The following is a 57,671-nucleotide window of genomic DNA, read 5'->3' on the forward strand; positions in this document are numbered from 1 at the left end:
GCGGATATTGGCAAGCCCTATCCCCCCTTCTGCCGCCTTTTCTTTCTGTTCCGCCGGTTTGGAGTTGAGGCAGATAAAGATGAGCGCAGCTTCCTCCACCTTGAAATAAAGATGCACATAAGACAGCTTCTCATTATCGTTATTATGTTTCACGGCATTCTCTACAAAAGGGATGAACAACAAAGGAGGAACGGTTATATCCGCAATCTTTCCTTCCGTCGAGATGATAAAATCGAAATTATCACGCCGTATCTTTTCTAGATTGAGATAGTCGTTCAGGAAATGGATGTCGTCTGCCAGGAATACCTTCTCTGAAGTGCTGTCCTTTAACTGGTACTTTAGCAGATCTTTCAGCTTGGAGAGGACATGCACTGCTTCCACCGGATTTTCCCGGATCAGGACATTCGCATTATTCAGCATATTGAACAGGAAATGCGGATTGATCTGATTCTTTAACTGTTCCAGTTCCGACTGCATCGTCGCATTCTTCAGTTCGTCGATCCGCTGCCCGTATTTCACGTAATCCTGGAAGACGATCACAGCCGAAGCACCGGCAATGATCAGGCACAATTGAATAATGGACGAGATGAAAAAGAAAGCGGCTAACCAAAATTGGAACAACTCATATTCTTCCTCAATCGCTTCTTTCCGCAATATATAAGAGAACAAAAGTGCCAAAAGAATCACCAACACAACAGAAATCACATAAGTTCCAACCTTATTTTTCAGCAATAAACGGGGTGTGAGGACAAATACGCTCAAATAGATCGGGACGAGCAACAAAGCACTCTGAATGACATTGCTTACCAGGAAGCGGCTGTCTTCTATTACATCGACATAAAAATTTACAGACAGAATGATTACGCTCAGAACGAACAGCAGGATATGCCGGCAAATCCTGTAACGAGGATCGACCAGCAAGCGTAACAGAAAACCGGATGTATTTTTCATAGCTTTATATACAAATTCGTTCTACAAATAGCTCCCTCATCCACCGTATCCAGCGTATAGGATTCTTTAAACAACAAGCTCAAGCGATGCCTTATATCTTCCAGCTCCCGACCGTTTTCCGGATCTTTATCCGTTATTCCCGGAGCAAAACAGATACAGGAAAAGAATAGCTCCTTTTCCCCGGCACGGAAAGTGAAATGAATATCCATCGGTGAACTTACCGACGGCAACAGTTTCACATAATAGATAGCAAACGGGATAAATAGCAAAGGCGGCACCAGTTTACGACTAAGTTTCCCCTCCTTCGTCACTGTAAAGTTCAAGCCCGTGTAACGAACCTTCGCCAGATCAAGAAAGTTTTCGATAAATGAAATTTCAGAGATAAGCAGTACCTTCTCCCGCTTTCCGTCATACAGCTGATAACGAAGTAGCTTACTCAATTTCATCAATATCATAGAAGCCTGCCCAGGGTCATTGGGTGTTTGTTCCCCAGCTTCGTCAAGCATATTGAAAAGGAACTCCGGATTTATCTGATCCTTCAAAGATTCCAGCTCCGTTTTCAGGCTCTCTTTCTCCAGTTCGTTCTTCCGCTTGCTGAACTGCATCCAACGGCGCAACAGAATCGTAATGGACGTCCCGGCAATCAGAAGTGCATACAGGAAGAAGTTTCCTGCTATTTCCATCGCCGGTATCCGGTCTTTATAGAAATAAGAATAATGTGTCGGCTCCTGGTCGTAATACCGTGTTACTCCATAATCGGCCCCCAAAGAGATCAGTATCATCAGGAAGATGAGCAGGGAGACAGTAATCGTGTAAAGCACATACCGGTTCTTCAACAGCAGTTCCGGCAACAAAACATACAGATGCAGATAAACTCCTCCCAGATAAGAAACAAGTAATGCCAGGCTAACATACCAAACCATATGATCCACCTGATCCAAAAAAACCGCGCAGGTAAGAAAAGGCAGATTGAACGACACGAACACGAAAAACAGTATAAGCAGCAAATGTCTCGCTACCCTGTATTTCCTGTCGATCAGAAAATTGATCATAAAACTATTATAGGTCCCTTCCGACTTCGGCATAACACGAACTTAATTTATATATGAGAAGTAAAGGTGGTACATTTCCCGGTAATAACAAAACGATCCCACCCGATTTATCAAAAACGTCATCGACTTAGAAACCATATTTCAAGACCAGACTTGCATAAAAGGAAGGCATGAAATGCGGATCATATTCGTCTCCTTTGAAGAATGCTTTCAATGTCCGGTCGCTATAATAAGCGGCACGGTAAGCCGACACTCCGACCGTCAGCGGGATGGAGAACGATTTCGACAAGACCAGTTCGGGTTGAAGTCCGCAGACGACATACTGCTGTGTAAATATCTGATCTTTCCCGCCATGCTCCACCAAAGCCATCATTCCGCCCATCGAAGCGACCAGCTTCAAGCGCATCAACTTATGCAGCTGGATACCGCCCGACAGCTCGATCCCGTCCATCATCGAGACATTCACCATATAACGTCCCTCGATCCGCCAATCCACGAAAGCTGCCGGAAAGACCATCGGATAACCGAACGTCGTATTCAACGCCAGTCCCATCCCCACATCGAGGTTCTCCCGCAGATGCCAAATCGCAGCTGCCATGCCCATTCCCATAAGATTATTGAAACGGATATACGACAGGTTGGGCGTATCCATGAATGTCCCCACCCCGACACTTGCCAGCAGCGACCATTTTTTATTCAACGGGCGGATATACGACACTGCCAGTTGGGCATTGAATATCTCTTTTAGATCGACATACCCCGCCAGGTTCTTGTTATTCATCGATGCGTACGTTGCGCCCACTCCCACCATCCAGGCGGTCGGATGGTTATTTTCATCCATCTTCATAGACAGGGGGATATTCACGCCTCCCTGTATCACCTTCATATCCCCTTTACCGCCAACCTTTTGGTTATCCGCATCGCGGAAGCCGGAAGAGCCGATATACTCAGTCTTCAGCCAAACCTGGGCATTCCCACACTGACATACAGAAACAAACAGCAAAATCATCCACAACCATGCAGTCTTCATACCTTATTCACTTTAAGTTTACAGTTTAATACGCTGCAAAACTATTCGAACAAAGCATGGCGCTGCCGGTTAATAGACAAACACGGGGATAATAATAGACCAAACGCAGGTTTCAGTATATAACAGACTACAAACTACCCGTAAACCACTCCTTAAACTCGGACACACGCGCTTTGCTGACCAGTATCTTGTCCTGCACGGGGAATTTGAGGTTCACAGACAGGCGTCCGTTAAACCAAAGATCAATATCCAATATGGCTTTCCGGGAAATAAGATACTGGCGGTTCACCCGGAAGAAGAGATTCGGATTCAGGCAATCGGACAACTCATCGAGCGTTTGGGTAAAAGTATATTCCTTGCCGTCGCCGACTACCGCTTTCACGAGTCCGTCGTTGATATAAAAGAACAAGATCATATCGACCGATAAAGGGAATAACTTATCTCCTTTCACCGGAACCAAAAAATGCGTCTTATAACTCTCCTGGCGTTTCAGGAGATGGACGAGGCGGCTATAGTCGAACTCCTTTGCCGGCGTTTCCGAACGTAAAAGTTTCAGCTTTCCAATCGCTTTCCGGATGTCGCTCTGCCCGATCGGCTTCAGCAGGTAATCGATACTGTTCACTTTAAATGCGCGCAAAGCATACTCGTCGTAGGCTGTCGTGAAAATGATCGGACAGGAAATATCCACCTGCTCGAATATCTCGAAAGAAGAGCCGTCCGCCAAATGAATATCCAGGAATACCAGGTCGGGAGCCTCATGGATACGGAACCAGTCGACGCTCTCCGCGATACTGTCCAACACTGCCACGACCTCTATATCCGAAGTCACCTCCGAAAGCAACGCCACCAAATTGCGTACGGCAGCCTTTTCGTCTTCTATGATCACTGCATTCATATCAATGGAATAGTTACGATAAATGTATTATTGTCTTCACGCACCTCTATCTCTTCTTTGAACAGGAGGCTGTAGCGTTTGGCCAGGTTGGCGAGTCCTATCTGCAAACCGCCGCTTGCCGTCTTCTTGCGCTGGATCGGATTGCTGACTGTCAGTTGTTTCCCTGTGGTACAGACCCGGATGACCAGCGGATGCCGGTTACTGATCTCATTATGCTTGACTGCGTTCTCTATCAACAACTGGACAGACATCGGGGGAAGCTGAAGCGTCTCCGCCTCTTCTTCTATCCGGATATCGAACTCCAGGTTATCTTCATAACGCATCTTCAACAGGAAGTTGTAAGCACTGACAAACTCCATTTCCTCCCGCAAAGTGACGCTCATGCACTCGTTGCCCTGCAAGGTATAGCGAAGGACACGCGACAGCTCCTGCAAATAATCCTGCGCCTTGTCCGGTGTTTCGCGGATCAGCGAGCGCAAGGTATTCAGCGAGTTGAACAACATGTGCGGGTTCAGCTGGTTCTTCAGTGCCTCAAACTGATTGACCAAATTCTCGCTACGGAGTTGCTCGTTCTCGACCGACACCTGCTGGCTTTTCCGGATCAGGTGGATCATATAGCAACTTCCCGTAACGATACAGGTGATGATGAAATCGCGCAACGGATGCAGATAATGATGTACCATCGCATCGATGGCGGGAATATCGAACTGATGGTGCAGAAAGACAAACCCCTGTCCCAGCAGATTGCTGGCAAAGCCCGTCAGGACAAACGACAAGATCATCTTCCCCCATGTGATCCGTGCCGTCGGACGGTTGAAGCCGAACAGAACCGTATTCATGGCAAACAGGATTAGCAATGAGACGAAAGTAAAAAGAATCTCGTTGGCTACATCTGCCATGCTCATTCCCGAAAACAAACTGTTCTGCCCCGAATGGTCGAATAACGAAATCAGTTCCGGGAAATGAGTCAGGAACGCCACCACTACGGAGATGACGACGACTGCCAATACATATTTATCTATATTTACTTTCATGCCACAAAGATACTTATTTCTTTTCTACACGCGCCGTTACATACATGCCCGGACGGAAACGTTCGTTATTTCCTTTTACCCGTGCATAGATTTCGAGGGAACGGTTGACTGCATCCACCTCCTGCCCGATCGACAGCAGAGTGGCATCGAACGTCTTTTCTCCCATACCGTTCACACGGAACCGGATACGGCTGCCGGGAGTCAGGTCGTCCAGGTCTTTCTCGTAAGCGGTCAGGCAAAGAAGCGTTTCTCCTTTGTCGATCACTTCGCAAACAGGCTCACCGGCAGGGATGTATTTCCCCAAATTCACCGGCATTCCGGTAATATAGCCGTTCAGTGGCGATTGGATCTCCAAATAGGGACGGATACCGTTTTTGAGCAGGTCTTCGGGTTGGATATTCAACAGAGTCAGTTGTGCCGCGGCAGCTTCCAGGCGGCTTTTCATGGAGAGATAATCGGCCTTGCTCTGCTGGAACCGTTTCTGTGAAGCGGCTTCCTGCGAACTCAGTCGTTCCTGCCGATGATATTCGGCTGCCAGATATTCCGTCTGTGCATGCGCATCCAAATAGGTTTGCTGCAAGAGAATAAAGTCCGGATTTTCGAGCGTGACCAGGACAGTTCCTTTCTTTACATAATCACCCGGCAGCAACGAAGTCGTGTGTACAGTACCGCCCATAGTCAAGGTTACGGTGGCATGGCGTTGGGGAGGGACGATCATTTTTCCGTTGAAAGAAGAATGGTTCGCCATGGCCGTAGCCGACGTGACGGCATCAGCCTGCATAGTATCGTTTACGACGACTACCGGTTCAATTTTTGTATTTACAGTCTCCTGAAGTTGTTCTTTTTCTGTCGATGCACTGCAAGATACAAATAACAGAGCTACTATAGGAATAAATATCTTTTTCATTGTGTATGTTTTTATTACAAATTGTTTCTAGTTTATTTTACTAATGCAATACGAGATGACGTCTTTTCTGTTTTTTTACTCTCCATAGGCATATGGAGAACCCAAAACGGTATAAACACATTTGCCATATATCTATGGAGAGTGTGTTTTTATTATTTTCGTCTATACATATATCCATAATGAGTATTTTTCTACTGCTTTCGTTACTTCGTATACCTAGGATGAATATTTTTTTACTGCTTTCGTTACTTAGTATACCTATGATGAATGTTTTTTTACTGTTTTCGTCACTTCGTATATCTACGGAGCTATTTTATAGAAAAACATCTCTTCTGAACTTCTATATTTATTTACCGGTATATAAATCCAGTTCCAATGCTGAGATATTGTAATTATACACTGCTTCGATATATCCTTTCCGAATCTCGCGGGCGCTATTCAGACTCTGCACGAACTGCATGATATCCGTTTCACTCTCCTTGAATTGTATTTCGGCACTCTTTATCAGTGCATCGGCTTCGGGCAAGGCACCGGTCGTATAATAACGGATACTTTCCCCCTGGCAGCGAAGCATCGTCTGCAACTCATCCACTTTATTACTTAACTGACGCGTATTGGCTTCCGCCTCCGTCCGTGCGATATAGGCATCTATCCGCGCCTGTTTCGCACGGCTTTGCTGCGGGAAAAACAAGACAGGGAAAGAGACTCCGACCATCCAGGAGTTCAATCCGGACAGCGGCGCGATCTTCTGCCGGACATAGCCTACCGACAATTCCGGGAAGAAACGACTACGCTCCACTTGCAGCACCGCCTTCTTCTCGTCCGCCATGCTCCGGAAATAATCCCGATAGACATCCGCCAATTCCACCTCCGCTGTCTCCGCCGGGAATAACGCCAGCGTACTGTCTTCCGGAACAATCGGACGATCCGCATAACAAGCCCATGTAAAACGACGGACAGCCAGTTGCAGCTCTTCTTCCGCCTGCATCAGCCGGGTCCGCAGGTCCGCAGCCAGCGTAGTTGCCATATTCCGCTCCAGCAACGTGATATCGCCCTGTTCATAGCGGAGCTTTCCCGCTTCCTGCAAACGGAGTGCCCATTCGTTCTGTTCGCGGTAAAGCGAGCAAAGATTGGCGGCATACTGGTAATAAGCCCAGGCACGCTTCACCTCTGCGACGATCTCTTTTTTCACCATCTCACGATAATGTTCACCTGTCGCGATCTGCTTATTGACCAGCGCATTCTTATAGAACGGTGTGAGCAAAGAACCCAGCGACTGGGTTACTTCCAGCTGGTTGTCGCTGCGGGTCTCCCCGTTGAGCTGTCCCCAGGAATAATTGACGGAGGTCGCACCCGGCTCCCAGACTTCACCTTTGGAAGCCTTCGAACGGTCTATGGCTGCGGAGGCTGTCTTCAAACGGGGATGGTTTTCCAACGCCACAGAAAGCGCCTCGTTCAATGTCAGGACGGTTGGCTGTGTCGCATCTTCCATCGCAGGATGTCCTGTTGCATCTCCTTCAGCCCAAACAGGCGATGACAGCGCAAAAAGCAAAACGAGCAGGGACAGACCTTTCAGGCTATTACTTTTTCTTACTCTCTTCCACATCAGCGGGAAGGCATTGACAATCCGGTAAAATACCGGAATGATCAGTAAAGTCAATATGGTGGAAACGATCAGTCCGCCGATCACGACCGTCGCCAACGGACGCTGCACTTCCGCTCCTGCCGATCTCGCGATCGCCATCGGAACAAATCCCAGCGAGGCAACCAGTCCGGTCAGGAAGACCGGACGCAGCAGATGCGGACAACCTTTCGCTATAATACGATTCGTAGTCATTCTATAGGTGCCTTTTTTACGTAAATCATTAAAGTGATTGATCATCAGGATACCGTTCAGCACCGCCACACCGAACAGGGCGATAAACCCTACTCCCGCCGAGATACTGAAAGGCAAACCGCGCAGCCAAAGCGCCACGATACCGCCTATCAGCGACAGAGGAACCGTCGAGAATACGACCAGTGTATAAGTCACGCTCTTGAAGGCGAAGAACAACAACAGCAGGATCAAAGCCAGTGCCACCGGGATCACGATCAACAACGTATCGATTGCATTCTGCAAATTCTCGAACTGCCCTCCGTATTCAAAATAATAACCGGGCTTCAGTTTGATATGCTTGTCCAACGTATCCTGTATCTGCGAAACGACCTGCTGGATATCGGCATCACGCACATTCACACCGATGACGATGCGGCGTTTAGTCGCATCCCGGTTGATCTGTAGCGGACCGTTCACCAGTTCGATACTGGCTACTTCGCTTACCGGAATCTGGATGCCTTCGGCCGTCCGAACAAAGAGTTTATCCAGATTAAGGTCGGAGACTTTCTCATGATCCAGCCGCAGCACCAGTTCAAAACGGCGTTCGTTCTCAAAGACCACGCCTGCCGCCTCACCGGCGTATGCTGTCCGGATAATCGTATTCAGTTCTTCTATATTCATACCGTAACGGGCTATCTTCCCACGGTTGTATTTCACTACCAGCTGCGGAAGTCCCATCGCCTGTTCGACGATCACGTCGGCTGCCCCGGGCACTTTCTCCACATGGGTCGCCACCTCTTTCGCCTTACTGTAGAGTTCTTCCATATCTTCCCCGTAGAGCTTGATGGCGATATCCGCCTTAGCCCCCGTCATCAGTTCGTTGAAACGGAGCTGGATAGGCTGGCTGAAATTGAACTCTGCTCCCGTGATCGGCTCCAGTGCCTTCTTCATCTTCTCGACCATCTCCGCGCGGCTGCCTGCCGATGTCCATTCCTTGAACGGCTTCATAATGATCATCACGTCGGCATCCTCCACAGCCATCGGGTCTGTCGGGACTTCTGCCGTACCGATCTTGGCAACTACATGCTTGATTTCGGGAAACTGGTCCATCAGTGTCTTCTCGGCCTGTCGGGAAAGTTCGATACTCTGCGTCAGCGAGCTTCCTGCGGGAAGCGTCATCTGCATGGCAAAATCGCCTTCATCGAGTGTGGGGATGAACTCCGCACCCAGACGGGTGAAGAGAAGCAAAGAGGCGGCCAACAGCGCAAAGGCAGAACAAACGGTCGCCCAGATATGGCGCAGGCAAAACGTCAGACAGGATTTATAGAGACGGTTCAACCGTTCGAAGAAACGGTCGGCAAATGTCGGCTTCGGAGAGATCGTCCGCTTCAGGAACAGTGAAGCCATCATCGGCACATAAGTCAGCGACAAGATCAATGCACCGATAATACAGAAGACGAGCGTCTTCGCCATCGGCGTAAAATATTTGCCTTCGATGCCGGTCAGCGTCAGGATCGGGAAAAACACGATCAGGATAATCAATACGGCAAAAGTAGCACTGCGCACTACCCCGCTTGCCCCTTCCTCCACCTCGCGGTCCATTTCTTCTTTCGTCAGTGTCCGCCCGGCAAGCCGTTTGGTATATATATGAGCCAAAACCCCTTCCAGGATAACGATCGAACCGTCCACGACGATACCGAAGTCGATCGCCCCCAGGCTCATCAGGTTCGCCGACACACCGAACAGCCGCATCATAATAAAGCCGAACAACATCGCCAGCGGAATGACCGAAGCCACGATCAGGCCGGCACGCACATTACCGAGGAAGACAATCAGCACCAGGAAGACGATCAAAGCCCCTTCTATCAGGTTGCGGACTACCGTCGAGATATTCCGGTTAACCAGCTCCGAACGGTTCAGGTAAGGTTCCACGCTGATGCCTTCCGGCAACATCTTCTGCACTTTGTCCACCCGCGCTTCCAGTTCTTTGGTCACCACGTTGGCATTCGCCCCTTTCAGCATCATGGCTATACCGCCCACGCATTCGCCCTCACCGTCTTTGGTCATCGCTCCGAAACGTTTCGGCGCACCGAAGCGCACCGTGCCGACATCGCTGATATGTACCGGTATGCCGCCGCGGTTCGTTATCACGATGCGTTCGATATCTTTCGTTTCGCTGATCATTCCTTCGGAACGGATATAGTATGCCCGGTCGACTTTCTCTATATAACTACCTCCCGTATTCTGGTTATTGCTGCTCAAAGCGGCATAGACATCGCCGATCGTAATATTCAGCGAATACAGGGCATCGGGGTCGACCGCCACTTCATACTGTTTCAGGTATCCTCCGAAACTATTGATCTCCACAATTCCCGGAATACCGGAAAACTGCCGCTTGACGATCCAGTCCTGTATCGTGCGCAGCTCCATCGCATCGTATTTATCCTCATAACCGGGAGCCACCTTCAATACATACTGATAGATCTCGCCCAGTCCGGTCGTGATCGGCATCAGCTCGGGCGTCCCCAACTCCGTGGGGATCTCACCGGCTACGGTCTGTATCTGTTCATTGATCAATTGCCGGGCATCCAGTGTCGGTACGCTCTCCTTGAAGACTACCGTCACGAGCGACAACCCGAAACGGGAGACGGAACGTATCTCCTCCACATTCATAATATTACTCATGGCAATTTCGATAGGGAAAGTAATCAGCTGCTCGACTTCCTGCGGGGCAAGGGTCGGCGAGACGGTCACGATCTGTACCTGATTATTGGTGATATCGGGCACGGCATCGATAGGCAACGTCAACATCGCGTAAATCCCTCCGGCAAGCAGGAACAAGGTCGTGAGTGCGACAAACAGCTTTTTGCGGATCGAAAAATGTACTATAGCTTTAAACATCACTTTGTAATTTAAAATAACATTACAAAGCTAACGACCCTAAAGAAGTCTACATATAATAAAAGAGTGAAGCTGACAGATTGGGAGTTGAAGCGTACTTATCAGCCTTTAAAGGAAAAGGGAAAAAGAGATGAAAGGAGTGAATAAAAGAATCCCAGGAAAGATCAGAGCTTCGTTTTTTTAAAAGGGGATACATGTTGTAATTAAAAGGGGTACATGTGTTTGCGTACGAACAAGCTCTTAGTGCGCGATCTTTCCCGGAATTAGTATGTCAGGGGACGTCATTTTCTTCGTTCAGGTCATCAGCTTCCTGATTGCCGCCCTCTATTGTTTCCGTAATGTCTTTAATATCACCTGCTGTATAGGTGTTAGACAGGACAGAGGCATCCGAAGCCATCGCTTCGTCGGTCAGATCCGAGCTCTCGTCCCACAGTGTTTGCATAATCTTCGTCATAACCGTTGATTTTATTGTTGATATACTATTCTAACAGCTTGCAGACGATAATTGTTGACAGAAAGAGGAAAAAATAATCACAATGTCGTATAAACGATCGAATCTACCGCATGCGACAAGATATACGCAGCCGGCGTTGCATTCGTAGCCGAATAGCCCTGCTTCAATTCCTCTATCGCAGCCGCCTTGCCTTTACCCAACACAGGGACAAGCAGCGGCGAACCGTTCAGGATAAGCGGGCCCGTCATCGTAATACGGAACTGTCCCGATTCCGGATGCTGCGATACGGCATAATTCCGGCTGTCCGTCAGCAACGGCAGATTATCCGGGAAGATGGATGCCGTATGCGAATCGCCTCCTATCCCCAGGATGATACAATCGAAATACGGGAACTGCCCGTGACGGGGCAGATATTCCTTCACGATACGCGAATAACGCATCGCCTCCGTGCCGGGCTCTCCTTCGCCATGGATCCGGTGAATATGATCTTTAGGTATCTGCAGGGGTTCGAACAATAACTTGTTCGCATGCCCGAAATTACTCTCCGCATCTGTCGGCGGCACACAACGCTCGTCCACCCAGAAGAAACGCATGTTCTCCCAGTCGATCTTATCTTTATACTCATCCGCCCATAGAGCAAACATCTGTTTGGCCGTCTCGCCACCCGACAAGGCCAGGTTGAACGGCGTCTGCTCTTCTTTACGGGCCATATAATCCATCAATTGGCTGGTCAAAGCCCGCAAAGCATCCTTATTGTCTTTGTAATTCTCTATTTTCATATGTTTCTCATTTGAGGGGGGCGGTTCACGAACCGCCCCTACGTTGTTCAACCGCAGGAATCGCAGGAGTCTCCTGCCAAACCTGCGCCTAACATCATTCTTTCCAATGGCCCGTTCTGTCCCGGTTCGTAGAAGAAGAGATTCTTCGAACCTTCCTCTTTCCAGTGATGCAGGATCGGGTCGATAAAGCGCCAGCTGGCTTCCAAAGCGTCGCTACGTGCATACAAGGTCGAATCGCCCAACATGGCATCCAGCAACAGACGCTCGTAAGCATCCGGCAAATGGGTCTTTGACAGTGAATCGTAGCGGAACTCCATCCCTACCTGCTTCACTGTGAATCCGGCACCCGGCATCTTCAGGCCGAAACGCAGCGTGATGCTCTCGTCCGGCTGGATACGGATCACCAGCTTGTTACATGAACTGCCCGAGCATTGTCCGGCAAAAAGCTGATGGGGTGTCGATTTGAAATGGATAACGATCTCCGACGACTTCTCCGGCAGTTTCTTCCCCGTAAAGAAGTAGAACGGCACACCGCTCCAACGCCAGTTGTCGATGAAGAACTTCATGCCGACATAAGTTTCCGTATTCGAATCCGGCGCGACATTCTTCTCTTCACGATAGCCGTCGTACTGCCCGCGGACCACCTGTTCGTTGATCTCGCGGATCGTATAGGGACGGATGGCGCGGAAGATCTTCACGATCTCGTCGCGGATAGGTTCAGGATCGAACACGGCGGGCGACTCCATAGCGGCAAACGCCATCAGCTGCATGAGGTGATTCTGAATCATATCACGCAGGGCCCCTGCCCCGTCATAGTATTTACCGCGGTTCTCCACGCCCAATGTTTCGGATGCGCTGATCTCCACCGAATCGACATAATTACGGTTCCATAACGGTTCGAAAATACCGTTGGAGAAACGGAGTACCAGGATGTTCTGCACCGTCTCCTTGCCCAGGTAATGGTCGATACGGTAAATCTCATTCTCGTCGAAGATGCGGCAGAGATGCTTGTTCAGTTCCTGCGCCGTCTCCAGGCTTGTACCGAAAGGCTTCTCGACGATCACGCGACGCCAGCCGTCTTCCGATTCCGCCACGTTCATGCCGTTTTCCTGCAGGTATTTCGGTACCAGCTCGTACATCAGCGGCGGTGTAGCCAGATAATACATGATCCTGTCCGGGATATTCTCCTGTTGCAGCAACAGGCGTACACGATCTTTCAGTTTCACATATTCGGCGGATTTGGTCGAATCGAATGCCAGGTAGAACAGTATCTGGAGGAATCTATCCAGATCTGCGCTGTTTGTTTCCTTATTTCCCCGTGCTTCCAGGATATGTTTACGTTGTTCGGCACGGAACTCATCATCCGTAAACGCTGTACGTGCAGCTCCCAGTATGGCAAAATGTTCGGGCAACATATCGCCGATGAACAATTCAAAAAGTGCGGGCAGCAACTTGCGGCCCGTCAGGTCGCCCGATGCCCCGAAAATAACAAGTAGTTGGTCGTTTGCTCTTTTCATTCTCCGGTCCTCCACTTGTTAAACTGTATAGGTTCCTGAAACCGTATTACCCCCTTCGCCCGTCCAGTTGGTGTGGAAGAAAATACCACGGTCGCGGTCTGTCCGTTCATACGTGTGAGCACCGAAATAGTCACGCTGCGCCTGTATCAGGTTGGCTGCCGAGCTCTGGGTACGCAACCCGTCGAAATAACTAAGGGCGGAACTCATGGCCGGCAGGGCGACACCGCTCAGGGCACCTTCCGCAACGACTTTACGCCAGGAAGGTAAAGCAGACTGTATCTTGGTGCGGAAGAAATCGTCGAACAACAGGTTTTCGAGTTCCGGATTCTTCCGGTAAGCCTCCGTGATCTTCTGCAGGAAAACGGAGCGGATGATGCAGCCCTTACGCCAGATCTGTGCGATCGTCCCGAAATCCAGTTTCCAGCCATAACGTTCGGAAGCACGGCGGATCAGGGAGAATCCCTGCGCATAAGAGATCAGTTTAGAGGCATACAATGCCTGGCGTATCTCTTCCACGTACAGGTTTTCACCCAACTGCACCGGTTCCGGATACAAGCCGGAAGCCTTTTCGCGTTCGTCAGAGAGGGCGGACAGCATACGGGCATACACGGCCTCGGTGATCAGCGTCAACGGATCGTTCTCGTCCATCGCAGCGATGGCACTCCATTTTCCCGTTCCTTTCTGACCGGCAACGTCGAGTATCTTATCCAGCAACGGCTTGCCGTCTTCGTCGCGGAAGCGGAGTATATTCGTGGTGATCTCGATCAGGAAACTATCCAGTTCGCCCTTGTTCCATTCTTCAAAGACGACGGACATTTCATCATTGTCCAGGCCTTTCCGGTTCTTCAACAGGGAATAGGCTTCGGAGATCAGCTGCATGTCACCGTACTCGATGCCGTTGTGCACCATCTTGACAAAGTGCCCGGCACCGCCTTCGCCGATCCATTGGCAACAAGGCTTACCGTCATCCAGCTTGGCTGCGATACTCTGTAAAATATCCTTTACGATGGGCCATGCTTCGGGAGATCCTCCGGGCATGATAGACGGGCCGTGCAAGGCACCTTCCTCACCTCCCGAAATACCTGATCCGACAAAATACAGACCTTTGGCTTCCACCTCTTTCACACGGCGTTCCGTATCATGGAAGTCGGAGTTGCCTCCGTCGATGATCACGTCGCCGGGCGACATATGAGGCAAGAGCTGTTCGATCATTTCGTCGACCGGAGCACCGGCCTTGATCATCATCATAATGATTCGGGGACGCTTCACGGCATCCACCAGTTCGTCGATCGAATGGGTAGCGATAAAATTCTTTCCTTTTCCACGGCCGTTCACGAAGCGGTCCACCACTCCTTCTTCGCCGGGGAAACTACGGTTATATACTGCAACGGTAAAACCTTTGCTTTCCATATTTAGAGCCAGGTTCTCACCCATCACGGCGAGACCAATCAGTCCGATATCAGCTTTCTTCATGTTTTGTTCTATTTTATATTTCGTTATTTTATTAATGCAAACAAATCGTTCAACGATTCACTCATCGACGGGTGCGTATAAATGCTGTCCCGAAGGAATGTATAGTCTTTTCCGGCACGTATGGCCAGCGATACGGTGTTGATCACCTCGGTCGACTCGGCACAGAAAAGGGTACATCCCAGTATCTCGCCTGTTTCCGTATCGACGATCGCTTTCAGCAGTCCGTCCGTCTGTTCGAAGGTACGTGTCCGCGGGAATGCAGCAGCCGGCATCCGTGCAATGCTTATTTTCCTTCCGGAACGCAGCGCCTCTTCCTCTCCCATCCCGATGCGTGACAGCGGGGGATCGATGAATACGGAATAGGCAACCGCCACACGGTCATCCTTCGTTCGCCGTCCGTTACCGAACAGCTGGTCTTTTATCACACGATAATCGTCCAGAGAGATGTAGGTAAATTGAAGACCGCCCGTCACATCGCCCATTGCCCAGATATTCGGGACATTGGTGCGCAGATGGTCGTCCACGATGACGGCTCCCCGGTCGGAGATCTTTATCCCCGCAGCTTCCGGATGCAGGTCTGTGGTGTTCGGACGGCGTCCGGTTGCCAGCAGCACAGCGTCGGCGGGAAGTTGTACTTCGTTTCCTTCTTTCTCTTTATATGTTATAACAGCTCCGGAGCCATTGTGTTCAATCGACTGTACCGAAGCGTTCAGACGGATGGTGATTCCTTTCTTTTCGAGTACCGTTTTTACCGCATCGGCAATGTCGCGGTCTTCGCGGGCAATGAACTTGTCTCCCCCTTCCAGCACGATCACTTCCGAACCGAAACCGGCAAACATGGAGGCAAATTCCAGTCCGATATAACCGCCGCCTACAATCGCCAGTCGGCGGGGTAGTTTGTCCAGTTCCATGATCGAGGTACTGGTGTAGACAAACGGATTTCCTTCTATACCTTTGATGGGCGGGATGATGGTAGATGCTCCCGTATTGATGAATATCTTTTTGCCTTCCAGGAGGAGGGTTTCGTTACCTGCTTTTACTTCTATTTCGTAAGGAGAACGGAAAGAGGCGATGCCTGTATAGACAGTCACGGTATCTTTTGAGTCGAGGTTGTCGAAATTCTTTTTACGCAGCAGCGAGGTCAGTTCCCTTTTCCCGGCAATCGCCTGGCGGAACTCTTCGGCATACTGTTCGAAGGAAGAAGGTTTGCGGTAGGAAATGACTTTCGACATATGCACCAGCCTTTTCGTCGGGATACAACCGATATTGATACAGGTTCCTCCGTACATACCGGACGAACGCTCGATAATAGCGACATTCCAGCCTCTGTTTCCCAACTCTGCGGCAAGTGTTTTACCGGCTTTACCAAACCCAATGATAATTGCATCATACTTTTTCATCCTACAATCCTCCTCTTTTTTTAGACTAAGTTATTAACAGAACAGCTGTTTTAACCTAATTGTTCGTAAAATTATATCTATATTCTGATAATTGTTATCTATCACCCCGCCCTAATAGCAAAGGCTGACGATACAAAAGTAAAGAATGCAGACGGTTAAGAGGATATCTATTTTTCCTGAAAAGTTGGCGATTTGGCTAAATATGCAGTAAACTTGATGAAACCAAACGTCTCATAACATTTCTTTCAAGCGTACAGGATCACGTCGATTATCACCGATAGCCACTATATTGATAATATCCTTTTTTACGACATAATAAATTGTATTGATATCCGATAACACGTAACGCCTTACTCCCTGTTTGTAAGAAGTAGCCGGAAAAGCATATGGGAACATAGTTATATGAGTAACTGCCCTGTCGACAGAACGAACGAAATCTTTCACAACTTTTTCATTCCAGCTGTTTGAAAGATATCCAACGATCTCTTCAAAGTTATGGATTGCCTGATTAGACCATTCTATTTCATAAAGATTAGTCATAGCCATTTCTTGTAGCGTTTCCTCATTTCACTGTGAGGTATCGTACGACCGGCTTCTATATCAGAAAGCCCTTTTTCTATCGCCTGCTGATCCTGTTCCGATATTTCGTTCCACCATTCTACATCAGACCGATCAATTCCCGATCCGTAAACAGATTGCGGCTCATTGAGAGATGAGTCAGGCGGCATTTTTTCCGGATCGGAATAATTCTTTGCAAACATAACAGGAGTCCTTTCTTCTTTTAAGTTATACAGGCAAAAGTAAACAATAAATTGGGATGATACTATTCTTTAATAATCTTATTCTTCTTCCTGTACTCGGTTGCACTCATTCCGGTTGCGTTCTTGAAGAAGCGGCTGAAGGTGGCCTGGTCTTCGAAGCCCAGCATCAGGGCGATCTCTTTGGAGCTTTTGGAGGAGTAAAGTAACAGGCGTTCGGCTTCTGCCTGAATGCGGTTGTGGATGATGCGTATGGCAGAGGGTTGCTGGTAGGTGGAAAGGAGGTTTGCCAACGTCTTCGGCGATTTGTTCAGCATATCGGCATATTCCTGCACCTGCTTCTTTTCCTTGAACCAGGTATCGACCAGGACGTAAAACTTACGGATCGTCTCAAACTGCATGCTGTTTTCCTGTCTCATCCCCTGCCGGTTCCCTACGATACGTGTACATAATATAATGAAGCGTTTCAGCAACACACGGAGCATCTCTTCCTGCAGATGGTCGCGGCTTTCAAACTCCTCGCGCATGATGCCCGTTAAGGTATCGATCTTCCGCCTCTCGTCGTCGGAGAGATCGAAAATCACCACATGCGAGGAACCATGAAACAACAGTCCGTTGCACGACACCTCATGGTCGTTGCCATGGATACAGTAGAAATTACCATTGAACAACAGCGAGAGATATTCGCCCTCCACCCGGACAAACTCCAGATGATGCAGATGCGATAAAGTCATCAATTGACCGGCTTCCAGTACGACCGACTGATGATCGACATCCAGCTCCAATCGTCCTGACAGCACCCAAATAAACTTATACAAAGACTTGTCCTTCAACAATGCCGGACTTTCATGCAACGAATCCGATAAAACGACTTTCCCTTTTATCTTGCTGTTCTCAAATGATAAATTCATAGTACCCAATTTATATTACCTCCATTCGGTAGGGATCTCACCCGTATGCCTGCGGAACCAGCGCGAAAAAGTATCGTGATTGGCAAAGCCCAGCATCGTGGCGATCTGCGAAGGACGCAGACGGGTCTTCGATAACAGGTCTTTTGCTTCCAGCAATACGAACTCGCTGATCCACTCGGCGGCGGATATTCCGGCACCTTGTTTACACCGGATATTCAGTTCCTGCGAGTTGATCCCTAGTTTCTCCGCGTAAAAGTACGCAGGAGAATGGTGATATCTGCTAATTAAGGTCGCAAATTGTTGAAAAAAGAGTGAATTTTCTGTTTTCGGCGCGTCGATGATCGTTTTTCCCTGCTGTAAGTTTATGATTAGAGCCCGGAGCAACGATTCGACCACCTTCGCACGCATCTCTTTCATCTGCTCGATCTGCGATTCGATCAGGCGCAGATAAATGCGTGTTTCCTCGACCTCGTCCGAGGGGATATCGCGGTAGACAAGACGCTGGCGGTTGATCAGCAACTCTTCCGAAACATAAATAATGATCCCTATAAATCCGGTATCATGAAAAGGCTTTACTTCCGTCACATCATCACTCGCCAGCAGAAGGAGTTGCCCGGGTGTCACCTCATACGCGTGGTGCAGTGCCTGGCAACGAAAACTGCCTCCGGTACAGATTACTGCCAGCGTTCCCGAATCCAACGGTAGCAATTTGTCATCGTCTCCCTCTTTCACATAGAGGATCTTCAGCGAACTTTCAAGCTTCAGCTCCGGCGTCGACACGGAATTATAAAGATCCACAGGTAAGATTCTTTCTGTTTTCATCATCCTATTTTTTGTCTGTAATTTAATTTTCGGGTAAACATAAAAAGGTGTATTTTAGTTTATTATGTTGTGTGATTTTATCTTTAGTTAAAAGAATAAGACATATTGACACGTTCGAAACCCATTGCGCAAGCGGAACATGGGGCGAACCGACGCGAAAACAAGGTAGCCGGCAGCAAAAAGCTCGCCACTCTCGCCACTTTCGCCACTAAAGATACTGGAAAATACCCTTCTGTCGAAAAAAAAGAGTATATCGTTATCAATCAAAACGTTACAACCGTTCCACCCTATGTCGACAAGGACCTTTTCAATGCCGCTCCAGCCCTTTTGAGGGACATGATTCGTCCCGGTCTCGAAGGACGCCAGCGGGACATGGCGACAGTCTCCACACTGACCATGTCCCACATGTCTTTCAAAACTTCGCAGGCGAAGGCCATCGGCGTGTCCCTAGGAATCCCCGAAAGGACCATCGACAGGCATTTGAAAAGATGGATAACCGAAGGCCTAATTATCAGATTACCAGTCGGTAAATATCAGAAAAAGATCGATAAATATGAGAGGTGAAAATGAAATAACTTTAGTGGCGTAAATGGCGAGAGTGGCGAGCTTTTGAAATACAAAACGTGAAAAAAATGTCAGAAACCGGAAGTATTCAATACAAAAAGGCTAAGTATTTCGGACAAAAAACGTAAGTATTTTCAAAATTAACCGCTAGTTTTTTACTAAAAGACATTTCGGAGTATGACTAAATTAATCGTTCCTTTAAATTAGTCACAAAGTTACGGGTTATATTTTTATATTCAAACTTATCGCGAATAAACTTTGATAATCTTACCTTCTCTTGTTTTTCAATATTTTTCAAATCTTATTCGTTCAATTTTTTCCGGAAACATTTATTTTTTTAGACACTCCGGAAAATGACTAAAAAAAAGGAACGTTTTTTCTAGTCATTCTTATGAACAAGCAACAATTAATCAACGAACTGACCCTTCAGACAGGGTTCACTCGCACTACAGTCCAAAAGGTTTTCGAATCTTTAACCGGTATCATCACCAACGAACTGAAGCAAGGTGGAGAAATCCGCCTGCAGGGTTTCGCTATCCTTTCAAGATGGCATCAGCCCGAACGCCCGGCACGCAACCCCAAGACGGGCACCCCTCATACCATCCCCGCACGTTTCTCCGTAAAGCTGAAACCGGGAAAACAACTTCTTGATGAACTTAATAATACGCAAACTAAAAATAAATGATGATGAAAAAGAATTTACATCTTATCTCGTATCGTCTGTTAATAACGATAGCGTTTCTATGTTTCTTCTCCAAAGGGATAAAGGCAGAAGATACCTCACCGGACACATGGGAAAACCTGGCAAGCGCACCTGCGAACTGGAGTACTTCTTTTACTGAGATTAGCATATCTTCCGCAACCGAATTAGCTTGGGTGGCGAAAATGGTAAACGATGATACACAAACAGGAGATTCCGGTGAAAAAGGTTTTGAAGGGGTGACGATAACACTCACCCAAGATATTGATTTGGTTGATCATAATTGGATACCGATAGGAGAAAAAGGGGCAGATTATAGATCTAGCAGACCTTTCAAAGGTAACTTTGACGGAGGCGACCATACCATATCGAATATGAAGATTGTCTCCGATTGTTCAGCGGGTCTCTTCGGTCAAATAGATCATGCAACAATAAAAAATATCAAGTTAACAAACTGCTGTATTGAAAAAAGTAGTAATACCTACACTCCAAATAAAAATATTTATGCAGGATGTATAACCGGTGCAAGCTATTCCTCTACAATTGAAAATTGTCATGCTCAAGGGGCAATCAACTATACAGGGGAAGCTGCAGTGTATGTAGGTGGTATAACCGGTAAAAATGCATCAGAAGACGACACACAAGCAATCATTAAAAACTGCAGTTTTGAAGGAAAATTCGATTACAATCTTACGCTAACTGATTTAGGAGGTAGTAAATCCGGCTGGGTCGGTGGAATAGCCGGAACGAACAATGCATCTACCCAAACATCCGGAAGCATCACAAACTGCCATGCCAAGATAGCCGCCAAAGTAATTCAAGCAGAAGTCGGAGGTATTACAACATCCAACAGGGGTGTTATAAAAGAATGCAGTACAGAAGGATCTATAAATGTCACTCTTGATGGAACAACTAGTGGCGTTGGTGGAATTGTCTCGGAAAACACAAAGCCCTTACACTCGAACCCGACTTATACAATAGAAAATTGTACTTCTTCCTGTGATATAACATTTGTATATAAAACAAAGAAAAGTCTACAATCAACAGGGTACTATGCCAAAGTCGGTGGTATTGCAGGAACTCATAACATGGGTAATGCTCAAAAATGTCCTCCTATAACCGATTGTACCACATCCGGAACAATTTCTATTGAATTAATAACGGACCAACCTGCAGAAACTGATTTAAGTGGTAATTTATGTACGGTCGGAGGTATCGCCGGATACAGTAAAGCTGCAATTCTGAATTGTAAATCGTCAGCCAAGGTTTCAGCGACTACAGAAATTCCAGATACGGAAGCATATGCAGGAGGTATTGCTGGGATTTTCGAGAAAGTTCCTATTAGTAATTGTGTAGCATCAGGTACTATTACAACTAATGGAGTCGTTAGTTATAGTGGTGGAATTGCCGGACAATGTTCTTACACTATTAAAAATAGCTTTTCTACGGCTAATATTATTTCCACAGGAAACAATAATACAGTTGGTGGCATTGCAGGATACAATACGCATTACATTCAGAATTGCTATTCAACAGGAGACATCACATCAACTGGCGAAATAAATTGTGCCGGAGGGATTGCAGGCTACAACCAGTACGAGATACTCAATTGCTATGCAACAGGCAAGGTGACTGCAAATTGTATACAGATAACAAAAGCAAATGAAGATCCCCGTGGATATGTCGGAGGTATTGCCGGAATAAATAAAGGCAGTAGAGCAAACAGCAAAGGTTCTGTAGTAAACTCCCTGGCACTCAACACCGGAGGTATTACATACAACGATGGCACAACACCCGGACGTATTGTAGGGTTTCAAGATGAATCTGTTGCTACTGTAACGAACAACTTTGCTCATAAAGAAATACCGACAGTAAACGATGCAGCAGTAGAGAATGGTACAGACTGGGATGGATCTACTTATCCTTTCGCATCATCCGATGCTTGGGATTTCAGCAATCCGGCTCAACTGCCCAGCCTAAAGAAGATCGACGAAAGCGGTTATTGCACACAGGAAAAAATAGAAGGACAACCCATTATCCCTATCGCAAGCCTACAAGATTACACGATTACATTCGATGCCCCGGAGAATGGTCTATTAACCGTTACCGACCAGTCTTCCAATCCGATACAATCCGGAGATAAGGTACAAGGCGGGACCGTACTTACCATCACTGCCACCCCCGAGGATACTTACCAACTGGACGGGATAATGGTAAATGGCAGTTTTTCCGGAACTACATTGACTGTATTGGAAGATATCATCATCTCTGCTACCTTCAGTAAGAAACAGTACACCGTCAAATTCAGCAATCCGGAGCATGGAACGATCACTGTTGTCGATCAAGCTTCAAATACAATAAAAACCAATGATCAAGTGCCGGAAGGAAGCGTACTTACCATTACTGCCACGCCCGAGGATAATTATAAACTGGACGGGATAATGGTAAATGGCAGTTCTTCGGAAACTACATTGACTGTATTGGAAGATGTCACAATCTCTGCTACCTTCAGTAAAATCCCGAAGCCCGAACCCGATCCGACACCACCAACCGTCTACCACACCGTCACCCTCCCCGCTGTGGAAGGAGCGACCACCGACCCTGTCGCCGGCGAGTACGAAGTGGAAGCCTGGAACAGTTTCCGTTTCTACCTGACATTGGATGAAGCATACGACCAGTCCTCTCCCATCGTCACCACCGACCGGGGCGAAACGATCACCCCACGTGCGAGCGACGGTGCATACATTATCAAATATGTACGCCAGCCCATCGTCATCCATATCGACGGCATCGTCCGCAACGCCGATCCGGTAGCCAACGAAACAATCAGCACAAACGAGACAACTGTCCGTGCAGAAGGCGCTTATCTGCATCTTCACACGTCGAAACCCGAAACGGTATTTATCTACACGTTCTACGGAGCATTACTGAAAAGATACCCTGCCCTGTCAGGCGACAAGACCGTCCGGTTGCCGCAAGGTAATTATATAATCATAGCCGGAGAGAAACGGTTTAAAATACAAACGGGAAAATAATCTTCCCTCTCAGTCCTTTATCCCGAAGATCTTCTTCATCTCCGGGCGGAAACAGTCTCCCCACCTCTCCATCTGTTCGATAATCGGAAGCAGTGTTTTACCTGCTTCCGTTTCCCTCCGATCACCTCCATTGTTATCTTTATGCCACAGTCAATATCAAAAGGTATTTTCTTCTTATACATACTTGTCATTTTGGTATAAAGGTACAAATAAAATGACGGTGTACAAACAAATAAAACGTACACAGATGTCGCAGAAAACCCGTCTTTCGACACATTTCCCCCTGTCAGTCAGTATAGGGACAAATTTATCAGTATATGAATAATTCAGCTGTACTTGCAGGATTGTTCCCTACTATCTACCTTTGTATCAAAAGACAACACCATGAGAAAGTTTTTATTATCAGTTGTTTTATTCATAGGCGCAGTTTCGGTATACGCGCACGGTAAAGCATTTACAAATAATCAGAATATGGAAAATAAAACATCAACACTTCGTTTGATCTACCCGCAATGGCAGGGTGGAATTGTGGATCATTGGATGCCCGATATTCCGGCAGACGATGCTTCAAGAGGCTACTATCTAGGAGCTCAGTTACTGAACTTCCTGGCTCCCGAAAGTTCACAAAAGACAGTGGAAGTACCGGTTTCACTGGATATAAATGACCGGAAAACGGAAAAAGGGGTCAGTGCACGCAACGTCATCCTGAAACAGACAAAAGCCGCCCTCGAAATAATCAGGGAAAACGCTCCGGAAAAGATCGTTACGCTCGGTGGCGAATGTTCGGTGAGTGTCGTGCCGTTTACTTACCTGGCTGCAAAATATCCGGATGATGTGGCGATTGTCTGGATCGATGCCCATCCCGATATAAATCTGCCTTACGATGACTACAAAGGCTATCATGCCATGGCTTTAACCGCCTGCCTGGGGATGGGCGACGAGGAAATTATCGGTACGCTACCCGGAAAGGTCAATGCTTCGAAAGCGCTGCTCGTGGGATTGCGCTCATGGGATAACGACATGCAGGAACGTCAGAAAGAACTGGGGATAAAAGGTCTTTCCCCGAAAGAGGTCGCCGATAACAGCTCGGCAATCATGGAATGGCTGAAAGGGACCGGTGCCTCGAAGGTCGTTATTCATTTCGACCTGGACGTGCTGGACCCAGCCGAAATCATTGCCGGTGTCGGTGTCGATCCTGACGGGATGAAGATGGATGAAGTGATTCGCGTAATAAATGATATTGCCGCCGGTTATGACCTCATAAGCCTGACCATAGCCGAACCGATGCCGCGCATCGCCATCAAACTCAGAAATATGCTCAATCGGTTACCGTTACTGAAAGAGTAGCAGGAATATCCATTTTTCGTATGTGCAGCTATGGTCTTTCTCCATACATGCACATACGAAAAACAACCGGAAAGAAAAGCTGATCAGTTAATAATATCCTGTTGCAATCTTTTCAGAGCTATAGTCTTTACCCCTTGCTCCTCTCCTGATAAGATAATATCAGCCAACATTCTACTCACTTCTCTTGTAGAATTTCGCAGATAGCCATCGAACATAGCCTGCATCGCTTCATCACTAAAAACTTTCCTTACGATTGGAATGCAAATAAACAAAGGCAGATAATACAGTTTGTTCACTTTTTCTTTTTTAGGATCGGTTTCCATCGCGGAACAGACATGAAAACCGTCTCTGACAGCCATTATTGCCTCCCTGACAATCTCCCGATTTTTAAGAAAAGCCTTCATTGTACCTCCGGCTTTCAGAACTCCGGCCGAAAACCCGGCTATAAACGCACAATGCGGAAGAAGCCATGTGATGATCTGACCGGATATAAATGGCTTCATACCGGCATCATCCATTGCATCCGCTATTTTCCGTACACGCGGCGTTATTTCACCGGACATTTCACCAAGCATTGTTTTTGAATATTCAGAGCCTGAAATAATCGTATCGAGCCCTCTTTCATTCCGACCTCCTCCTGCCATAAAAGGAAAACCGAAGAAATATTGTCCGGGCGATATATATTGACTTATTCTTTCTAGATCATCATACCATATATTCTGAAAGAAAAGAATATGGGCCTTTCCCGCAGATTCTTTCAGAACAGACAAGACTTCTTCGGGATGGAGATTATTGGTTGCCACGATAATATATTCAAAATCATTGTCGACCGAAAGAATATCCAGGACCTTGGGACGGAAAACGATCTCCGCTTTTACCTTTCCTCCATTCCTGAAATCCGTGCAATGAATATGTATGCCATTCTCTTCTATCGATTTCTTTTTCCCCTTTCTAACCAGAAAACTGATGTCATGCCCTGCCTCGGTCAATTGCCAACCATAGGTGCAGCCAATCACGCCCGCGCCAAAAATAAGAATCTTCATACTGAAATATATTTATTGTTTGCTATTCGGAAGGAAGATCGATAAACGCCGAACGGAACAGTCCGTGATATCCGGAATAGACCGGTTCACAGGCATTGGAAAGCTGGGCCGGTGTAAATCCGGAAAAATCTTTCAGCTCTTTTACCAGGTGCGACTTGTCATAGTAACCGCATTCATAAGCCAGTTCTGTCAATGTCATGCCGGTATGCAACTGCATCAAATGGTGCAACTTCTGAAAACGCATGATTTGCAGGAAATCTTTCGGGTTCACTCCGATCTTTTCACAAAAAACACGTCTGAACTGTTTGTGACACAGACAGGCGGTTTGCGCCAGACTATCTATATCGGCATTTCCCTGTCGGATAGAGTCTATCACCGCATGAATCCGTTTGTCATCCTCTTTATCGAGCCGGTACATACGGCGGAACAGAAATTTTTCTATCAAGTCGACACATGATAAATCATCAGTCGTCTCGTTTAGACATTGTTCCAAATCAAGTAATTCCGGGTCCTCCAATGCATCGAGCGGAACAGGACGATCCTTCCATTCTACAGGAGGTATTTTGAAGAATCGGCTGGTCCCCGCCGGCTGAAAAACAATGCTAATAAAATCTACACAACCGGAAAAGACAAGGTCTGTATAATCAGCCGTTATGCCATAGAAATGCGACCGGGGCAAATAATCTTTTTCCTGTGATGAATAAGTAAAATTCCCCCGATGAAAACTTAATACCACACACCCCAACGGAACAAGGCGTTGTGAACTTCTCACAACATCTTCCATCCGCAGAAACCAATATTGCTTCACATAAGGAGCGAGCAACACGGAAGGTTGTATGACTTTAAATTTATTCATATCGGGACAAAGTTAAGGTTATTACATGATCCGCCTGGTGTAAAAAAAGGACAAATATGAATGCCCGAGGAAAGAAAAAAGCATTTTGGAACACAGACTTCTGCACATAATAAGAAATAAAAAAACTCCTACAATACCTGAATATTGTAGGAGTTATTCTTTTTAAGAACTTAGCTTGTTTTCAGTGATCCGCCTGGGTCTTGAACCAAACGTTATTTCTTCCTCAATATCAGTACTTTCAGAAATTTAGGCTTTACATCCGTCACGCTTTAGTCCTTAAAAACTGTCTGCTGTTGTCCGGTGTCTGTCTGCCAACATCTTGGGTTCAAATGTACGCATTATTTTTGGACTATGCAAATCGTTGAAAATAAACATTCTAAGGTTAGTGCAAGGTGCAAGCTATATATATAGATATATACTTGCACCTTGCACTAAAAATTTAAGACTAAAAGAAAAAGAGGATACTTTTGCTTGTCTAAGACAATGCCTTTTTATTATTTTGCATTTGTATATTTGTTAGTTTAAATATGTTAGAACATCCAATATGAGTATCAATGATATAATAAACAGTATTTATGAACTACCACAAGTATCTCTTAACACCTTAATTCGTTTGGTGTCAGAGGTTGAGTATCCTAAACATTTTCATTTGTTTTTAGAAAACAGAAAAGGAACTAAATCTTATTTTGTAAAAAAAGGAATAGTAAGGGCATATACCCATAAAGATGATAAGGATATTACATTTTGGCTTGGTCAAGAAGGTGATTTAATATTTCCGTTGCAGACTCTTTTTGCGGGTTTAGGAGAATACACTAATGTAGAGCTATTAGAAGATTGTGTTTTATATGAAATTGACTTAGAACAATTACAATCTTTGTACTACACTGATATACATATTGCGAACTGGGGACGTAAATATGCAGAATATGCTTGCATAAAATCAGAGAAGTTGTTTATAGCCCGACAATTTAAGACATCTTTAGAAAGGTATCAAGAACTTATAAACGAATATCCCAGTATAACACAACGTGTTCAATTAGGTATAGTAGCATCTTATTTAGGTATTTCCCAAGTTAATTTGAGCCGTATTCGAGCCCAAATAAAGTGAATAATTTATCAAATGTAAAACGCTTTTTTAAAACATGTAAAAAAGAAATAACCTGCAAATAGCGAACTTTGCGCTCAAAAAAATAAAAACGATGAATTGGTTGCTTTTAGTTTTATCGGGGTGCATTGAACTCGCTTTTACGTTTTGCTTGGGAAAAGTAAGCAAGAGTATGGGATTGGAGAAAGGGTTATGGTGTTTAGGAACTGTTAGTGCTATTGCATTAAGCCTATTTATTATAACTAAAGTTCTCAAAACATTACCAATAGGTACAGCCTATGCCGTTTGGACTGGGATAGGTGCAGTTGGGACAGTGTTAATGGGTATTATCTTCTTTAAGGAACCTGTAAGTTTTGGAAGATTGTTTTTTATATTTACATTAATAGCTTCTATTATAGGTTTAAAAGTAGTATCTGCTTAAAAAATAAAATTTTAATAGTACATTTTATAACTAAATGAGCATTGTTTTTATTCATCAGTGCTCATTTTATTTGCTAAATAAGAAGGTTGTAAATGAAAGAAAGGATAAGGCAGATATTATTGGATATTGATTCAGAGATTGATGAAATAGACTTCTATGGTTATGATATTATTTCAATTTCTCTTTCGATGGCGCACCGTTTACGGGTTATCCTTAATGACCTAAGAGAAGAACTACAAAATTATGTTTTTTCAACTAAGGAGGATGAAATATTATTTTTTAAGGCACAAAAACCGGAAATACTTGGGCGGTTGTTGTATTTTCATAAAATATACCGTATAGAAACGCAATGTCCTAATGGTAGTAATGAAGCCGTTAGAAGCTATCTTAATAAGGAACTGGACAATCTGACCTATTTCTTCAATAGGAATTTAGATTTTTATCAGTATTATCGTTCACATTCAACCGTATATGATGAATACTATTTTGTTCGTGGAAAAGCTGATTTAAGATTATGTACGGATAGCGCACAACTTGACAAAGACCCAAATTTCTCAACTGGATATGATTACAAGGTCGCAAAAATTATAGCCAATGAGATGTTACGTATTTATTTAAATAAGAGGTTAGTTAAACTGGAAACCGATAATCTTGTAGAAGATAACCTGCAAAAAGGCACGAAATATCCTTTTCGTTTTACGGGTAAAAAAGTTTTTCTTATAGAATTGGGTTATTCTCTTGTTTCTTCGGGGGACATTAACAATGGAAATGTGGAAATTAAAGAAATAATGAACTTTCTCGGCACAGTGTTTCAAGTGGAATTAGGGGATTATTATGCTGCTTATATTGCCATGAAAGAACGGAAGAAAGACCGAACGGCATATCTTACCCGTTTGCAAGATTGTCTGATTAAGCGTATGGACGAAGATGATAGCAAATAATATTTTTTTCTTTTCGCAAGTAATTATGTTCTTGCAATAAATAAACCATTCAGTATTTCAATTAATATTGAATGGCTTATTGTTTTCATTCAATCTTGCCATATTGAAATCTTGCTTTCAATCAATCAAGCTATCAATACTTCAATAAAACAAGATTGCAGGATTGCAAAATAAACTCATCGGTCGGGGAGCGCCCAGCGGCAAGGGGCGGGACCACCCGTCCCGACGAGCGAAAAATCTTTAGTTAGGGAATGTTTTTCTTTTACTGGCAACACGACTTCGGAGTGAATTTGCCCAAGGTGTTTTGTGGCACGGAAAACGGTTCTATGTGCCATAGAACACACCTTGCTGTTATCTGACGATAACATGATTTCATCGGCTGGCAGTCCGGTGTGTAGCGTCCAACTTTTGAGCTAACATTTCCATATCGTTACTGACCTTCAAATCGGTAATCCTCGCATAAATTTGAGTGGTTCTGATATTGGTATGTCCCAAAATCTTAGATACCGTTTCAATGGGAACACCATTGGAAAGCAGCACCGAAGTCGCACAAGAATGCCTTGCGACATGATAGGTCAAGTTCTTTTCAATTCCGCAAATGGCTGCGATTTCTTTTAGGTAATCATTCATTTTCTGATTGCTGATAACTGGTAAAATCTTACCGTTTGGCAATTTATCTTTGTACTTTTCCAATATGGCTTTTGGTATATCCAGCAATCGGACGGTAGATGTAACATTTGTTTTGTGTCTTTTCCGTATAATCCACAAATTACCGTCAAATCCGGTACGAATGTCCTCCTGCCTTAACTCGCATACATCAATGTAGGAAAGTGCCGTATAGCAGCTAAAAATGAACAAATCACGTACTTGTTCCAGTCGCTTGGTGCAGAACTTGTGATTGTAAATAGCGGTAATTTCTTCCATAGTCAGATAATCCCTATCGGTACGTTCAAATTTTACCCGATAAGACCCGAAAGGGTCGGCAGTCACCAAACCCGTATTCTTGGCAAAGTTTACCACTGTGCGAAAGCGTTGTACGAACTTCATAGCCGTATTATGGCTACATCCGTAGTTGTTCTTGATATACAGCAGGAAATCTTCAATGAATACCACATTTATATCTTTTATGAGCATGTCGGAAACGGAGTACTTGAACTTCATAAACTCGATAAGCCGTTTCTTTGTCAGTTCATAACGTGAATAGGTTTTGTCTGTGGTATTCATTTTGACCTTTTGTAAATACTGCTCGTTGTGCTGTTTGAAGAACTCTATCAAAGTCCGTTCTCTTGCTATCTTGCCTAAAAAAGCGTTCTTTACCAGTTCTGCGGTTACATATCCGTCTTGCGCCATTAACGCATGGTAATGTTGATGAACTGTGCTGCGAATACTTTCCAGCATGGAATTGATGTGTACGGCTTCTGCGGTTCTGCCGGAAGCCTTGCCTAATTTCACGCTCCAGTGAGCCGGATTTATTTCCAGCTTGGTGTTAAACTGGGCTACAACTTGGTCAATAGTGATACGTGCGATAATCGGTGCGTTACCATTCTTCTTTACTGCATTTCGTTTGACGAAATAGAGTAGCTTAAAAGTACTTCTCATAATCTCTTTTTTTAGTTACAAACTTAAATTGATAAACTGAAAATGAGATATTTGCAGTACGGACAAATCAAGACAACAAACCGCCAATTTTGGACATTCCGTGACCTAAAATCTTAGAGGGTGGACAGGTCACGAATTGGTCACGAAAGTGTGTCTTTTTGTGACCTTTTCGTGTCTTAGGTCACAGACATTATACAAAGAAAAACTCCTACAATACCTTGATATTGTAGGAGTTGTACATTTACTGTCCATTTCTGTCCAGCGTTTCTGTGATCCGCCTGGGGTTCGAACCCAGGACCCCATCCTTAAAAGGGATGTGCTCTACCTGCTGAGCTAGCGAATCATCCTATGCGTTACTTCTGTAATGCGGGTGCAAAGATAGAGGGTTGTTTTATATTATGCAAATATTCCAATAACTTTTTTACATAAATTTCAGTCAGCGGTTAAAAACACGCTGGCTTACTGCACATAACAAACACTACTTTTTTACTCCGTTTTTTCCGGTATCACCTCCAGATGTTCACCATTCACCAAAACCCTGACCGGTGAAGGATTCGGCGACGACAATTTCCAGTCAGTCACTCTCCCGTCTTTCCAAGAAAGATCGACACTGATATTTCCCCGTGCCCTGACACCCTTTATCTGCCCTTCCGGCCACGCCCGGCAAGGAGCAGGCAACAACTGGATCACATCATTATGCGACTGCACCAGCATCTCGATCATCGCCGCAGCAATCCCGTAATTGCCGTCGATCTGCAAAGGGATATGATGCGTCGTAAACAGATTATCAAGCATATTGTAAGTCATCAGCCCCTCCAGCATAGCATGCGCCTTGTCTCCCTCCTGTAACCGTGCCCAAAGCATAGAACGCCAGGTCCATGCCCACGACCGGCGGCTGTTCCCCGTATTCTTACGCCATAACAACGACTTGCGGGCAGCTTCAGCCAGTTCGGGAGTCTTTTCAATACTGATCGTACTTCCCGGATAAACAGCAAACAAGTGCGACGTGTGCCGGTGATCCGTCTCCGGTTCACGGTCGATCATCCACTCCATTAAATTACCCTTCCTGCCGATCTGGGGAGGATACAGACGTGCAGCCTTTTCCTCCAGCGCAGCCGCCCATTCCCGGTCGACATTCAGGATACGTGCCGCCCGGATCGTGTTCAGGAAAAGCTCGGAAACAATCTGCTGGTCGTGCGCCACACCGTCTTCGCCACGAGGACCATGCTCCGGCGACCAACCGTTAGGAACTACCAACGTCCCCTCCTTCACACCCGCCAGCTCCGGATACAAAGAGACATCCACCGGCTTATATTCGCTCTCGAAACTTTTACCGCCTTCACCCAAAGTTTTCAAATGACTTTCCCAGTATTCACACAACTCCTTCATCATCGGATAAGCCTGCCGGCGCAGATAAGCAGTATCCTGTGTAAACGCAAAATGTTCCCAGATATGCAGACCGTACCAGGCTGAACCCGGCAAATTCACCTGCCAGCCGTTTCCTCCGAAAGGATTATGAGAAGTATAAACGATCCAGCCGTTCGTTTGTGTCCCGCCCCGGTCACCGATAGCCTCCAGATATTCGAGCGTAGCCAGGCGGTTCGGTTCACGCATTGCGGAAAGGTAGTCGATCATCGGAAGATGACACTCCGGCAGATTTCCTGTTTCAGGCAGCCAGTAAACCATTTGGAAATTGATGTTGCTGTGGTAATCGTTTCCCCAGGGAGCGGCGATCATCCCGTTCCATATTCCCTGAAGACCGGCGGGCAGGCTGCCCGGACGTGAAGTCGAGATCATCAGGTAACGCCCGAAATTAAACAAGATCTCCTCCAATCCCGGATCAGCCGCCTGCCGCCTGTATGCCTCCAGACGACGCGGTACAGACAACCGCTGCAGTGAATCGGGCGATGACGGCAAATCCAACTCCATCCTGCCGAATAATTCCCCGAAATCTTTCAAATGTCTTTTATGTAATTCCGGATAGTCCAGACCACGAATCCGTTCCATCCGTTGTGCGATCTTCGCAGCCGGCTCTTCACCCCGCCAGCCTTTCCGGAAATCCATCTCATAATTAGTTTCGATCGCAAGAATGACCGTGCAGGAATCGGCACCCGCCAGACGCAAGCTCTCCGGTCTCGTTTCGAGCGTTCCGCCGTAATGGACAACGGTTGCTTTCGCCTCGCAATTCATTCCGTTCGCCAGGTGGCTGGTCAGTGTCAGCGACTGTTTCCCTACTGAGATCCGGTCTTGTATCCGCTGCAAGGCAAAAGATAAGCCGGCAGTCAGTCCGCCCGGTCGATCGGCCCGGTAATGCAATACCATCACCTGGTCCGGATAACTGCAGAAAGCCGTACCTGACACGGTGACTCCGTTACGGGTTGCGACAGAAGCCACCTCGCCCCTATCCAGTAAGATTTCACGGACAAACGATCCGCGTTTTACAGGAGCATTGAAGTCGACAATAAAATCCCCGACAGGCTGATACCCGCCAAAACCGTCCTCGGTCACATCGGGTCCGTTCTCGCCGTCAAAGCTCTTGTCGCCTTTGTTGTTGATCGTTCCGCCATTACGGCCACCCGACCAGAAAGAGACTTCGTTCAGGGCATAGCGGTCACGCCCGCTGCCATGAAAGACCGATGCAGCCAACCGTCCGTTGCCTATAGGATAAGGTTCTCCCTCCCACAAACGGACTGGATTCGGATATTTCCCGCCGGTTGCCGCATCCGTTTCTTCATCCAGATAATCCTGTCCCTCGTTAGATTGCCAACGTTTGATCTCCGATGAAGGATCAGGGACACGCGGCAGCTGCGGCACGAGATCGCCTTCCCATACATTATCGTACAGATCGGAAGTCAGTCCCCGTTCATCTTCATTCTCAAAAACTCTTGTAAAAGCCGGTCGATCAGACCACACACGCTGCGTATCCTCACGCGTCACAGCCGGCGTGCATGCAAACAGTGTCACGACCGGCAGCAGAATCAGAAAGGCTAACTTACTATTCATCGATTTTCTATATTTCGTTTTTCCATTCAAGACTGTAAATGTACACTATTATAGGTGCAAAAGAAAGATCATCGGGTATATAAGATATTATTTTCGAATCTGAAGATATTTCCGTAAGTTTGTCCTGGAAAAAAATTAATAAACATACTTTAATTAATATGGCAGACGATAAGAAAATTATTTTCTCGATGGTTGGTGTGAATAAGACTTTCCCGCCCCAAAAACAAGTATTGAAAAATATTTATCTGTCTTTCTTCTATGGAGCCAAGATCGGTATTATCGGTTTGAACGGTTCCGGTAAGTCCACCTTACTGAAGATCATCGCAGGCATTGAAAAAGAATACCAGGGAGAAGTAGTATTTTCGCCCGGCTATTCGGTAGGTTACCTGGAACAGGACCCGAAACTGGAAGCTGGCAAGACTGTGAAAGAAATCGTACAGGAAGGTGTACAGGATATTGTAGACACATTAAAAGAATACGAAGAAGTAAACGAAAAATTCGGTGATCCGGAAGTGCTGGAAGATCCCGACAAGATGGATGCACTGATCGCCCGTCAGGCAGAATTGCAGGACAAGATCGACGCAACCGATGCCTGGAACCTCGATAGCCGCCTGGAACGTGCGATGGATGCACTGCGTTGTCCGCCCGAAGATCAGATAGTCGATACGCTGTCAGGAGGTGAACGCCGCCGTGTTGCCCTTTGCCGCCTGTTGCTTCAGCAGCCGGATGTGTTGCTGCTCGATGAGCCGACCAACCACCTGGATGCCGAGTCGATCGACTGGCTGGAACAACACCTGCAGCAATATGCCGGTACGGTGATCTGTATCACGCACGACCGTTACTTCCTCGACCATGTGGCAGGCTGGATTCTGGAACTCGACCGTGGCGAAGGTATTCCCTGGAAAGGTAATTACTCTTCCTGGCTGGATCAGAAGACGAAGAAGATGGCTATGGAAGAAAAGCAGGCCAGCAAACGCCGTAAAACCCTGGAACGCGAGCTGGAATGGATCAACATGGCCCCCAAAGCCCGTCAAGCCAAAGGTAAGGCTCGTCTGAACTCATACGAAGCGTTGCTGAACGAGGACCAGAAAGAACGTGAAGCCAAGCTGGAAATCTTTATCCCGAACGGTCCGCGTCTGGGAAATAAGGTGATCGAAGCACAGCATGTAGCGAAGGCTTTCGGTGAGAAGTTGCTGTTCGACGACCTCAACTTCATGCTTCCTCCGAACGGAATCGTCGGTGTGATCGGTCCGAACGGTGCCGGTAAGACAACGCTGTTCAAGATGATTATGGGCATGGAAAGCATCGACAAAGGTACATTCGAAGTGGGCGAAACCGTGAAAGTTGGTTATGCCGACCAGACACATAAAGATATCGATCCGAAAAAGACCGTTTTCCAGGTTGTTTCCGGAGGACAGGAATTTATCCGCGTAGGTGGAAAAGAGATCAACTCGCGTGCTTACCTGTCACGGTTCAACTTTGCAGGTGCCGACCAGGAAAAACTTTGCGGTGTCCTGTCAGGTGGAGAACGCAACCGCCTGCATCTCGCCATTACACTGAAGGCTGAAGCCAACGTGCTGCTGCTGGACGAACCGACCAACGATATCGACGTGAACACACTGCGTGCACTGGAAGAAGGTTTGGAAAATTTTGCCGGATGTGCCGTTGTCGTTTCCCACGACCGTTGGTTCCTCGACCGTATCTGTACGCATATTCTGTCGTTCGAAGGCGATTCGAATGTGGTCTTCTATGAAGGAACATATTCCGAATATGAAGAATACAAGCGCAAACAGGGCGGAGATACAGAGCCTAAGCGCGTACGTTACCGTAAACTTATTGTTGATTAATTACTATATAATTCATTTAGAACCATGAAAAAAAGAATGCTCTGCATGGCGGCTATCGCTGCTGCTTTCCTCTGTTTCGGAAGCGATGCAAACGCACAGAAAACAATCAAGTTGTTCAACGGGAAAGACCTTTCCAACTGGAACTTTGTCGTCGACAAAAATTCCGTTCCGGCCGAACAGGTTTATTCCGTAGGCGACGGTGTGATCAAGATCAAAGGACAGCCTTTCGGTTACATGTACACGAAAGAGAAATACGACAACTATAAGTTGCATGTGGAATGGCGTTGGCCGAATGGTGACCAGGGTGCGAACAGCGGTATTTTCCTGTTGATCGCCGACCCGAAGAATCCGTTCCCGAACGGTATCGAATGTCAGTTGCATGCAGGAGATGCCGGTGATTTTGTTTTGCTTGGAGGTTCCGACCTGCTGCAATTCCAGAACAAGCCGGGTCAGCCCCGTCCCGGTTTCCCGGTAGTGAAAAAGAACGCTCCCAGCAGCGAGAAGCCTGCCGGAGAGTGGAACGAAGCCAACATCTACGTGAAAGACGGTAAGATCAACGTCTACATCAACGGCGTTTATCAGAACACGGGATGGAACAAGCAGAAAGACGGTTACATCGGCTTGCAGAGCGAAGGGAAAGAAGTGGAGTTCCGTAATGTGACGCTCACTCCCTGGTAAGATTGCAATAAACACAGAATTTGCTAAATAGAAACAGAGGCGGTAGCTTGACAGAGTAAAATCTACAAGCTACCGCTTTTATATTATTCTACTTCTATGCAACTTTTTGAAGTAAAAACAGTGCCATTTTCCGTAATTCCTTCGATGATGACACTGTAGGTCGTAGCATTATCTGAAGAGTAAAAAGAGACTTTTGCTTTCCGGTCTTTCCCGAAAGAAACAGCAGGTTCCCAATGGAGCGTTGTACGTAGATCAGGTTGCAGGGTCGTATCTGAGAGTAAATATTTAGGTGCATAAAACGCTTCCGGTTTTTGGTAACCGGATAACACACTATTAAATAATGATGTGTTGTCTTTTTTTATTTTCTCCCCATATTTGGTAGTAATAACCAAAGCTTTTCTAGGTATCATATCCAGATTCACCCCGCGAGTCTGTCCAAATGTTGAATAGTCAGTTCCCACAATAAGCATCCTGGAGCCGGAAATCACACCTATAGATTTAATAGAAGAGGCTGGTATCATATTAATATCATAACCGTTAGCCATTACCTGGTCATTAATAATGATCAAACAAGGAGGAGGCTCATGCGTTTCTCCCCGACTTAATTTCTCAAAATAAGACCTATACTGCATCATACCTGGCAAATCATTCAGTAAATCATATGTGTAGACCGGATTTTTACGACTGATCTCTTCCTCTCCTATCTCATGTAGATTCAAACGCTCAAAGAATGATTTCTTAGCCAAAACAGATTCACGCTTCTTTCCGGGAATATCGACATTCGGTAACTCGATCGTTCTTATACTATGATCTTTCAGATATTTCTCCGTCGCCTTCGTTTGATAGGCTATCGCCTTTCTTTTTTTATCGGCCTCTTCAGGAGGAAATCGGTGAAACTGCTTCACAACAGGAAAAGTATCTTCATTTATTGTTAAAACAATATTCTCCGAATTTCCTTTTTTTGTCATAGCCTGGATCACACAAAGGGTACTATCGGGAAACTCAAATCCGCTAAAGTTAAAATGCCCCTCTTTATCTGAAACGACAATGTCCGAATAATGATTTTCTGGCATATAAAGAATGACACTAGCCTCATCAGTCGCCTCTTTTTTAAAATATCCATCTTTTACCTGTCCTGTCAAATGCTGAGAAGTTTCATACGGCAACACAGGAGTGATATATTCTTCTTTCATCAGAGAAACGATATTATAACGCCGCCACCCCTGTGTAAGCATAAGTACATCGGCGGCATTTATAGCTAGACGGTTATCTGACTGCAGGTAATAAGATGGATTCTCAATATATCCTTTCAACTCGGATGTCAATAACAAGTCCGACAAAATGGAAGAGGTTGTATCGGGCGACAAGTCTCTGTCATCGGTAACTGCCACTGAAAAAGAGCCCTTCTCTTCTACTCCTCTTGCATCATCCAGACAAATATCCAAAACAATCTTTTCCCGTTTTCCATACGCAGGTTTATCTACAGAAACAGAGACAGTTGCCTGATCTTTATTCAAGCAAAAGATCAAGCGTTCACTTAGTACATTCCCTGCAGGATCGAGTAATGTAATCTGTGAAACTCCGGACGGAAAGCTCTCTGAATTCAGTATCAAATAATCCTGCTCTGCTTTCCAACGTCCCCAATACTGCATATATCCACGTGTATGGATCAGGACGAACAAAGAATCTTTCGGATAACTTAAAGCTTCGGATTCAGAGACTGAAATAACGACCTTACCCCGGCTTCGTTCCACTTTCAATGCGACTGTATTTTCAGCTTCGGGCAACTTGAATCGTTTCTTGTCTCCAAATTCATTGATACATTCCGCATAATACTGCTTACCGGGTAATGCTTTCAACATAAAATATCCCATCCCCAGATGTGTAGAGGTAAATGAAGTCAACGTATCTTGTTTCTCGTCCAAAATATATCCGCTTATGTTGCGGTGTAAACCATCTTTTCCAATAGCTTTAAAAGCTATTTTATGAACTATCTCCTGCGGCAATCGTCCCCCTTCGGGAAAAAACTGAATGTCGTAGTCGAATGCCGTTCCAGCGTATTTCTTCTCTATCTTTTGCTTTATATGTGACAGGATATAAATATTTTTCTGAAAAAAATAATCTTCTTTATTTCTCATATAAGCTGTATAGGCCCGAATATTATATTCACCAGACTGCGTATGTTCTGGTATCTGTAAATAACCATAATAATGATCCAAAGAGTCTGGACGGATCATCACACGATTAACGATAGAGTCATTATCGGCAATCAACTCCGCATAAACATAACGGCTGTTTGCTACAGGATGATGACTTGCTGCATCGACCAGATAAGCACGAAACCATATTTTCTCACCGGACAAATACATAGGCTTATCCAAATGCAGATGTAACTTTTCCTGGGGATACAATTCCCGCTGAATCTGAAGTTTACGCTCCACACCGCTTGTCGGTAATTGAGAAAAAGCAGGCAAACAAGAAAAAAACAGAATGATTAAAAGAAATGATTTCTTCATAAGCCACTGATATTTAGTACATCTACAAATATAAGATAAAAATATCACGTAACAAATCGGTTTCTTCATTGTTGTATCTAAGTCAACAATAAAACGAACGCCAACATGAGACTGTACAGATCATTATATCTTCTTCTGCTACTATTGGTTATGCATATAACGGGGCAGGCGCAATTGCAAAAGGTTATCAAGGATATTTTTTCAGCTGACGAAATAACAACGGAGCATACCGACTCCGACTCTATCGATTCGTCCGGGTTACAAAAATACGATGAGACTTTCAAGCTGAAAAGTGGACAGATACAGAAACTCGACTCGCTACGGAAAGAGTCGGTCGCCAAAGAGAAAGAGATGAAATATCACGACAGCTGGTGGCAGACGGGGAAACATATCCTTTATTTCGTATTGGTATTGCTGGGGCAATTCCTGCTGTTCCGCCTATCTTCCTGGCTTTACAAGAAAGTGAAAAACCGTATCCAGCAGTTGAAAGATACCAAGCTAAAACCAATCTCCATACAGAATTATGAGATACTGGATACGCAGAAACAGGTCTCCCTGTTGATCTTCCTGGCGAATATCCTCCGCTATCTCCTATTGTTCATCCTACTGGTTTTAACGATACCGATCCTTTTCTCTATCTTCCCGCAGACAAAGGAACTGGCGTATAAGATCGCCTATTATATCTGGAATCCCGTAAAGGATATCCTGGAAGGCATCCTCGGCTATATCCCTAATCTTTTCACGATCATCGTGATCTGCCTGGTTATAAAATACGTCATTAAGGGCATCCGGTATCTTGCCACGGAGATAGATGCGGGTAGGTTGAAGATTAACGGTTTTTATTCGGACTGGGCGATGCCGACCTATCATATTATCCGGTTCCTGCTGTATGCTTTTATGATTGCGATGATCTATCCTTATCTGCCGGGAGCCAATTCGGGAGTCTTTCAGGGAGTATCTGTTTTTGTCGGGTTGATCGTCTCGCTCGGCTCCAGCACGGTGATCGGGAATATTATTGCCGGGTTCGTGATTACTTATATGCGTGCCTTCAAACAGGGCGACCGGATCAAACTGAACGATACGGTAGGCAATGTGATCGAAAAGACCGCTTTCGTCACCCGTCTGCGCACCATCAAGAATGAGATCGTGACGATACCGAACTCCTTCATCATGTCATCACAAACAGTCAACTATACATCGTCGGCACGTACCTACGGGCTGATCATCCACTCGGAAGTAACGATCGGCTACGATGCCCCCTGGCGCAAGGTGCATCAACTTCTGATAGATGCCGCCAAAGCAACACCCGGAGTGATACCTGAACCGGCTCCCTTCGTTCTCGAAACGGCCCTGAGCGACTTCTACCCTGTCTACCAGATCAACGCTTATATCCAGGAGGCGAACAATATGACAACCATCTATTCCGCCCTTCACCAGAATATCCAGGACTATTTCGATAAGGCTGGCGTAGAGATCATGTCGCCCCATTACACGGCGTTCCGGAATGGCAATGCTTCTACGATCCCCAAGGAAGAAGAGACGAAAACGAATTAAGCAGGCTTACTGCCTATCTGTGCCCTTTTCCATTTGACGAAGCCGTCGATGGGTTTGTCGAGTTGGAAAAGGAGGCGGTCGTCGGCAACGGTTATCAAGACGGCGGAGGGAATCAGAGGGAGACGCATGTGGTCTACGTTGAAAGAGGCTTTCATGATGATCTCACAACCGTCATAGACAACCTCTTTGGCGAGGGTCACCGGAAAATCCTTTGCTACCAGATAGTATGCCGAACGCTCATAAGCGCACCAACAATCGTCTTCCAGATAAAGGTAGACGTATTTGTCGTTATCTACTTCGTTAAAATAAATCAAGTCTATGTCTGTTACCTGTGTCATAAGTTGGTTGTTTTTCGAGAGATTGTTTGTAAAATTCGTACTATGTTCGTTTTTAGTAGAAAAACAGTACCACTTACCCTAATTTTATCGCTTTTATCCGGTAATCGTTTTCCTGTTGCAAGAGCCACTGTATTCGTTAGGCTACGCAGAGGCTTGGTTTGGACGATTGCCAGGGGATAAAAGTGCTAGAATCATAGTTCACGTAGGACTATGTCACAATAAGAGAACAGACTTTTTATAGATGATAAACAAGAGATTTTGTCGCATGCAGACTCACTTTTCACCAAAATGAGGCAAAGTGTACATGAAAGCAGAACGGCTCCGAGAAAATTTCCGGATACCGAATGTGTACCGTCCTCTGTGAGACAGGCGAAAAAAAGGTACAATCAGCGCCAGAAGCTATTTCAGGCAGGTCTTTACAAAATAAAGCCTAAAGATCAATTCTTTTAAAATAAATATATATCTTTGAGCACAGAAAAACTTAGTCCTACGTGAACTACGTCCCCATTGCTGCCACTCCTTCTGCACAGCGTTCCCCATCGATCGCTGCGGAGACAATCCCTCCTGCATAACCAGCTCCTTCCCCGCAAGGGAAAAGTCCTTTTAGGGTAATATGCTGATACGTATCGCGATCACGAAGAATGCGAACAGGGGAAGACGTACGTGTTTCCACTCCTATCATCAGTGCTTCGTTGGTCAGGAAGCCTTTCGATGTTTTCCCGAAATAACGGAAACCATCCCGCAAACGGCTGGTTACAAATTCGGGCATCCAAAAATGAAGCGGTGAAGCCAGTAAACCGGGTGTATAAGATGATACAGGCAAGTCGAAGGAGTTTTTCTTATTGACGAAATCATTCATACGCTGTGCCGGAGCTGTCTGTTTCATGCCGCCGTTCAACCAGCAGACTTCCTCCAAACGCTCCTGAAAAGCCATCAGGGCTAATGGAGAATCGGCAGGAACTGTCATTTCTTCCTGTTTCATCAGTTCGAAATAGTCTTCCGGACGGATCTCCACCACCATGCCGGAATTGGACCAGCGGGAACCGCGATTAGACGGAGACATTCCATTGACAACAACCTGTTTAGGACCACTCGCCGCCGGCACTACGAATCCTCCCGGACACATGCAAAAAGAATAGACTCCCCGACCATTTGCCTGGGTTACAAAACTATACTCGGCTGCCGGAAGATACTTGCCTCTTCCCTCCCGCCGATGATACTGAATCTGGTCGATTAGTTCCTGCGGATGTTCCAGACGGACACCGACAGCGATACCTTTTGCTTCGATAGGAATCTGTTTCTCATAAAGATACCGGTAGACATCACGGGCAGAATGGCCTGTTGCCAAGATAACCGGACCATAAAAACTTTTACCTGTATGGGTTTCCACTCCGATCACTTCGTCTTTTTCGATGATCAAAGCATCCATACGGGTTTCAAAATGAACCTCTCCTCCACAGCGGATGATCTGCTCGCGGATATTCTCTATCACGCGGGGCAGTTTGTCCGTTCCGATATGCGGATGAGCATCGGCGAGAATGGAGGTACTCGCTCCATGCTGGCAGAAAACATTCAATATCTTATCTACCGATCCGCGTTTCTTGCTGCGGGTATATAGTTTTCCATCGGAATAAGCTCCCGCCCCACCTTCTCCGAAACTGTAATTCGATTCACTGTTTACCGTATGTTCACGGCTGATCAGAGCTATATCTTTCTTACGCTCACGTACATTCTTTCCTCTTTCAATGATGACCGGACGCAAACCCAATTCAATCAGGCGAAGGGCTGCGAACAAGCCTCCCGGACCGGCACCGACTACCACGACCTGTTTTCCAGCCGATACATCTTTATATTCTATAGACTGAAACTCCGGTTCTTCCGGTTGCTCGTTAATAAAAGCACGTAGTTTGACATTTACATAGATCGTACGCTGGCGGGCATCAATAGAGCGTTTCAGAACCCTGACAGCCTGTATCTCTTTCGGAGCAGCACCTGTCTCCCGGGCTACCACCTGTTTCAACGACTGCTCGTTTGCTGCCTCTTCCGGCAAAATGCGGAGTTGTAATTCTTGTATCATTATTTATTTCTTTGCTGATAAAAATGGGTATTTAACCGAACAATTGACGGAATGCCTCTTCGACCTTTTTGACCTGTATAATCTGTATTTTACATTTTGCCGTATCGAATCCTTTCAGATTATTATGAGGGATAATAATACGGGTAAAGCCTAGCTTCTCAGCTTCCAGGATGCGTTGCTCGATACGGTTGACCGGACGGATCTCTCCCGACAAACCGACTTCACCACACATGCACACACCTTGTTCGATACTGATATCGAGACTCGACGAAAGGATCGCACTGATAACAGCCAGGTCGATTGCCGGGTCGTTCACCTTCAATCCGCCCGCGATATTCAGAAAGACATCTTTCTGTATCAGCTTAAATCCGGCACGTTTCTCCAGGACAGCCAGGAGCATATTCATCCTCCGAAGATCGAACCCGGTCGCACTACGTTGCGGGGTTCCGTAAACAGCCGAACTGACCAAAGCCTGTGTCTCGATCAGGAAAGGGCGAATCCCTTCGATGGCGGCGGCAATCGCCACACCGCTCAGTCCTTCATGGTTTTGTGTCAACAGCAGTTCCGACGGGTTACTGACTTCACGCAAACCATCCTGGCGCATTTCGTAAATTCCCAGCTCCGCCGTACTGCCGAAGCGGTTCTTAATGCTTCGGAGGATACGGTACATATAATGCTGGTCACCCTCGAACTGAAGAACCGTATCAACGATATGTTCCAATACTTTTGGCCCGGCAATACTTCCTTCCTTATTAATATGCCCTATCAACAGGACAGGAACACCACTTTCTTTGGCATACTTCAGGATGGCAGCACTACACTCACGTACCTGCGACACGCTGCCGGGAGAAGATTCTACAAGCTCCGTATAGATTGTCTGAATAGAGTCTATGATCAATAAATCCGGTTGTACGTTACGTGCCTGGATAAAGATTTGTTCCAAATTGGTTTCACTAAGAATAAAACATTCCGGGTTTTCATGAGCGATACGATCGGCGCGAAGTTTCAGTTGCCGGCTGCTTTCCTCACCGGAGACATATAACGTTTTCAGATTGTTCAGCCTCAAAACCGTTTGCAAGACCAAAGTCGACTTACCGATACCCGGTTCACCGCCGATCAGTACCAATGAACCTTTAACCAAACCGCCTCCCAAGACACGGTTCAGCTCTTCGTCTTTCAAATCGATTCGTGTTTCTTCTTCGGATGTAATGTCGCGAAGCAGTACCGGACGGACTTTCCCTGTTTCTGTTATACCAGGAATAATCCGTTTTGCAGCAGGATCTTTAGTTGCTACGATCTCCTCCACATACGTATTCCACTCGCCGCAATTCGGACACTTACCGATCCATTTAGGAGAGTCTGCTCCACAATTGGAGCAGACATATACTGTTTTTGTCTTAGCCATACATCTTTAAGATTTGGCGTAAAGATAGGAAAAGTTAGCCAAATAAGTCGAGTGTAAGTTGTTTCTTCTCCGCCTCCAGCTTACGCAGATGACGCTTGCCTTGCGGGGTAACGATTTCCATTTTATCGAAACGGGTACGGATCACGGTAGTCACCGTATAGCTGATGTTGACCGTCTCACCCAGCTCGCTTAATTTACGTGCGATCTCCAGTACGCAATCGATACACATTCCGCTCGTAAAAGAAATCTTTTCGTCGAACATCTGCTTTTTGAAATCTTCGTCACACATATAGAAGTCGATCGTCTCGCCCCCTTTGTTATAAATGCCTTTCCAACGGTAACGACTGTCTTTCAATACCGGCGAGATTATTTCAATCGTTGCTTTATTATCCTTGATAGTCGGCAGATCGTCCGAACGAAGGATAAAGTAATCGAACTGTTCCCGTTTCACTTCCAGAGAACCTGAACGGGCACGGTTCTTGTCATTCAATTCCCGTACATTAATTTTCGTCACTTTGGGATATCCGCGCAACGCTTCATAGAAGTTGGATTTATATTTACAGAATTTCGGCCAGGAAGCCAACAGTTCTACCAATTCGCGAGGTATCAGAGCTCCCGCCTGCTTCAATTTAAGCGAACGTTTCAGGAGGGAGATCTCTTTCTGCATATCTTCCTCATCCGTATTGGTCCGGTCTACCAAAGGCTGCCCGCCGACAGACAAGGTCGGCCTGGTTAAAACCTGCATCAGAATATTTAATACTACCGAGATAGAGCGCGAACTCTCGCCTGCTATCGGCCATACGACCCGATATCCGCCTTCCTGTGAAAAGGGTTCACAATGGGCAGTCATCTTCACATCCAGCAGATCTGCCAGGACACGCAGCATGGAAAGTATCTCTTTCTCACACCGATGTTTAATCCAGGCATCCATATAAGCGGATTTATCGTTAAATGAATAACGTAGTTCAAGTTTGTTGTCAAACTTTATCATAAAGTCATCGTGTTATTTGTCCTAATTCCAGCTAATTATTTCACGGGGTGTTCTTTTGGCTTACGATCAAAGAACGGATTCTTCGAAGAAGCACTGACAGGGATAGCCATGACGCATTTACTATCCTCACCCAGCCATCCCAAACGCTGCGCAGCCAGGCCGGCACTAAACATAACACGCGTATCCAGACGTAAATCGGAAGCCGTAGCACAAGCCGACCCGATGGCAATACCTAAATCCACTGAATTGATGGTACACGGCACTTCTGCCGGTTTCTCCACGCAGGTATCAAAACCACAATGTGCACAGTTCAAACCTTGCACCTGCTGGCGTGTACCAAGTATCACGACCGCTTCGGCACTCAGAACATTATCCGCATCACGTAAGAAAAACTTCAATCCGGTTTCAGCTGCCACCTTCAGCATCTCGTCAGACAAGCGTTGTATATCTTCGTCAGTAACCATTGCTATTTCTATAATATCGATTCCCTTCCCCTTGGGAGCCGTACGGGCAGCCGTCATCATCTGACGGACAGCCTCTAACACATGTTCGTGCCGTATTTCTCTTTCGTTCTGTATCATCTTTTTATTGGTTTAGCAGGACACAAAGATACACTTTTACTCGCTTTCGAGTTCAAGATTGGTCATCTTTTCTGTAATCATGAACGGATAATCGGGATATTCATACAGGCTGAAACGTGGTTCAGTCTTTCCCTCGCAATAATTCCAGATGCTGCGGTACTCCTTCACATCCTCTCCCATCTCTTCCAATTGCCGCAAATAGGCTGCCACCGACTTGTTCTCTACAATATATACCTGCCCCAATTTATTGATGATCGGGCTATGGCGACGACCGGTATCATGGTCAAACCTCAAGATACGTTTTCCTTCGGCTGTCAATCCTACAGTCTTAAATGTCATACTCTTGCCTATTGCCGGAAGATTCAGCACGTTACGATCTGTCGCAGCGAACAGCAAATGATTCTCACGCAGGAAATTATACAGCTTCCTGCCCAAAGGACGCTTGTTGGTCACTATATCGTCCAGTTCAGCCAATTTATCATCAGGAACTCTTCCGAAAATCTTTTCTTCATGCTGTTCCTGGAGTGAACGGCTGTTTGGTGTGAATACGGCATAATTTTCATGGAAGCCTTTCACAGAAAAGGTGTAATAACAGATCACCCCGACAGAGTTGAGTGTTTGCCGCAATTTAGCCGTATGTCCGCGACGGGAAGCAGCAACGGTATAAACCAGCTGGTTCGTAATCACCCAACCGGCATCGAGTATCGCTTTTATAGCACGTTTTGCTTCCGGAGTTACCTCCAAAGGAGACTGGAAATGTGTTTGGATAATGAACTGGGAAACTCCGACAGTCGATGCTTTTTCCTTGAACTCTCTAAGGATAGAGACCAGTTCGTCGGTTATTCGCAAAGGCAGATAGGCCAGCAAACGCGATCCCAGACGGACCCGCTGCAACTCGGCCAACTTCTCCCCTTCCGGACGCAATTCATTCGCTTTGCGCTTCCGGACAGCCATCTTATAGACGGCATCCAATATTTTACGTAATGTAGCGTTCTGGCTCATCAAAGCATCTCCGCCGGTGATCAGAATATCGCGCAGCTGGGCATCTTCTTCAAAATAATGCATCAAACGGCGTAACTTCTTATCCCATGTTTCTTTCGGCTTCAATGCTTCAAAATCAAAGTTAAGACGCTCGCTCTGAAAATCATACATACGCTGGCAGGAAGCACACAAACCACCGCAGGCACGCCCCATTGAATCAGGGATCAGGATAGCAACTTCCGGATAACGGCGGTGAATATTATGTCCTTCCGGCAATAGCCATCCGGCAGCATTCGGTTTACCGGCTTCCACTATATCTTCTTTTTCCCAGGCTTTTATACTTCCATAGGTATCGACCAATTCATTTGAATAAAGGATATATGAGCGGATTGCCTGGTCGTCATATCCATCTTTTTCCGGATTCAGCAAAGACAGGTAATAAGGGGTGACGAAAAATGGCATACCTTTCTTCCTAGCCCGCGCAAGCAGATGCATCATTTCTTCCGAAAGAGATTCTCCCAGGAAATAATTCAGTTCTGTCGGACTTTTGATTGCCAGAGACAAATGGAAACGTGCTGTATTCCACCATTCTTTCACCTGATCGTACTTTTCATCATAGGTCATTTCCGGTGAGAACTGAAAACGGGACGAAGGTGCATTCCTCCGCTCGATCTTACGGATCAGCCGCTTTATTATACGGTCTTTATTAGCCTCACGTATGGCAATAACATCTTCATCCAATCCTGTAGGCCAGCGATTCATCTGGCGTTTTACCAAAGCACGATCCGGTTCCGCCACTTCCGGATGCTCCAACAACATGAACTGATGGTAAAGATCTATAAACAGGTCAGGCGAAACCTCTTCTGTTAATTTACCTGCCAGTAATTGCCAGAAATAAGTGATAGTCTGTATAGGCATCTCCTCACCGGTCGAAAGTTCATCTATCGGCGATCCATCATATTCTATTAAAAGCAAAATACGCTTCGCCACGGCATTTCCCATATTACTGCCACCTCCGTTGATTTCAATCCGGGAAGAAACAAACGAGCGTAGAGCCTCCCTGAACAGTTTCACGTTCAGACTCTCTTCCGCCATTGTCACCAAATGAGGAAAGTCCCTGTTAAACACTTTGAGTAAATAAGAATTGTCGTACGTTAGTTCTTTTCTTTTAATCATAAACATCACTGCTTTTTAGATAGATTAGAATAATATGTGAATCATGCCGCTTACCTGGAGAGATTATGTCCGGGGATACATTACACTTGTCTACAAATATAATATTTTTAATCGGAAACGCATGAATTTTCACTTTTAAAACATCCTAATTGATAAAATTTTAAGAGCAAAATGACATTCTTATGAGCTTTTTATTACATTTTGATTTCATTTCCGGATTTATATAAGAAAGAGGATATTTTTACTTTTACATAAACCTTGAAAAATATGAGTTAGATTTTGTTTTTATCAAAAACTTTTTCTATCTTTGTAGAAAGTAATATTTGAGGCTAAAGCCTCTCATTTTAGGTAAAGGTATTGGTCATTATAAGTATTACGAAAAGTCTACTTGTGAAAGTAGACTTTTTTTTATTTCATTATAGTCGAAACCGGCTTAACTACGATAAATCACCCCATTATTAAAATATAATATACGAAAAAGGCCCTACAAATATCTTGTAGAACCTCTTACATTTTACCTGTATCCGGTAATCTTGCGGAGAGAGAGGCTCTCGAACTTATACTTTCACAGAATATCATAAAACTGCAAACGACTGATAATCAAGTGTAAATTACAATATAGAGTAAAAGTAAATGTTTCTAAATGTCTTTTGCTATCTCAATAATTGGGTGTATATTTGGGTGTAGAATTTCAAACGCACCCAATTATGAATATCAAGCGCAACATCATTTTTGCATTGGAGAGCCGGAAAAAGAACGGTGTGCCAATCGTAGAGAACGTACCCATCCGTATGCGTGTCATCTTTGCCAGCCAACGCATCGAGTTTACAACGGGCTACCGGATTGACGTAGCCAAATGGGATGCAGATAAGCAGCGGGTAAAGAACGGATGTACCAACAAGCTAAAGCAAAGTGCAGCCGAAATCAATACGGACTTGCTGAAATACTATGCCGAAATCCAGAATATTTTCAAGGAATTTGAGGTGCAGGAGGTCATGCCAACGACCCAACAGTTGAAAGATGCGTTCAATTTGCGAATGAAAAATAACAGCGAGGAGCAGCAGGAAGACACTAAAATAAGTTTTTGGGATGTATTTGATGAGTTTGTCAAGGAATGTGGCAATCAGAACAACTGGACAGAATCCACATACGAAAAATTTACAGCCGTAAAAAATCACCTCAAAGAGTTCAAAGAAGATGTAACTTTTGAGTATTTCGATGAGTTCGGACTAAACGAGTATGTAAACTTCTTGCGTGACAAGAAAGACATGAGAAACAGTACCATCAGCAAACAGATGGGATTCCTCAAATGGTTTCTGCGATGGAGTTTCAAAAAGGGATATAACCAAAACATTGCATACGATACATTCAAACCGAAATTGAAAACCACTTCAAAGAAAGTAATCTTTCTGACATGGAACGAATTGAATAGACTGAAAGACTATCAGATACCCAAAGACAAACAATATCTGGAACGTGTCCGGGATGTTTTCCTGTTCTGCTGCTTTACCAGTCTGCGTTATTCAGATGTTCGCAACCTAAAGAGAAGTGATGTCAAGTCCGACCACATAGAAGTTACCACCGTTAAAACGGCAGACAGTCTGAGTATTGAACTGAACAAGTACAGTAAAGCCATACTTGAAAAATACAAGGACATTCATTTTGAAAATCACATGGCACTGCCAGTCATCAGCAATCAGAAGATGAATGATTATCTGAAAGAACTGGGAGAACTGGCAGAAATTAACGAACCTATACGTGAAACCTACTATAAAGGGAATGAGCGCATAGATGAAGTTACCCCGAAATACGCATTGCTCAGTACCCATGCAGGAAGAAGGACATTCATCTGTAATGCGCTGGCTCTCGGTATTCCAGCACAGGTTGTAATGAAATGGACGGGACACAGCGACTACAAGGCAATGAAACCGTACATTGACATAGCCGATGATATTAAGGCTAATGCAATGAACAAGTTTAACCAACTATAAAAGTATCAATCAGTTTCATAGATTATCATTATTAAAGTTATCTTTGTCAGAACAAGATTTATTAATATGGAAAGTAACAATAATCATAATATAGATAAAAGGAATTTTGACGCTTTTGTCCATGCTGTCGGTTCGGAAATAGAACAGGCGCAAGTCCGTCTCATTACAGCTGCCAATGCCCAGATGTTGTTCCATTACTGGAAAATGGGCAATTATATACTGTACCAGCAAAACCTGCATGGCTGGGGTGGTAAAATTATCAAGAAGTTGGCACAGGCAATCCGGTTCAACTATCCTGAGAAGAAAGGATATTCGGAGCGTAATCTTACTTATATGTGCCAGTTTGCCCGTTTATATCCGTTAAATGTACTTCGTAGCTTTATTGAAGCAGATTCAATACTGTCAGTCCCTAATATTCAAAACATTACTAATGAAGTCCTTAAACTCAACGGCGGGCAATTTACGCAGGAGCTTACTGCGCAAATACAATCAGCTGATAATCAATCTTTAGAAATTACGCAGGAGGTTCCTGCGCAATTTCAGAATGTAGCAAAAACAGTAGCAACCATCTATAAAATAAAAATAGAGGATATAGAAGATTTATTCTTGGCGTCACCGATTGCAAGAATAAATTGGGCAAGCCATATGGTCATACTCAATAATCCGCTACCATTAGGTGTAAGGTATTGGTATATGAAACAATCTGTAGAAATGGGTTGGAGCAGTAATGTGCTGAAAATGCAGATTGAAAGTAATCTGTATGACAGACAAATCAAGAGTAACAAGGTAAACAACTTCACTGCCACACTTCCGGCACCTCAAAGCGATCTTGCCAATTATCTGTTAAAAGACCCGTATATCTTTGACTTGGCAGGAGCAAAGGAAAAGGCTGACGAAAGGGATATAGAAGAACAGTTGGTAAAGCATGTAACCCGTTACTTGCTGGAAATGGGTAACGGCTTTGCTTTTGTTGCCAGACAAAAACATTTCCAGATTGGGGACAGTGACTTTTTCGCCGACCTGATCCTATATAATATCAAGCTCCACGCCTATGTCGTCGTGGAATTGAAAGCAACGCCATTCAAACCGGAATATGCAGGGCAGTTAAATTTCTATATCAATGTTGTAGATGATAAACTGAGGGGAGAAAATGATAACAAGACCATCGGTCTTTTGCTGTGCAGGGGTAAGGATGAGGTCGTGGCACAATATGCCTTGGCTGGATATGACCAGCCGATAGGTATCAGCGACTATCAGTTGAGCAAGGCAGTACCCGAAAATCTGAAATCTGCCCTACCGAGTATAGAAGAAGTGGAAGAAGAACTGACCTTATTCCTTGACAAGGACAAGAACCCATAATATAAAGTATATGGCAGGAAAAATACAGACGATGATTCCCCAATATGGAGAACTCAACAGAATATACAGAGACTATATAGATAATTACACTTTTTCTTTTGACAGGCAGAAATTCATATCGGATTTCTATCAGGAGTATAATGACATGAAATCCTTTGAAGCCGCTATCCTTGAACTGGTGCTTGACAAGCAAAAAGAGCAATACACCTTGATACTCAACAGCCTGAAAACTGAAATAGAAAAGAGCATACAGGCTTATGAGATACGCCCGTTAAGTGACAGAGCCATAGAACGTGCTTGCTATCAGCACATGGAAAGGTATTCTCAGGAAATTGAAGCCCAGCTGGATGTTACAAGAAGTCTGAGCAAGCCGCTGAATGAAGCCAACAACAGGTATGATTCCATTGGTTACAGGGAGCATACAGCCGAAGAGGAAAAACAGGCAGAGAAAGAATATGAACGCTGCAAGGCTGAATATGACAGGGAAAAAGCCAAACTGAACAAACTCTATGACCAGCAAAAGGCTACAAGAACAGAGGCATTCCAATATATGAAGAACTGTTGTGCGGACATATACCGTCAAAGCTGCCTTTTTCTGGATATATTGAAGAAATACATTCCTGACGGAAAGCAAGAGAATAAATCAAGCGAGCCAATCAGTCAGCAGGAAACGACAGAAGAACAACAGGAATATTTCAGCATGAAATTACTTTCGCTCATTCATGAGGTGTGCGAAGGAGAACAGTTCGAAGAAATTTCCGCACCAGATTTCTATGCCAATATGAATCTTCACCCCTGCAACTGTAAGCTGAAAATAAAACCGAGAGAGAAAATACGTGTATGCTATCTGATATTCCTGATGAGCGAGAAACTCTCCAAACAGGACAGGGACAAATGGAAAGACAGAATACTGAAACTGCTGGATATTGACGACAGCTACTACAAATCCAAGTACAAGGAGCCTGTTTCAGATTTCCCCAGTGACAGCAACCAAAATTTCGCCAAGGAAATGGAACATATATTCAGATAATCCGTGATATATCCTGATACTTTACGAAAGTTCCACTTTTACCACTCAAAATAATTTTTGAGTGGTATTTTTGTTTTCTGATATTCAATAAGATACAATGATATTCAGTTTGTACCGTCCCCATCCTTACCACTCATAACCCTACCTAATTTTGCATCGTTCGAGAACAGAAATAACAGCCAGTGCGCAGGGCTGATTGTTTAACGACTAAATAGATTGGACGATGACAAATATCCAAGAATTATTATCAAAACCCGTCTGGCAAATGACAGGCGAAGAATTCATATTCCTGAGTAAGCACGCTTCAGGTCAGGCCGAAGCATTGCCGCAACCCGTTACAGACACGGAAAAGAAGTATGTGTACGGAATACTCGGTATAGCCAAACTGTTCGGGTGCAGTCTGCCCACTGCCAACCGCATAAAGAAAAGCGGTAAGATAGACAAGGCGATTACCCAGATAGGGCGCAAGATTATCGTAGATGCGGAATTGGCTCTTGAGCTTGCCGGGAAGAAAACAGGAGGACGGAAATAATGGGAGGTATGCTTATGGACTATATGAAAGAAATAAAGGAGATTTCGGCAGAACAGGCAATAATCCTTTGGCAAGCCTCACGCCTGAGCCTGTCGAAAATCTACGAAAAAGCACCTGAGATTCTAAAAGTGCAAGGTTCGGTCATTGGTACACTGGGCAATTTCAGTGCATCCATCGGCAAAGCCAAGAGTAAAAAGACTTTCAATGTATCGGCTATCGTAGCCGCCGCATTGAAAAACGGTACGGTACTGCGGTATGTTGCGGAACTACCGGAAGAAAAAAGGAAGATTCTTTATGTGGACACAGAACAAAGCCATTATCACTGTCTGAAAGTCATGAAACGTATTTTACGGCTGGCCGGTCTTCCTGATGACAGGGATAATGAACATCTGGAGTTTCTCGCTTTGAGGAAATACACGCCCGAACAGCGTATCAGGATTGTCGAACAGGCTATCTATAATACACCGGACATAGGGCTTGTAATCATAGACGGCATCCGTGATATGGTATATGACATCAACAGTCCCGGAGAATCGACACGCATTATTTCCAAACTGATGCAGTGGACGGATGACAGGCAGATACACATCCATACGATACTCCACCAGAACAAAGGCGATGAAAACGCAAGGGGGCATATCGGTACGGAACTGAACAACAAGGCGGAAACCGTGCTTCTAGTGGAAAAGGACAAAAGCAACGGGGATATAAGCAATGTTTCAGCCATGCACATCCGTGCAATGGATTTCGAGCCTTTCGCTTTCCGTATCAACGACAATGCATTGCCTGAACTCATAGAGGGGTACAGACCCGAAGCGAAGAAACCCGGAAGACCGGAAGAGGAAAAGTTCGACCCTTACAGACATATTACCGAACAGCAGCACCGTATAGCACTGGAAGCGGCTTTCGGGCTGAAAGAGGAATACGGCTATAAGGATTTGGAAACCGCCTTAATCAAGACATATATGTCGGTAGGTGTAAAACTGAACCATCAAAAGGCGGTATCACTTATCACCATGCTCCGGAACAAACGGATGATAGTACAGGAGAACGGCAGGAAATACACGTTCAAGCCGGACTTTCACTATTAGACCGTCTAACCTGTAATCACTTCACTTTATTCGGCAGGTCTATATATTAAGGATAAAGCGAAGCGGTTGCAGAGAATGTAAAACCGCTTCACTTTATTACCGTATCCTATATATACGAAAATAAAGTGAAGTGATTATAAAGACCGTACTTCATAAAAAGGTACGGGCGAAAAGAAAAATAAACCAATTCAACCATTATTAAAGCAATCATTTTATGGACATACAGACAGCAAAACAAATCAAAATAGCGGATTTTCTGCACAGTTTGGGATATTCACCCGTCAAACAGCAGGGTATCAACCTGTGGTACAAATCACCGCTAAGAGAGGAAACCGAAGCATCGTTCAAGGTAAACACCGAGCGTAACCAATGGTATGATTTTGCGCTTGGCAGGGGTGGAAACATCATTGCACTGGCACAGGAACTTTACTGTTCCGACTATGTGCCTTATCTTCTACAGAAAATCGAGGAACAGACACCACACATACATCCCGTCTCTTTCTCTTTTGGCAAGCAATCATTTTCCGAACCGAGTTTTCAGCAATTGGACATTGTGCTGCTGGCTTCTCCTTCCCTGCTTGCCTACCTACAGGAAAGAGGGATAAACACGGCACTGGCGAAAAGAGAATGTAAGGAAGCCCGTTTCACCCACAACGGCAAACGGTATTTCGCCATTGCCTTTCCGAACATATCGGGCGGATATGAAATCCGCAACCGATATTTCAAGGGATGTATCGCACCAAAAGAAATATCCCATATCAGACAGTCAGGAAAGCCAAGGAGTGCATGTTACGTTTTTGAGGGATTTATGGATTACCTTTCCTTTCTTACCTTAAGGCTGGAAAGCTGTCCGCAATCACCCGACTTCGACAGACAGGATTACATAGTTCTTAATTCCGTAGCCAATGTTCCCAAGGCACTCTATCCGTTGGGAAGCTATGAGCGCATCCACTGTTTCTTTGACAATGACCGTGCAGGAATGGAAGCAATACAGCAAATCCGAAAGGAGTATGATGCTACCCGGTATATACGTGACGCCTCGCAAATCTACAGTGGATGTAAAGATCTGAACGAATATTTACAGAAACGAATAGCCGATAGGAAAGAGCAAGCGCAATCTGTCAAAAAGAGGAATGATACGCTATCCAAGAAACCGAAAGGCTTCCGGTTATAGCCCACTATAACTACACGCTTCGCTTTCGTAGTTGTGGGCTCTCCCGAGGGGATTAGGGCTTTGCCCTAATGACCCACTCAGGGCGTTTCACCCCTGAGAACCCCGAGCAAAGAGTGACCCTCTCTTTGCAATCTCCGCTTATGGGTTACCCCTAAGAACCCCTCTGCGAAAGCGAGCAAAGTAAATCAATTGTAAACAAAGGAAAGAAGCTATGGCAACAAAATCAAGCATACATATCAAGCCTTGCAACATCGCATCGAGCGAGGCACACAACCGAAGGACTGCCGAGTATATGCGTAATATCGGGGAGTCCAGAATCTATGTCGTTCCCGAACTTTCCACCGATAACGAACAGTGGATAAATCCCGACTTCGGCACTCCCGAACTGCGAACTCATTATGACAATATCAAGCAAATGGTCAAGGAAAAGACCGGACGTGCCATGCAGGAAAAGGAAAGGGAACGCAAGGGAAAGAATGGAAAGATTATCAAGGTGGCGGGATGCTCACCCATCCGTGAAGGAGTATTGCTTATCAGACCGGACACCACACTGGCTGATGTACGCAAATTCGGTGAAGAGTGCCAAAGACGCTGGGGCATCACTCCGCTACAGATTTTCCTGCATAAAGACGAAGGGCATTGGCTGAACGGTCAGCCGGAAGCAGAAGACAAGGAGAGCTTCCAAGTCGGTAACAGATGGTTCAAACCAAATTATCATGCTCATGTCGTATTCGACTGGATGAACCATGAAACTGGAAAGAGCCGAAAGCTCAATGACGAGGATATGGCAACCATGCAGACCCTTGCTTCCGATATTCTCCTGATGGAACGTGGACAGGCAAAAGCTGTCACAGGTAAAGAGCATCTGGAACGAAATGATTTCATCATTGAGAAGCAGAAAGCCGAACTGCAACGTATAGAGGAAACCAAGCGACACAAGGAACAACAAGTAAGCCTTGCCGAACAGGAACTCAAACAGGTAAAAGCAGAGATACGCACGGACAAACTAAAGAAAACAGCCACCAATGCTGCTACCGCCATAGCAAGCGGTGTAGGTTCTCTTTTCGGAAGCGGTAAGCTGAAAGAACTGGAACATCACATCGAGCAGCTACATCAGGAAATTACCAAACGGGACAAAGCTACTGATGAATTAAAAATTCAGATACAACAAATACAGGAACAGCATAGCAGACAAATTCGTAATCTTCAAAGAATACATAATCAAGAACTTGAAGCCAAAGACAAGGAAATATCACGATTGAGCACCTTGCTTGAAAAAGCCCACAAATGGTTTCCCATGTTCAAAGAGATGTTGAGAATGGAAAAATTATGCGCTGTTATCGGGTTTACCAAAGACATGATAGAAAACCTCTTGACAAAGAAAGAATCCATACAATGTAGTGGCAAAATTTATTCCGAAGAACACAGGTGGAAATTTGACATCAAGAATGATATTTTTAGGGTTGAGAAACATCCGATGGATAGTGGTAAGCTTATGCTGACCATAAACCGACAACCCATAGTACAATGGTTTAAGGAACAATGGGAAAAGTTACAGCAGAATCTACGTAACTCGGTGCAGAGAGAGCAAAAATCCAGAGGATTTAGAATATAGAATAGCCTATTATTAATAAAATCAAGTATCTATGCATCCCAACAGATTGTTTTTATTACAGAATCAAAATCCTAAGAATTTATAAAAAATGAAGCCTAAAGAAGTTTTGGAAAAATGGATAGATTGCTTTAACAAAGCAGATGCTTATCATATAGCAGAGCTGTATGCTACTAATGCAGTAAATCATCAAGTCGCAAACGAACCAATAATAGGTAAAGAATCAATCTACAAAATGTTTGTGAATGAATTTGCCACTGCTAAAATGGTTTGTATGGTGGAAAATATTTTTGAAGATGGCGAATGGGCTATCATGGAATGGAAAGACTCTCTTGGACTTCGTGGATGCGGATTTTTTCATGTAAAAGATAACAAAATCGTCTTTCAAAGAGGGTATTGGGATAAACTTTCATTCTTGAAGCAACACAATCTTCCAATTGAATAAGTACTATCAGAATACGGACTGGGAAATTGAAATACCCAGTCCGAGTTATATAATGAATTTTACTTGTTAAACTATTTAAAGTCAGTTGGATAACAAACCATACCTTTCACATTCTCAGTAGCTCCAGGTATTAATTCAGCCACCATGCAATATTCATGAGAGACTTCGAAAGGAAATTCAATTCCTAAATCGATAGCCTTGCGATAGCCAAATCGAGGATAATACTCTTTATGCCCCAATACGACTGCTGTGCCGTAACCCAAAAGTGCTGCCCTCTGATGGGCTTACTGAATCAACATCCCCCCCCAATTCCCTTACGCTGGAATTCCGGCAAGACTGCCAATGGAGCTACACTCAGGGATGTGACAGACTGGGTGTCACTGTCTATCTTTACTTCTGTAAGTAAGATATACCAGACAATTTGTTTTTCTGTCATTTTCTTGTTCTTATCTAATTGTTAGGCTCATTGTTGTTATACATTGTTTAATTATAGATAAATCGTGAATATCCTTCTCTCTTAAATCGTAGCCCGAATGGAATACTTGTTGCCCTTTTGCAGAAATGCAAGGGATGCTTCTGCCTTCAAAGACTGCTGTTCCAAAATAGTCCGGTTGAAATTCATACCAGCCTCCATCCAAGTCGGCTTGTTTGGAAGTGCCGTCCGCATTCAAGACAAAAGGATGGATATCAATATAGCCTAATTCTTTGCTATACAGTTCCACACGGGTGGGCAACCAATTTGTTTCAATTTGATATCCTCTCTCCTGCAAAAGATCAAGGAGTTGGTCTGTATAATTGGCATCAAAATCAATGTCAATATCTCTATGCAAGCGGGTTTGCTGTCCGTACAAGACATCCACTCCCCAGCCTCCATCCAACCAAAACTGCATGTCCAGGCTTTCCAACAAGTCCAAAACTTGAAATAACTCTGTAATCGTAGTGTGTTCTTTCTTTGTCATATAATAATTCTTTAATAAAT

47 protein-coding genes, 1 tRNA gene and 2 pseudogenes (1 of these 50 running past the window's edge) are annotated in these 57,671 nt (G+C 45.2%); 18 read left to right on the forward strand and 32 right to left on the reverse strand.

Annotated features, from left to right (window positions below; translation table 11 throughout):
* The 17 genes and pseudogenes from DXD68_RS02440 to DXD68_RS02515 form a co-directional block, all read right to left on the reverse strand.
* On the reverse strand, window positions 1-951 hold the 5' portion of the coding sequence (locus DXD68_RS02440) for a sensor histidine kinase (protein WP_199715356.1). The gene continues 96 nt to the left of window position 1, outside the view; only the first 951 of its 1,047 coding nucleotides appear in the window; it begins with the start codon at window positions 949-951; its stop codon lies off the left edge, out of view.
* A complete protein-coding gene (locus DXD68_RS02445; protein ID WP_122360146.1) occupies window positions 948-2,036 on the reverse strand; it encodes a sensor histidine kinase in 1,089 nt (362 codons plus the stop codon). Before DXD68_RS02445 ends, DXD68_RS02440 begins: the two co-directional genes overlap by 4 nt.
* A gap of 94 nt (window positions 2,037-2,130) precedes the next feature.
* The gene (locus DXD68_RS02450) at window positions 2,131-3,033 is read right to left on the reverse strand and encodes a DUF6268 family outer membrane beta-barrel protein (RefSeq protein WP_122360147.1); all 903 of its coding nucleotides are present in this window, start codon (window positions 3,031-3,033) and stop codon (window positions 2,131-2,133) included.
* A 127-nt stretch (window positions 3,034-3,160) separates the two neighbouring features.
* Window positions 3,161-3,928, reverse strand: coding sequence for a LytR/AlgR family response regulator transcription factor (locus DXD68_RS02455; RefSeq protein ID WP_122360148.1), 768 nt, complete (start codon window positions 3,926-3,928; stop codon window positions 3,161-3,163).
* Window positions 3,925-4,962 carry a sensor histidine kinase gene (locus tag DXD68_RS02460; protein ID WP_122360149.1) on the reverse strand — a complete coding sequence of 346 codons (1,038 nt, stop codon included), beginning with the start codon at window positions 4,960-4,962 and terminating at the stop codon, window positions 3,925-3,927. Before DXD68_RS02460 ends, DXD68_RS02455 begins: the two co-directional genes overlap by 4 nt.
* Before the next feature lie 13 nt (window positions 4,963-4,975).
* Complete coding sequence (locus DXD68_RS02465; RefSeq protein WP_122360150.1) at window positions 4,976-5,869, reverse strand: efflux RND transporter periplasmic adaptor subunit; 894 nt, start codon at window positions 5,867-5,869, stop codon at window positions 4,976-4,978.
* 346 nt (window positions 5,870-6,215) lie between these two features.
* Window positions 6,216-7,307, reverse strand: a pseudogene (locus DXD68_RS24785) (TolC family protein); the annotation flags it as partial.
* Between the two features lie 98 nt (window positions 7,308-7,405).
* Window positions 7,406-10,586, reverse strand: a pseudogene (locus tag DXD68_RS02470) (efflux RND transporter permease subunit); the annotation flags it as partial.
* Window positions 10,587-10,857: 271 nt separating this feature from the next.
* Window positions 10,858-11,040, reverse strand: a complete 183-nt coding sequence (locus DXD68_RS02475) for a hypothetical protein (protein WP_122360152.1) — start codon at window positions 11,038-11,040, stop codon at window positions 10,858-10,860.
* Between the two features lie 77 nt (window positions 11,041-11,117).
* On the reverse strand, window positions 11,118-11,819 hold the full coding sequence (pgl, locus tag DXD68_RS02480) for a 6-phosphogluconolactonase (protein ID WP_122360153.1): 702 nt from the start codon (window positions 11,817-11,819) through the stop codon (window positions 11,118-11,120).
* Window positions 11,820-11,866: 47 nt separating this feature from the next.
* Window positions 11,867-13,336: a glucose-6-phosphate dehydrogenase gene (gene zwf / locus DXD68_RS02485; protein WP_122360154.1), complete on the reverse strand. Its 1,470-nt coding sequence runs from the start codon at window positions 13,334-13,336 to the stop codon at window positions 11,867-11,869.
* Between the two features lie 18 nt (window positions 13,337-13,354).
* A complete protein-coding gene (gene gnd, locus DXD68_RS02490; RefSeq protein WP_122360155.1) occupies window positions 13,355-14,809 on the reverse strand; it encodes a decarboxylating NADP(+)-dependent phosphogluconate dehydrogenase in 1,455 nt (484 codons plus the stop codon).
* A gap of 23 nt (window positions 14,810-14,832) precedes the next feature.
* The gene (locus DXD68_RS02495) at window positions 14,833-16,209 is read right to left on the reverse strand and encodes an FAD-dependent oxidoreductase (protein ID WP_122360156.1); all 1,377 of its coding nucleotides are present in this window, start codon (window positions 16,207-16,209) and stop codon (window positions 14,833-14,835) included.
* A 231-nt stretch (window positions 16,210-16,440) separates the two neighbouring features.
* A complete protein-coding gene (locus DXD68_RS02500) occupies window positions 16,441-16,755 on the reverse strand; it encodes a type II toxin-antitoxin system RelE/ParE family toxin (protein ID WP_122360157.1) in 315 nt (104 codons plus the stop codon).
* A complete protein-coding gene (locus DXD68_RS02505; RefSeq protein WP_122360158.1) occupies window positions 16,746-16,970 on the reverse strand; it encodes a hypothetical protein in 225 nt (74 codons plus the stop codon). The genes DXD68_RS02500 and DXD68_RS02505 overlap by 10 nt, the downstream gene beginning before the upstream one ends.
* A 62-nt stretch (window positions 16,971-17,032) precedes the next feature.
* The gene (locus DXD68_RS02510) at window positions 17,033-17,878 is read right to left on the reverse strand and encodes an AraC family transcriptional regulator (protein ID WP_122360159.1); all 846 of its coding nucleotides are present in this window, start codon (window positions 17,876-17,878) and stop codon (window positions 17,033-17,035) included.
* Between the two features lie 15 nt (window positions 17,879-17,893).
* Entirely contained in the window at window positions 17,894-18,700 is an 807-nt protein-coding gene (locus DXD68_RS02515; protein ID WP_122360160.1) for an AraC family transcriptional regulator, read from the reverse strand.
* Between the two features lie 105 nt (window positions 18,701-18,805).
* Between DXD68_RS02515 and DXD68_RS02520 the strand changes: the two genes are divergently transcribed.
* The 3 genes from DXD68_RS02520 (at window position 18,806) to DXD68_RS02530 (ending at window position 22,999) form a co-directional block, all read left to right on the forward strand.
* Complete coding sequence (locus DXD68_RS02520; RefSeq protein WP_122360161.1) at window positions 18,806-19,264, forward strand: hypothetical protein; 459 nt, start codon at window positions 18,806-18,808, stop codon at window positions 19,262-19,264.
* Window positions 19,265-19,655: 391 nt separating this feature from the next.
* Entirely contained in the window at window positions 19,656-19,949 is a 294-nt protein-coding gene (locus tag DXD68_RS02525; RefSeq protein ID WP_122360162.1) for an HU family DNA-binding protein, read from the forward strand.
* A gap of 2 nt (window positions 19,950-19,951) precedes the next feature.
* Complete coding sequence (locus DXD68_RS02530; protein ID WP_158585847.1) at window positions 19,952-22,999, forward strand: GLUG motif-containing protein; 3,048 nt, start codon at window positions 19,952-19,954, stop codon at window positions 22,997-22,999.
* A gap of 35 nt (window positions 23,000-23,034) precedes the next feature.
* Here DXD68_RS02530 and DXD68_RS24205 read toward each other — a convergent pair whose 3' ends face one another.
* Window positions 23,035-23,181: a hypothetical protein gene (locus DXD68_RS24205; RefSeq protein ID WP_199715412.1), complete on the reverse strand. Its 147-nt coding sequence runs from the start codon at window positions 23,179-23,181 to the stop codon at window positions 23,035-23,037.
* 289 nt (window positions 23,182-23,470) lie between these two features.
* On the opposite strand from DXD68_RS24205, the gene DXD68_RS02535 reads away from it, so the two are divergent.
* Window positions 23,471-24,346, forward strand: coding sequence for an arginase family protein (locus DXD68_RS02535; RefSeq protein WP_233576970.1), 876 nt, complete (start codon window positions 23,471-23,473; stop codon window positions 24,344-24,346).
* Window positions 24,347-24,429: 83 nt separating this feature from the next.
* Here the strand turns inward: DXD68_RS02535 and DXD68_RS02540 are convergent, their stop codons facing one another.
* Both DXD68_RS02540 and DXD68_RS02545 read right to left on the reverse strand, forming a co-directional pair.
* On the reverse strand, window positions 24,430-25,389 hold the full coding sequence (locus DXD68_RS02540; protein WP_122360165.1) for a ketopantoate reductase family protein: 960 nt from the start codon (window positions 25,387-25,389) through the stop codon (window positions 24,430-24,432).
* Between the two features lie 22 nt (window positions 25,390-25,411).
* On the reverse strand, window positions 25,412-26,245 hold the full coding sequence (locus DXD68_RS02545; RefSeq protein WP_122360166.1) for a helix-turn-helix domain-containing protein: 834 nt from the start codon (window positions 26,243-26,245) through the stop codon (window positions 25,412-25,414).
* Window positions 26,246-26,789: 544 nt separating this feature from the next.
* Between DXD68_RS02545 and DXD68_RS02550 the strand changes: the two genes are divergently transcribed.
* The 3 genes from DXD68_RS02550 to DXD68_RS02560 all read left to right on the forward strand — a co-directional run bounded on the left by DXD68_RS02550 (window position 26,790) and on the right by DXD68_RS02560 (window position 28,712).
* Complete coding sequence (locus DXD68_RS02550) at window positions 26,790-27,353, forward strand: Crp/Fnr family transcriptional regulator (RefSeq protein ID WP_005778542.1); 564 nt, start codon at window positions 26,790-26,792, stop codon at window positions 27,351-27,353.
* A gap of 91 nt (window positions 27,354-27,444) precedes the next feature.
* Window positions 27,445-27,771: a DMT family transporter gene (locus DXD68_RS02555; protein ID WP_005778541.1), complete on the forward strand. Its 327-nt coding sequence runs from the start codon at window positions 27,445-27,447 to the stop codon at window positions 27,769-27,771.
* 92 nt (window positions 27,772-27,863) lie between these two features.
* A complete protein-coding gene (locus DXD68_RS02560) occupies window positions 27,864-28,712 on the forward strand; it encodes an RteC domain-containing protein (protein ID WP_122360167.1) in 849 nt (282 codons plus the stop codon).
* A 372-nt stretch (window positions 28,713-29,084) separates the two neighbouring features.
* Here the strand turns inward: DXD68_RS02560 and DXD68_RS02565 are convergent, their stop codons facing one another.
* The 3 genes from DXD68_RS02565 to DXD68_RS02575 form a co-directional block, all read right to left on the reverse strand.
* Window positions 29,085-30,311, reverse strand: a complete 1,227-nt coding sequence (locus DXD68_RS02565) for a site-specific integrase (protein ID WP_009120437.1) — start codon at window positions 30,309-30,311, stop codon at window positions 29,085-29,087.
* Window positions 30,312-30,581: 270 nt separating this feature from the next.
* A tRNA-Lys gene (locus tag DXD68_RS02570) sits at window positions 30,582-30,654 on the reverse strand.
* A gap of 143 nt (window positions 30,655-30,797) precedes the next feature.
* Window positions 30,798-33,314 (reverse strand): glycosyl hydrolase family 95 catalytic domain-containing protein, encoded by a 2,517-nt coding sequence (locus DXD68_RS02575; RefSeq protein ID WP_122360168.1) that lies wholly within the window; start codon window positions 33,312-33,314, stop codon window positions 30,798-30,800.
* 158 nt (window positions 33,315-33,472) lie between these two features.
* Between DXD68_RS02575 and ettA the strand changes: the two genes are divergently transcribed.
* Window positions 33,473-35,161, forward strand: coding sequence for an energy-dependent translational throttle protein EttA (ettA, locus tag DXD68_RS02580; RefSeq protein WP_122360169.1), 1,689 nt, complete (start codon window positions 33,473-33,475; stop codon window positions 35,159-35,161).
* A gap of 24 nt (window positions 35,162-35,185) precedes the next feature.
* Window positions 35,186-35,839 carry a DUF1080 domain-containing protein gene (locus DXD68_RS02585; RefSeq protein ID WP_122360170.1) on the forward strand — a complete coding sequence of 218 codons (654 nt, stop codon included), beginning with the start codon at window positions 35,186-35,188 and terminating at the stop codon, window positions 35,837-35,839.
* Window positions 35,840-35,922: 83 nt separating this feature from the next.
* Here the strand turns inward: DXD68_RS02585 and DXD68_RS02590 are convergent, their stop codons facing one another.
* A complete protein-coding gene (locus DXD68_RS02590) occupies window positions 35,923-38,355 on the reverse strand; it encodes a hypothetical protein (RefSeq protein WP_122360171.1) in 2,433 nt (810 codons plus the stop codon).
* 105 nt (window positions 38,356-38,460) lie between these two features.
* On the opposite strand from DXD68_RS02590, the gene DXD68_RS02595 reads away from it, so the two are divergent.
* Window positions 38,461-39,909: a mechanosensitive ion channel family protein gene (locus tag DXD68_RS02595; protein WP_122360172.1), complete on the forward strand. Its 1,449-nt coding sequence runs from the start codon at window positions 38,461-38,463 to the stop codon at window positions 39,907-39,909.
* Here DXD68_RS02595 and DXD68_RS02600 read toward each other — a convergent pair.
* The 6 genes from DXD68_RS02600 to DXD68_RS02630 form a co-directional block, all read right to left on the reverse strand.
* Window positions 39,906-40,247 carry a hypothetical protein gene (locus DXD68_RS02600; protein WP_122360173.1) on the reverse strand — a complete coding sequence of 114 codons (342 nt, stop codon included), beginning with the start codon at window positions 40,245-40,247 and terminating at the stop codon, window positions 39,906-39,908. The genes DXD68_RS02595 and DXD68_RS02600 overlap by 4 nt on opposite strands.
* Before the next feature lie 496 nt (window positions 40,248-40,743).
* The gene (locus DXD68_RS02610; RefSeq protein WP_122360175.1) at window positions 40,744-42,324 is read right to left on the reverse strand and encodes an NAD(P)/FAD-dependent oxidoreductase; all 1,581 of its coding nucleotides are present in this window, start codon (window positions 42,322-42,324) and stop codon (window positions 40,744-40,746) included.
* A 31-nt stretch (window positions 42,325-42,355) separates the two neighbouring features.
* Window positions 42,356-43,729 (reverse strand): DNA repair protein RadA, encoded by a 1,374-nt coding sequence (gene radA / locus DXD68_RS02615; protein ID WP_122360176.1) that lies wholly within the window; start codon window positions 43,727-43,729, stop codon window positions 42,356-42,358.
* 34 nt (window positions 43,730-43,763) lie between these two features.
* On the reverse strand, window positions 43,764-44,720 hold the full coding sequence (locus DXD68_RS02620; RefSeq protein ID WP_122360177.1) for a hypothetical protein: 957 nt from the start codon (window positions 44,718-44,720) through the stop codon (window positions 43,764-43,766).
* Between the two features lie 35 nt (window positions 44,721-44,755).
* Window positions 44,756-45,301, reverse strand: coding sequence for a ferredoxin domain-containing protein (locus DXD68_RS02625; protein WP_122360178.1), 546 nt, complete (start codon window positions 45,299-45,301; stop codon window positions 44,756-44,758).
* Window positions 45,302-45,337: 36 nt separating this feature from the next.
* Window positions 45,338-47,458, reverse strand: a complete 2,121-nt coding sequence (locus DXD68_RS02630; protein WP_122360505.1) for a KamA family radical SAM protein — start codon at window positions 47,456-47,458, stop codon at window positions 45,338-45,340.
* Window positions 47,459-48,165: 707 nt separating this feature from the next.
* On the opposite strand from DXD68_RS02630, the gene DXD68_RS02635 reads away from it, so the two are divergent.
* From DXD68_RS02635 to DXD68_RS02670, 8 genes are all read left to right on the forward strand, one after another.
* Window positions 48,166-49,449 (forward strand): site-specific integrase, encoded by a 1,284-nt coding sequence (locus tag DXD68_RS02635; protein WP_122360179.1) that lies wholly within the window; start codon window positions 48,166-48,168, stop codon window positions 49,447-49,449.
* A 66-nt stretch (window positions 49,450-49,515) separates the two neighbouring features.
* Window positions 49,516-50,808, forward strand: a complete 1,293-nt coding sequence (locus DXD68_RS02640) for a YhcG family protein (protein ID WP_122360180.1) — start codon at window positions 49,516-49,518, stop codon at window positions 50,806-50,808.
* Between the two features lie 10 nt (window positions 50,809-50,818).
* Complete coding sequence (locus tag DXD68_RS02645; protein WP_122360181.1) at window positions 50,819-51,838, forward strand: hypothetical protein; 1,020 nt, start codon at window positions 50,819-50,821, stop codon at window positions 51,836-51,838.
* A gap of 223 nt (window positions 51,839-52,061) precedes the next feature.
* Window positions 52,062-52,370, forward strand: coding sequence for a DUF3853 family protein (locus tag DXD68_RS02650; protein WP_007842330.1), 309 nt, complete (start codon window positions 52,062-52,064; stop codon window positions 52,368-52,370).
* A 14-nt stretch (window positions 52,371-52,384) separates the two neighbouring features.
* Entirely contained in the window at window positions 52,385-53,461 is a 1,077-nt protein-coding gene (locus DXD68_RS02655; RefSeq protein ID WP_122360506.1) for an AAA family ATPase, read from the forward strand.
* 214 nt (window positions 53,462-53,675) lie between these two features.
* Entirely contained in the window at window positions 53,676-54,635 is a 960-nt protein-coding gene (locus tag DXD68_RS02660; protein ID WP_118308880.1) for a toprim domain-containing protein, read from the forward strand.
* A 211-nt stretch (window positions 54,636-54,846) separates the two neighbouring features.
* Complete coding sequence (locus DXD68_RS02665) at window positions 54,847-56,250, forward strand: hypothetical protein (RefSeq protein WP_004308779.1); 1,404 nt, start codon at window positions 54,847-54,849, stop codon at window positions 56,248-56,250.
* Window positions 56,251-56,338: 88 nt separating this feature from the next.
* Window positions 56,339-56,692: a nuclear transport factor 2 family protein gene (locus tag DXD68_RS02670; protein ID WP_004308780.1), complete on the forward strand. Its 354-nt coding sequence runs from the start codon at window positions 56,339-56,341 to the stop codon at window positions 56,690-56,692.
* Between the two features lie 292 nt (window positions 56,693-56,984).
* On the opposite strand, the gene DXD68_RS24210 is transcribed toward DXD68_RS02670, so the two are convergent.
* Together DXD68_RS24210 and lnu(AN2) are read right to left on the reverse strand one after the other, a co-directional pair.
* Window positions 56,985-57,128 carry a hypothetical protein gene (locus DXD68_RS24210; protein ID WP_004308782.1) on the reverse strand — a complete coding sequence of 48 codons (144 nt, stop codon included), beginning with the start codon at window positions 57,126-57,128 and terminating at the stop codon, window positions 56,985-56,987.
* A gap of 10 nt (window positions 57,129-57,138) precedes the next feature.
* The gene (gene lnu(AN2), locus DXD68_RS02675) at window positions 57,139-57,651 is read right to left on the reverse strand and encodes a lincosamide nucleotidyltransferase Lnu(AN2) (RefSeq protein WP_004308783.1); all 513 of its coding nucleotides are present in this window, start codon (window positions 57,649-57,651) and stop codon (window positions 57,139-57,141) included.
* Window positions 57,652-57,671: the final 20 nt, after the last annotated feature.

Origin of the sequence: Parabacteroides sp. TM07-1AC, assembly GCF_003480915.1 — a bacterium.
Lineage (GTDB): Bacteria > Bacteroidota > Bacteroidia > Bacteroidales > Tannerellaceae > Parabacteroides > Parabacteroides chongii.

Excerpts from the sequence above, each read along its gene's own strand:
- DXD68_RS02445 (WP_122360146.1), bottom strand. The coding sequence starts at position 2,036 with ATGCCGAAGTCGGAAGGGACCTATAATAGTTTTATGATCAATTTTCTG.
- DXD68_RS02450 (WP_122360147.1), bottom strand. The coding sequence starts at position 3,033 with ATGAAGACTGCATGGTTGTGGATGATTTTGCTGTTTGTTTCTGTATGT.
- DXD68_RS02455 (WP_122360148.1), bottom strand. The coding sequence starts at position 3,928 with ATGAATGCAGTGATCATAGAAGACGAAAAGGCTGCCGTACGCAATTTG.
- DXD68_RS02460 (WP_122360149.1), bottom strand. The coding sequence starts at position 4,962 with ATGAAAGTAAATATAGATAAATATGTATTGGCAGTCGTCGTCATCTCC.
- DXD68_RS02465 (WP_122360150.1), bottom strand. The coding sequence starts at position 5,869 with ATGAAAAAGATATTTATTCCTATAGTAGCTCTGTTATTTGTATCTTGC.
- DXD68_RS02475 (WP_122360152.1), bottom strand. The coding sequence starts at position 11,040 with ATGACGAAGATTATGCAAACACTGTGGGACGAGAGCTCGGATCTGACC.
- pgl (WP_122360153.1), bottom strand. The coding sequence starts at position 11,819 with ATGAAAATAGAGAATTACAAAGACAATAAGGATGCTTTGCGGGCTTTG.
- zwf (WP_122360154.1), bottom strand. The coding sequence starts at position 13,336 with ATGAAAAGAGCAAACGACCAACTACTTGTTATTTTCGGGGCATCGGGC.
- gnd (WP_122360155.1), bottom strand. The coding sequence starts at position 14,809 with ATGAAGAAAGCTGATATCGGACTGATTGGTCTCGCCGTGATGGGTGAG.
- DXD68_RS02495 (WP_122360156.1), bottom strand. The coding sequence starts at position 16,209 with ATGAAAAAGTATGATGCAATTATCATTGGGTTTGGTAAAGCCGGTAAA.
- DXD68_RS02500 (WP_122360157.1), bottom strand. The coding sequence starts at position 16,755 with ATGGCTATGACTAATCTTTATGAAATAGAATGGTCTAATCAGGCAATC.
- DXD68_RS02505 (WP_122360158.1), bottom strand. The coding sequence starts at position 16,970 with ATGTTTGCAAAGAATTATTCCGATCCGGAAAAAATGCCGCCTGACTCA.
- DXD68_RS02510 (WP_122360159.1), bottom strand. The coding sequence starts at position 17,878 with ATGAATTTATCATTTGAGAACAGCAAGATAAAAGGGAAAGTCGTTTTA.
- DXD68_RS02515 (WP_122360160.1), bottom strand. The coding sequence starts at position 18,700 with ATGAAAACAGAAAGAATCTTACCTGTGGATCTTTATAATTCCGTGTCG.
- DXD68_RS02525 (WP_122360162.1), top strand. The coding sequence starts at position 19,656 with ATGAACAAGCAACAATTAATCAACGAACTGACCCTTCAGACAGGGTTC.
- DXD68_RS02530 (WP_158585847.1), top strand. The coding sequence starts at position 19,952 with ATGAAAAAGAATTTACATCTTATCTCGTATCGTCTGTTAATAACGATA.
- DXD68_RS24205 (WP_199715412.1), bottom strand. The coding sequence starts at position 23,181 with ATGTATAAGAAGAAAATACCTTTTGATATTGACTGTGGCATAAAGATA.
- DXD68_RS02535 (WP_233576970.1), top strand. The coding sequence starts at position 23,471 with ATGGAAAATAAAACATCAACACTTCGTTTGATCTACCCGCAATGGCAG.
- DXD68_RS02540 (WP_122360165.1), bottom strand. The coding sequence starts at position 25,389 with ATGAAGATTCTTATTTTTGGCGCGGGCGTGATTGGCTGCACCTATGGT.
- DXD68_RS02545 (WP_122360166.1), bottom strand. The coding sequence starts at position 26,245 with ATGAATAAATTTAAAGTCATACAACCTTCCGTGTTGCTCGCTCCTTAT.
- DXD68_RS02550 (WP_005778542.1), top strand. The coding sequence starts at position 26,790 with ATGAGTATCAATGATATAATAAACAGTATTTATGAACTACCACAAGTA.
- DXD68_RS02555 (WP_005778541.1), top strand. The coding sequence starts at position 27,445 with ATGAATTGGTTGCTTTTAGTTTTATCGGGGTGCATTGAACTCGCTTTT.
- DXD68_RS02560 (WP_122360167.1), top strand. The coding sequence starts at position 27,864 with ATGAAAGAAAGGATAAGGCAGATATTATTGGATATTGATTCAGAGATT.
- DXD68_RS02565 (WP_009120437.1), bottom strand. The coding sequence starts at position 30,311 with ATGAGAAGTACTTTTAAGCTACTCTATTTCGTCAAACGAAATGCAGTA.
- DXD68_RS02575 (WP_122360168.1), bottom strand. The coding sequence starts at position 33,314 with ATGAATAGTAAGTTAGCCTTTCTGATTCTGCTGCCGGTCGTGACACTG.
- ettA (WP_122360169.1), top strand. The coding sequence starts at position 33,473 with ATGGCAGACGATAAGAAAATTATTTTCTCGATGGTTGGTGTGAATAAG.
- DXD68_RS02585 (WP_122360170.1), top strand. The coding sequence starts at position 35,186 with ATGAAAAAAAGAATGCTCTGCATGGCGGCTATCGCTGCTGCTTTCCTC.
- DXD68_RS02590 (WP_122360171.1), bottom strand. The coding sequence starts at position 38,355 with ATGAAGAAATCATTTCTTTTAATCATTCTGTTTTTTTCTTGTTTGCCT.
- DXD68_RS02595 (WP_122360172.1), top strand. The coding sequence starts at position 38,461 with ATGAGACTGTACAGATCATTATATCTTCTTCTGCTACTATTGGTTATG.
- DXD68_RS02600 (WP_122360173.1), bottom strand. The coding sequence starts at position 40,247 with ATGACACAGGTAACAGACATAGACTTGATTTATTTTAACGAAGTAGAT.
- DXD68_RS02610 (WP_122360175.1), bottom strand. The coding sequence starts at position 42,324 with ATGATACAAGAATTACAACTCCGCATTTTGCCGGAAGAGGCAGCAAAC.
- radA (WP_122360176.1), bottom strand. The coding sequence starts at position 43,729 with ATGGCTAAGACAAAAACAGTATATGTCTGCTCCAATTGTGGAGCAGAC.
- DXD68_RS02620 (WP_122360177.1), bottom strand. The coding sequence starts at position 44,720 with ATGATAAAGTTTGACAACAAACTTGAACTACGTTATTCATTTAACGAT.
- DXD68_RS02625 (WP_122360178.1), bottom strand. The coding sequence starts at position 45,301 with ATGATACAGAACGAAAGAGAAATACGGCACGAACATGTGTTAGAGGCT.
- DXD68_RS02630 (WP_122360505.1), bottom strand. The coding sequence starts at position 47,458 with ATGATTAAAAGAAAAGAACTAACGTACGACAATTCTTATTTACTCAAA.
- DXD68_RS02635 (WP_122360179.1), top strand. The coding sequence starts at position 48,166 with ATGAATATCAAGCGCAACATCATTTTTGCATTGGAGAGCCGGAAAAAG.
- DXD68_RS02640 (WP_122360180.1), top strand. The coding sequence starts at position 49,516 with ATGGAAAGTAACAATAATCATAATATAGATAAAAGGAATTTTGACGCT.
- DXD68_RS02645 (WP_122360181.1), top strand. The coding sequence starts at position 50,819 with ATGGCAGGAAAAATACAGACGATGATTCCCCAATATGGAGAACTCAAC.
- DXD68_RS02650 (WP_007842330.1), top strand. The coding sequence starts at position 52,062 with ATGACAAATATCCAAGAATTATTATCAAAACCCGTCTGGCAAATGACA.
- DXD68_RS02655 (WP_122360506.1), top strand. The coding sequence starts at position 52,385 with ATGGACTATATGAAAGAAATAAAGGAGATTTCGGCAGAACAGGCAATA.
- DXD68_RS02660 (WP_118308880.1), top strand. The coding sequence starts at position 53,676 with ATGGACATACAGACAGCAAAACAAATCAAAATAGCGGATTTTCTGCAC.
- DXD68_RS02665 (WP_004308779.1), top strand. The coding sequence starts at position 54,847 with ATGGCAACAAAATCAAGCATACATATCAAGCCTTGCAACATCGCATCG.
- DXD68_RS02670 (WP_004308780.1), top strand. The coding sequence starts at position 56,339 with ATGAAGCCTAAAGAAGTTTTGGAAAAATGGATAGATTGCTTTAACAAA.
- DXD68_RS24210 (WP_004308782.1), bottom strand. The coding sequence starts at position 57,128 with ATGACAGAAAAACAAATTGTCTGGTATATCTTACTTACAGAAGTAAAG.